The sequence below is a fragment of the Thermosynechococcus sp. Uc genome (genome assembly GCF_029335995.1).
GTDB lineage: Bacteria > Cyanobacteriota > Cyanobacteriia > Thermosynechococcales > Thermosynechococcaceae > Thermosynechococcus.
The window spans coordinates 1-51,055 of the sequence record NZ_JARJMS020000013.1 but is presented as its reverse complement, the minus strand read 5'-3'; the positions used below and the strand labels follow the sequence as shown (position 1 = coordinate 51,055).

At 52.4% G+C, this 51,055-nt stretch carries 42 protein-coding genes, 2 tRNA genes and 1 other RNA gene; 17 read left to right on the top strand and 28 right to left on the bottom strand.

The annotated features are described in order from the left end of the window. The coding region (locus tag P3X23_RS01730; protein WP_300872544.1) for an N-acetylmuramoyl-L-alanine amidase at positions 1-610 on the top strand (610 nt) is incomplete at its 5' end. Here P3X23_RS01730 and ssrA read toward each other — a convergent pair. The 3 genes from ssrA to P3X23_RS01715 form a co-directional block, all read right to left on the bottom strand. Beyond that, positions 608-993: a transfer-messenger RNA gene (gene ssrA / locus P3X23_RS01725) on the bottom strand. The genes P3X23_RS01730 and ssrA overlap by 3 nt on opposite strands. 54 nt (positions 994-1,047) lie before the next feature. Beyond that, positions 1,048-2,751 (bottom strand): DUF87 domain-containing protein, encoded by a 1,704-nt coding sequence (locus P3X23_RS01720; RefSeq protein ID WP_300872542.1) that lies wholly within the window; start codon positions 2,749-2,751, stop codon positions 1,048-1,050. A gap of 74 nt (positions 2,752-2,825) precedes the next feature. Next, positions 2,826-3,587, bottom strand: coding sequence for a TPM domain-containing protein (locus P3X23_RS01715; RefSeq protein ID WP_367186469.1), 762 nt, complete (start codon positions 3,585-3,587; stop codon positions 2,826-2,828). Positions 3,588-3,828: 241 nt separating this feature from the next. On the opposite strand from P3X23_RS01715, the gene P3X23_RS01710 reads away from it, so the two are divergent. Next, the gene (locus tag P3X23_RS01710) at positions 3,829-4,041 is read left to right on the top strand and encodes a DUF2949 domain-containing protein (protein ID WP_300872538.1); all 213 of its coding nucleotides are present in this window, start codon (positions 3,829-3,831) and stop codon (positions 4,039-4,041) included. Between the two features lie 264 nt (positions 4,042-4,305). Here P3X23_RS01710 and P3X23_RS01705 read toward each other — a convergent pair whose 3' ends face one another. From P3X23_RS01705 to mrdA, 3 genes are all read right to left on the bottom strand, one after another. Continuing rightward, complete coding sequence (locus P3X23_RS01705; protein WP_300872536.1) at positions 4,306-6,414, bottom strand: M3 family metallopeptidase; 2,109 nt, start codon at positions 6,412-6,414, stop codon at positions 4,306-4,308. A 7-nt stretch (positions 6,415-6,421) separates the two neighbouring features. After that, on the bottom strand, positions 6,422-7,381 hold the full coding sequence (locus P3X23_RS01700; RefSeq protein WP_300872534.1) for a M23 family metallopeptidase: 960 nt from the start codon (positions 7,379-7,381) through the stop codon (positions 6,422-6,424). 85 nt (positions 7,382-7,466) lie between these two features. Next, positions 7,467-9,245 (bottom strand): penicillin-binding protein 2, encoded by a 1,779-nt coding sequence (gene mrdA, locus P3X23_RS01695; protein ID WP_300872532.1) that lies wholly within the window; start codon positions 9,243-9,245, stop codon positions 7,467-7,469. Positions 9,246-9,361: 116 nt separating this feature from the next. On the opposite strand from mrdA, the gene P3X23_RS01690 reads away from it, so the two are divergent. Both P3X23_RS01690 and hisF read left to right on the top strand, forming a co-directional pair. Then, positions 9,362-10,021, top strand: a complete 660-nt coding sequence (locus P3X23_RS01690) for a hypothetical protein (protein ID WP_300872530.1) — start codon at positions 9,362-9,364, stop codon at positions 10,019-10,021. A gap of 15 nt (positions 10,022-10,036) precedes the next feature. Continuing rightward, positions 10,037-10,831 carry an imidazole glycerol phosphate synthase subunit HisF gene (gene hisF / locus P3X23_RS01685; RefSeq protein ID WP_300872528.1) on the top strand — a complete coding sequence of 265 codons (795 nt, stop codon included), beginning with the start codon at positions 10,037-10,039 and terminating at the stop codon, positions 10,829-10,831. Between the two features lie 25 nt (positions 10,832-10,856). Here the strand turns inward: hisF and P3X23_RS01680 are convergent, their stop codons facing one another. The 8 genes from P3X23_RS01680 to P3X23_RS01645 all read right to left on the bottom strand — a co-directional run bounded on the left by P3X23_RS01680 (position 10,857) and on the right by P3X23_RS01645 (position 22,993). Next, a complete protein-coding gene (locus P3X23_RS01680) occupies positions 10,857-13,295 on the bottom strand; it encodes a phosphoketolase (RefSeq protein WP_300872526.1) in 2,439 nt (812 codons plus the stop codon). 232 nt (positions 13,296-13,527) lie between these two features. Continuing rightward, entirely contained in the window at positions 13,528-14,325 is a 798-nt protein-coding gene (locus P3X23_RS01675) for a TatD family hydrolase (protein ID WP_300872525.1), read from the bottom strand. A 5-nt stretch (positions 14,326-14,330) separates the two neighbouring features. Further along, positions 14,331-14,627, bottom strand: coding sequence for a 30S ribosomal protein S20 (rpsT, locus tag P3X23_RS01670; protein ID WP_300872523.1), 297 nt, complete (start codon positions 14,625-14,627; stop codon positions 14,331-14,333). Positions 14,628-14,669: 42 nt separating this feature from the next. Continuing rightward, positions 14,670-15,431: a nickel pincer cofactor biosynthesis protein LarB gene (gene larB, locus P3X23_RS01665; RefSeq protein WP_300872521.1), complete on the bottom strand. Its 762-nt coding sequence runs from the start codon at positions 15,429-15,431 to the stop codon at positions 14,670-14,672. Continuing rightward, entirely contained in the window at positions 15,432-16,898 is a 1,467-nt protein-coding gene (locus tag P3X23_RS01660; RefSeq protein ID WP_300872519.1) for a site-2 protease family protein, read from the bottom strand. It abuts the gene before it with no gap. A gap of 25 nt (positions 16,899-16,923) precedes the next feature. Further along, positions 16,924-18,852 carry a molecular chaperone HtpG gene (gene htpG, locus P3X23_RS01655; RefSeq protein WP_300872517.1) on the bottom strand — a complete coding sequence of 643 codons (1,929 nt, stop codon included), beginning with the start codon at positions 18,850-18,852 and terminating at the stop codon, positions 16,924-16,926. Positions 18,853-18,889: 37 nt separating this feature from the next. Then, the gene (gene hemW, locus P3X23_RS01650; protein WP_300872515.1) at positions 18,890-20,089 is read right to left on the bottom strand and encodes a radical SAM family heme chaperone HemW; all 1,200 of its coding nucleotides are present in this window, start codon (positions 20,087-20,089) and stop codon (positions 18,890-18,892) included. Positions 20,090-20,149: 60 nt separating this feature from the next. Further along, a complete protein-coding gene (locus tag P3X23_RS01645; RefSeq protein WP_300872512.1) occupies positions 20,150-22,993 on the bottom strand; it encodes a UPF0182 family protein in 2,844 nt (947 codons plus the stop codon). Between the two features lie 102 nt (positions 22,994-23,095). Here P3X23_RS01645 and P3X23_RS01640 point away from each other — a divergent pair, with 102 nt between their 5' ends. Next, positions 23,096-23,635, top strand: a complete 540-nt coding sequence (locus tag P3X23_RS01640) for a peroxiredoxin (protein WP_300872509.1) — start codon at positions 23,096-23,098, stop codon at positions 23,633-23,635. A gap of 15 nt (positions 23,636-23,650) precedes the next feature. Here the strand turns inward: P3X23_RS01640 and P3X23_RS01635 are convergent, their stop codons facing one another. Further along, positions 23,651-24,496, bottom strand: a complete 846-nt coding sequence (locus tag P3X23_RS01635; protein WP_300872506.1) for a tetratricopeptide repeat protein — start codon at positions 24,494-24,496, stop codon at positions 23,651-23,653. Between the two features lie 129 nt (positions 24,497-24,625). On the opposite strand from P3X23_RS01635, the gene P3X23_RS01630 reads away from it, so the two are divergent. From P3X23_RS01630 to P3X23_RS01620, 3 genes are all read left to right on the top strand, one after another. Beyond that, complete coding sequence (locus P3X23_RS01630; protein ID WP_300872503.1) at positions 24,626-24,853, top strand: hypothetical protein; 228 nt, start codon at positions 24,626-24,628, stop codon at positions 24,851-24,853. A 13-nt stretch (positions 24,854-24,866) separates the two neighbouring features. After that, complete coding sequence (locus P3X23_RS01625) at positions 24,867-25,892, top strand: ABC transporter permease (RefSeq protein WP_300872500.1); 1,026 nt, start codon at positions 24,867-24,869, stop codon at positions 25,890-25,892. 68 nt (positions 25,893-25,960) lie between these two features. After that, the gene (locus P3X23_RS01620) at positions 25,961-26,398 is read left to right on the top strand and encodes a peroxiredoxin (RefSeq protein ID WP_300872497.1); all 438 of its coding nucleotides are present in this window, start codon (positions 25,961-25,963) and stop codon (positions 26,396-26,398) included. A gap of 67 nt (positions 26,399-26,465) precedes the next feature. Here P3X23_RS01620 and P3X23_RS01615 read toward each other — a convergent pair. Continuing rightward, positions 26,466-26,552 (bottom strand) — tRNA-Ser (locus P3X23_RS01615). A gap of 77 nt (positions 26,553-26,629) precedes the next feature. On the opposite strand from P3X23_RS01615, the gene P3X23_RS01610 reads away from it, so the two are divergent. After that, the gene (locus tag P3X23_RS01610; RefSeq protein WP_300872494.1) at positions 26,630-27,337 is read left to right on the top strand and encodes an O-methyltransferase; all 708 of its coding nucleotides are present in this window, start codon (positions 26,630-26,632) and stop codon (positions 27,335-27,337) included. A gap of 24 nt (positions 27,338-27,361) precedes the next feature. On the opposite strand, the gene cbiD is transcribed toward P3X23_RS01610, so the two are convergent. From cbiD to P3X23_RS01590, 4 genes are all read right to left on the bottom strand, one after another. Next, positions 27,362-28,474: a cobalt-precorrin-5B (C(1))-methyltransferase CbiD gene (gene cbiD, locus P3X23_RS01605; protein ID WP_300872491.1), complete on the bottom strand. Its 1,113-nt coding sequence runs from the start codon at positions 28,472-28,474 to the stop codon at positions 27,362-27,364. 9 nt (positions 28,475-28,483) lie between these two features. Beyond that, positions 28,484-29,164 (bottom strand): HEAT repeat domain-containing protein, encoded by a 681-nt coding sequence (locus P3X23_RS01600; protein ID WP_300872488.1) that lies wholly within the window; start codon positions 29,162-29,164, stop codon positions 28,484-28,486. A gap of 107 nt (positions 29,165-29,271) precedes the next feature. Next, on the bottom strand, positions 29,272-31,710 hold the full coding sequence (gene ppsA, locus P3X23_RS01595; RefSeq protein WP_300872486.1) for a phosphoenolpyruvate synthase: 2,439 nt from the start codon (positions 31,708-31,710) through the stop codon (positions 29,272-29,274). Positions 31,711-32,061: 351 nt separating this feature from the next. Continuing rightward, positions 32,062-33,360, bottom strand: coding sequence for a glutamate-5-semialdehyde dehydrogenase (locus P3X23_RS01590; protein WP_300872484.1), 1,299 nt, complete (start codon positions 33,358-33,360; stop codon positions 32,062-32,064). A 131-nt stretch (positions 33,361-33,491) separates the two neighbouring features. Here P3X23_RS01590 and glgA point away from each other — a divergent pair, with 131 nt between their 5' ends. From glgA to P3X23_RS01565, 5 genes are all read left to right on the top strand, one after another. Next, positions 33,492-34,916, top strand: coding sequence for a glycogen synthase GlgA (gene glgA / locus P3X23_RS01585; RefSeq protein ID WP_300872483.1), 1,425 nt, complete (start codon positions 33,492-33,494; stop codon positions 34,914-34,916). Between the two features lie 106 nt (positions 34,917-35,022). After that, entirely contained in the window at positions 35,023-35,169 is a 147-nt protein-coding gene (locus P3X23_RS01580) for a hypothetical protein (RefSeq protein WP_300872482.1), read from the top strand. A gap of 239 nt (positions 35,170-35,408) precedes the next feature. Then, positions 35,409-36,467: a heat-inducible transcriptional repressor HrcA gene (gene hrcA, locus P3X23_RS01575; RefSeq protein WP_300872481.1), complete on the top strand. Its 1,059-nt coding sequence runs from the start codon at positions 35,409-35,411 to the stop codon at positions 36,465-36,467. A 93-nt stretch (positions 36,468-36,560) separates the two neighbouring features. Beyond that, complete coding sequence (carA, locus tag P3X23_RS01570; protein WP_300872479.1) at positions 36,561-37,709, top strand: glutamine-hydrolyzing carbamoyl-phosphate synthase small subunit; 1,149 nt, start codon at positions 36,561-36,563, stop codon at positions 37,707-37,709. Beyond that, positions 37,706-38,584 (top strand): carbohydrate ABC transporter permease, encoded by an 879-nt coding sequence (locus tag P3X23_RS01565; protein WP_300872478.1) that lies wholly within the window; start codon positions 37,706-37,708, stop codon positions 38,582-38,584. The genes carA and P3X23_RS01565 overlap by 4 nt, the downstream gene beginning before the upstream one ends. Here the strand turns inward: P3X23_RS01565 and P3X23_RS01560 are convergent. The 7 genes from P3X23_RS01560 to P3X23_RS01530 all read right to left on the bottom strand — a co-directional run bounded on the left by P3X23_RS01560 (position 38,577) and on the right by P3X23_RS01530 (position 47,885). After that, positions 38,577-40,598 (bottom strand): IMS domain-containing protein, encoded by a 2,022-nt coding sequence (locus tag P3X23_RS01560; protein WP_300872475.1) that lies wholly within the window; start codon positions 40,596-40,598, stop codon positions 38,577-38,579. The genes P3X23_RS01565 and P3X23_RS01560 overlap by 8 nt on opposite strands. A gap of 205 nt (positions 40,599-40,803) precedes the next feature. Continuing rightward, positions 40,804-41,262, bottom strand: coding sequence for a hypothetical protein (locus P3X23_RS01555; RefSeq protein ID WP_300872472.1), 459 nt, complete (start codon positions 41,260-41,262; stop codon positions 40,804-40,806). Between the two features lie 25 nt (positions 41,263-41,287). Continuing rightward, complete coding sequence (locus tag P3X23_RS01550) at positions 41,288-41,815, bottom strand: hypothetical protein (RefSeq protein WP_300872470.1); 528 nt, start codon at positions 41,813-41,815, stop codon at positions 41,288-41,290. Between the two features lie 432 nt (positions 41,816-42,247). After that, positions 42,248-43,477, bottom strand: a complete 1,230-nt coding sequence (gene lptC / locus P3X23_RS01545; RefSeq protein WP_300872468.1) for an LPS export ABC transporter periplasmic protein LptC — start codon at positions 43,475-43,477, stop codon at positions 42,248-42,250. Beyond that, on the bottom strand, positions 43,464-44,159 hold the full coding sequence (locus tag P3X23_RS01540) for an NYN domain-containing protein (RefSeq protein WP_300872466.1): 696 nt from the start codon (positions 44,157-44,159) through the stop codon (positions 43,464-43,466). Before P3X23_RS01540 ends, lptC begins: the two co-directional genes overlap by 14 nt. Positions 44,160-44,224: 65 nt before the next feature. Then, on the bottom strand, positions 44,225-45,817 hold the full coding sequence (gene metG / locus P3X23_RS01535) for a methionine--tRNA ligase (protein ID WP_300872463.1): 1,593 nt from the start codon (positions 45,815-45,817) through the stop codon (positions 44,225-44,227). Positions 45,818-45,830: 13 nt separating this feature from the next. After that, positions 45,831-47,885: a hypothetical protein gene (locus P3X23_RS01530; protein ID WP_300872461.1), complete on the bottom strand. Its 2,055-nt coding sequence runs from the start codon at positions 47,883-47,885 to the stop codon at positions 45,831-45,833. Between the two features lie 89 nt (positions 47,886-47,974). Here P3X23_RS01530 and pxcA point away from each other — a divergent pair, with 89 nt between their 5' ends. Continuing rightward, a complete protein-coding gene (pxcA, locus tag P3X23_RS01525; RefSeq protein ID WP_300872458.1) occupies positions 47,975-49,348 on the top strand; it encodes a proton extrusion protein PcxA in 1,374 nt (457 codons plus the stop codon). On the opposite strand, the gene P3X23_RS01520 is transcribed toward pxcA, so the two are convergent. Continuing rightward, a complete protein-coding gene (locus P3X23_RS01520; RefSeq protein ID WP_300872455.1) occupies positions 49,349-49,765 on the bottom strand; it encodes a heavy metal-responsive transcriptional regulator in 417 nt (138 codons plus the stop codon). It lies immediately after the preceding gene. Positions 49,766-50,307: 542 nt separating this feature from the next. On the opposite strand from P3X23_RS01520, the gene P3X23_RS01515 reads away from it, so the two are divergent. Next, positions 50,308-50,388: transfer RNA gene (locus P3X23_RS01515), tRNA-Leu, on the top strand. 301 nt (positions 50,389-50,689) lie between these two features. Next, positions 50,690-51,055: dihydroneopterin aldolase (gene folB / locus P3X23_RS01510; RefSeq protein ID WP_300872453.1), on the top strand; the 366-nt coding region annotated here is incomplete at its 3' end.

The window sequence follows — 51,055 nt, the reverse complement described above, 5'->3', positions numbered from 1 at the left end:
CTCACCGACGAGTGCTCCTACACCCATTGACGTGCCCCCCACAGCAACAACCCAGCCCGTCCCCCGTGGCCGTTTGGTGGTAGTCATCGATCCCGGACATGGCGGAGGCGATCCCGGTGCCATTGGTATTGGCGGCATTCGTGAAAAGGATATGGTTCTGGAGATTGGTCTGCAAGTTGCCCAATTTTTGCAGCAGCAAGGGGTACAGGTGATGATGACTCGAACTACAGATATTGATCTAGACTTGGCTCCGCGGGTGGCCATTGCCGAACAGGCACGAGCCAATGCATTTGTGAGCATTCACGCCAACGCCATTAGTCTGGCTCGCCCCGATGTCAATGGCTTAGAGACCTACTTTGCACCCGGACGTTCAAGTCGCTTGGCCTCTGCAATTCACAACAGTATTCTCAATTCCCTGAATATCCGAGATCGTGGAGTTAGGGCTGCTCGCTTCTATGTAATTCGCAATACGTCAATGGATTCTGCCCTTGTCGAGATAGGGTTTGTTACAGGTGCAGAGGACGCTGCCAATCTCCGGAATCCTGCTTGGCGGACACAAATGGCACGGGCGATCGCCCAAGGCATTCTCAACTTTTTGCAGAGACGTTAATGGAGCTGACGGGAGTCGAACCCGTGTCCGCCCTAGCTATTCATCGACTGCTCCTTCACAGGTTTAGCCTTTCTTACCCTCAGGCGGGAACTGTTCCTTATCCCGAACAGTAGGATGCTCTGGTAGAGTCTTTACTAAACAGCTCACCAGAGAGAGCTGCCTAGTGCATCCGTTGGGGTTAACCCGCTGCCCTTAACGGAGTCAGACAGCGAGTGCTCGAACCTGGATAGAGGTCTTAGGCTACCGCAGCAGCTTTACGAGCGAAAGGAACGATGTTGTTCGCAGTTACTTTTAGTTTGGACTCTGGATTAACGAGAGATAGCCCACTCTCGACCTGCATCACAGCCCAACTTTCACTAGGACGTCGAAGCCGTTTCAGCCCCCTGATTAGAGCTATTTCTAAGTTAGCGTATTTTCTTGAACTTGACAATAGGGAATTACTCAAGGGAGCGACGGCCGATGGTGTAGGGTTTTGAGCGTGGTGCCGGTTTTGCCATAGTCATCTTACGGTCTAACTGTTTGTATTTGTCAAAGTAGGATTGCCACACAGAAGGCGCATCCAATGTATCACCCCCATGGGTGGTCAAGCGTTGCCGCACCCGACAAAGAACTGGTGTATTCACACAGGCACCGGCAATAATCACTTGGCCTTTACTGAGGGCGGGCAGTTCTTTAAGCAGATCCCGCCCTGCTGCCTCTACTCCATGTTTGAGGCTCTCTTGATCCACGGGATTGACAATTCGGAGAATAAACTGGCTCATACACTGGGAAAGTACATCACTGTCTAGTTTTCCTGGCCGCTGGGTAATGAGTCCCACCCCCACTCCAAATTTACGCCCCTCACTGAGGATAGTGCGCAATACCTGCTTACATTGGGAGGGTTCATGGGCAGGGGCAAAGCGATGCGCTTCCTCAATCAAAATAAAGACCGGGTAGGGGAGGTACTGCTCATGTCCCTGAGAGACGTGACCTTTGTGGGTATTGATGCGAGCGTGGTTTGCTTGACGCAAAATGGCCGTGGCAATGACCTGCTGCTCCTCTAGGGGAATCTCATTCATTTGTAAGATCGTTACTTGACCGGGGACAAATAAGGTCTGCAAGGATAAGTGTTCGTGGGAATGGAAGTAGGGAGAGCGCTGCATCTTTTCTAGTTTCCAAGCTAGCGCATCGGCGGAAGACCCCTGCTTGATATTCCCCTCCTCGTTTTCAACTTGATCCACGCTATAGACAGTGTTGATTAAGTCCTGTATGCCCCAATAGAGCTGTTTATAGGTACTGCGCACTTGATCGTAAGCTTTTTTGAGAATGGCCTGCTGGCGATCGCTCATCGGGGGAAGCAGTGTAAGAATATCGTAAAATTCAAGGGAAGAAACCCGTATTTTAATTTCCTCTGGTGAAATACATCTCACCTGAGGCTGATAGCCATCGTTGCCCCTAAAGGCGTCATGTCCCCTGATTTGCGTCAGTGTATGGTATTCGCCGTGGGGGTCGAAAATGAGTACTGCAGCTCGATTTTTGGGCAACAGCAACTCCTCCACCAAAACTCCTGCGGTATAGGACTTGCCAGATCCTGTCCCTGCGAGGATAGCCACATGGGTGCTCACGAGTTCTTTGACATCAAGGGTAATGGGAACGGCTCCCTCCTCCCGTAACAACAGCGAACCAATGTGGGCAGCGCCTACCTCCTCAGGTTTTTTCTTGTTGAGAACGCGCTGCAGCAGTTCGTTTTCCGCCAGATACACCTTAGCGCCGGGCAAGGGGAGCCGCCGCAAATTATTGAAGCCAAACACTGGGTGAAATTCCCCAATGACCTCCACGGTCATTTCATAGAGTTCCGGCGATTCACAGGTAAAACCAATGAGAGACGCCACTGCGCTGGTGTTGAGTTCATAATCGGCAAACATCCGATCTGGCAGATGCTCAATGAGACGGCAGCCGGTAATCTTGCCCAAAACTTCGTGAGCATTGCCCCTGTCGGAATTCACCCCCTCCTTTGGGCGATCGCTCAACTCATAGTAAACAAATTCACCAATCCGAGACGGTTGAGGGTCAGTAGTAATAAACACGTATTCACTGCCGCTCTCTCCAGGGCCTTTAACAATGCCAACGATGGTGCGGGAGGGATTGTGATTGGTAATCATTGCCCAAGATGGCTGCCCCAACAGAGGTATGTTTAATCTCAATCCTAAGCAATTAATCAGGTGTAGGAAAGATTCTACTCCTCCAGCACCGGCGGCAGACTAGGGCCAGGAATTAAAAAAGCAACAATTGCACCAAGAGCAAAACCAGCAACATTGCGCAGAATCGGAAGCCACTCTTGGGTGCGCGCTAGCACAGGCCCTAAGCCAAAGGCAAAGAAAAGCATTCCCCACAGCGGCGAAAAGAGGAGAATCCACTTCCAAGCCACTTTTTGATCGGCACGGCGGGGACGAGCGACAAAGCCCAAAATAATCCCACCAAAGATAGAAGTCGCAAGGGTGAGCACCCACTGTTCTTGGGGTAGTCCCGGTACAGCGCGGCATCCCCCTTGGGCAAGGCAGGTTTCAATAGCATGGAGGGATTGCAGGATTGCCTGATCTTCGCCGTTGTCACGAACAAAGTATTGATTGCCAAAACGGGTTTGTAACTCGACCCAAAAGGTGCGCTGGAGAACGCGGTAAGCGGTGTCTCCAACATTGAAGTTCAAAAGATTGCCACCACGGGTGTCAGCCACCAGCAGAATACTGCGATCATCCAAGTCCCAAAAATCCCGTACCGCTAAGCCGGGAGTGCGATCGTATTGGGTGAGGACACGCAGTTTCCACCCTGTCTGTGCTTCAAAGTCTGCCAGTTCGCTGTCGAGGCGTTCTTTTTGAACCGGTGTGAGAATTTGGGCGAGGTCAACGACATTGGTTGGCTCCTTAGGCAGCAATTCTGGATTGTTAAAGCTGTGAGCAGGGGCGATCGTCCCCAACCAGCAGAGGCTCACCAGCACCATCCCTAAGCCAATTTGGCGAAACCAGCGCCACACGTGTTCAAGCATCGTAATAAAAATTTACAAATAGGGCATCTTTTTTAATTATCTTAAGGGTATGCTGCGAAACATTGCAATCAGCCCCAGCGCCTTCCCAGACAATATGCAGCTTTTGTTAAACTCACCCTATCCTGAGAATCCCGTTGTTATACTGCAAGTCTAAAGGTTGTCCTGTCCCTGTTTTACTGGTTACTCCTCACCGACAATGTTCCACTCTCCTCAGCTACTGCAATACCTTGAACAGGAACTGGCACTGCCACCAGAGACTATTGCCATGGCTTTGCGTCAGTGGCAACAGCAGCGGGGATCACTGCCGATTATTCTTTGGCAGTATGGATTAATTACGCTGGAGCAGTTGGATCGGATTTTTGAGTGGCTGGATCAAACGCGAGGCGATCACCTTCCTCAGGTTCTGTAAGTTCTAAATAAAATTTTCCTTTCCTAGAAGCGAGGTCTTCCCTTGGGGGAATTATTATCTTCGACAAACCTGCCTATGAGATTCCCCTTCAATCCTTAGCAACTGACTTTAGGACAACCGGATACACTGGGGGAGTAATTAGAAACTTTTCAGAAGTTTCTCCTTAAATTAAACTCAAAAGTATCAAGATTCATGTGACTTGTTGATTTAATTGTCTATGCTGTTTCTAAGTGTTTTCAGAAAAATGCTCACCCTTTTCCCTAACTAAGTTTTTGACAATAAGCCTCGGTGCCGTAGCAGGGGTTCGGTGATAGGTTCGCGCCCGCGGAAGGCCTTGAAAATTTCCATGGGAGGCTGGCTGCCGCCAAGGGCAAGCACCGTGTCGCGATAGCGGCGTCCCATTTCAGCAACAGCCTGCTCGTTGTCTAGACCCGCTTCCTCAAAGGCGGCAAAGGCATCGGCGCTCAGAACCTCCGCCCAAAGATAGCTGTAGTACCCCGCCGCATAGCCGCCCGCAAAAATGTGGCTAAAGCTACAAAGAAAGGCATCTTCTGGCAGAGGGGGTAAAATCATAGTTGTCTGTGCTAAGCGATCGCGCACTCGCTGGGGCGTCTCCCCCTGACCTGGTTGATAGCGATGGTGCAGTTCTAAATCCAACAAACTAAAGTGCAACTGACGTAACAGGGCACTGCCAGCGCGATAGGTACGGGCAGCAACCAGCTTTTCATAGTAGTGCTCTGGCAAGGGTTCTCCTGTTGCGTAATGGCGAGCCATACCCAAGAGGGTAGGGCGGTGGTAGCACCAATTTTCCATAAATTGGCTGGGGAGTTCCACTGCATCCCACTCCACGTTATTAATGCCCGCTGCCCCTGCTTCATCCACTCGCGTTAGCATGTGGTGCAAACCATGACCAAATTCATGGAAGAGGGTTTCCACCTCGCTAAAGGTCATCAGGCTGGGCTTGCCATCCACAGGCGGGGTTTGATTGCAGACCAAGTAGGCCACAGGTAAACGAATTCGCCATTCTCCCTGAATGCGATATTTGGCACGACCAAGACAATCGTCCATCCAAGCCCCGCCTCGCTTCTCGGCAGGACGGCTGTAGGGGTCAAGGTAAAAGTGGGCAATTGTTTGGTTGTGTTCATCGAGGATGGCAAAAAGACGCACATCGGGATGCCAAACGGGGGCTTGTCCGTCTGCTGGTACCACCGTGACACCAAAGAGCCGCTTCACTAAGTCAAATAGCCCTTCAAGCACTTGGGGCAGGGGGAAGTAAGGACGGAGTTCTTCATCGTTAAAAGCAAAGAGGGCTTCCCGCTGCCGTTCTGCCCAGTAGGCAATATCCCAGTGCTGGAGATCGTGGGCTTCCGCTGCCCCTTGGGCCGCAGCAAAAGCTTTGAGTTCCTCTAGTTCCCGTCTGGCTGCAGCGTAGCTAACTTGGCGCAACTCCTCTAGGAGCTTTTCTACACTGGCAACACTGTCGGCCATTTTGCTGGCAAGGCTAAGTTCAGCATAGGTGTTAAATCCCAATAGCTGCGCTTCTTCTACCCGCAGGGCAAGGATGCGCTCAAGAATTGGACGGTTATCCCATTCACCACTGCTGGCACGGGAAATATAGGCACGATAGACCTGTTCCCGCAAATCCCGCCGTTGGCTGTGTTGCATGAAAGGGCCATAGCTGGGAAAGTCTAAAGTGATGTGCCATGGCCCTGTTTCTGGGCTGGCGGTCTCAACACCATCTTGGCGAGCGGTTTGCGCTGCAAGGGCAAGGAGGCTAGGCGGCAGGCCAGCGACTTCATCGGGTTGAGTGAGCTTGAGGCGGAAGGCCTTGGTGGCATCTAAAAGATTGTTGGCAAACTGAGTGGATAGTTCCGCCAGCTCTAGCTGAATAGCGTTGAAGCGTTCCTTGGCTGCCCCCGTCAAACAAACACCACTATGTTCGGCGTTGCGAATGGCAGCTTCGACAATGCGTTTGCGAGCAGGGGAATAGCTCTGAAATTCGGAACTAGCGGCCAGCGTCTTAAACCCTTCATAGAGGGGGCGGGATTGTCCCAAACGGGTGGAGAACTCCACCACTTGGGGTTGAACGGCTTCGTAGGCTTGGCGCAGTTCAGGGCTGTTTTTGACACCTGTAAGATGGCTTACAATGCCCCATGTCCAACCAAGGCGATCGCTCAGACGTTCGAGGGGTTCCACGAGTCCTTCCCATGTGGGCGTGAAGGATTGCTCTAGGGCGTCTAATTCCTGGCTGAGTTCCTGCAATAGTTGGCGCACCGCTGGCTCAACATGGCTCACCTGAATCTGATCAAAGGGGGGAAACCCATCTCCCCGCAATAGGGGATTATCGGTGTAAGGGGAAGTGGCAATAACCATCGGTCTCCTAGGAATTGCGATGCGGCTGCTGACGCGCTTGGGCGATCGCCTGCTTTAACTGCGCTAATGCCAATTCTAACCGCGCTTCGGGAGCAACGGGAATGAGTCCCTGAACTGTCATTTCATGAATCTCAAAATGTAAGTGCGGTCCAGTGGAGTTGCCCGTACTGCCCACCAAACCAATGACCTCGCCCTGTTTGACCCACTGACCGGGATTGACAAAAAGCTGCGAGAGGTGGGCATAGACGGTTTGGTGCTGTTTTGGTGGGTGTTGCAAAATCACGGTGAGGCCGTAGCCCCCCAGCCAGTTGGACTTAACAACACGGCCATCAAAAACTGCGAGCACGGGTGTCCCCTCCGCTGCGCCTAAATCGGTTCCCCAATGGAAGCGGCGATCGCCAAAAATGGGATGGATGCGCCAACCAAACGTGGAAGTAATAGGCACTGGAAAAGGTAAAGGAAAGAGCATTTGGCCATTGTGGATCTTCAGCCACCGCAAGGGATTAGCGCCCGGAAAGGGTTGACGCACATAGGCCGGTGCAGCGGATGGAGCAGGGGGCACAAAACGTCTAGGGTTGGCAGTATTGCCAGGACGATCCAAAGCTGGAGTAGAAGGCAGGGCGGCTGTGGCGGTCACTGGCGATTGTTGAGACGCTTGGGCTTGGCAAATACTATTGGGAACCCCCTCGGTAATAACTGCCCGACAGCCAGTAGAGCGCTCTTGGATAACCACAGGAATGGATTGGGCAGGCTTTAGGTTTTGAAGCGGCTCACTGCCTGCTGGCGGATCAACGGGTTCGGGGGAGAAAATGAGGGGATTGCTGTCAACGGCTTGAACTGGATTCACCAAAGGTAGCTCAGGGGCTGCCGCTTCCACAGGAACAGGCTCAGCCATGCTGCGGTATCCCCCACAGCCCAAGGCCAGAACACCCAAGGTCACCCCCACAGGAATGATGCGCTGCTTCATGATGGTTGATCCTGTTACGCTCCTTCAAATTCTAGGCAGAACCTGAGGCAATAGCAACGTGTTGAACCTGTTGGCTATGTAGGAGTTAGCGATCGCGAATCTTCATATAGGCTTGAATGACCTGCAACACCATCGGGCCACAAACGGAGCCACCGCTGCCACCGGAGTTTTCAGCAAAGGCCACAACCACAATTTCCGGTTGATCGGCCGGCGCATAGGCTCCAAACCACGTATGGTTAGGGCGGGGAGGATCCTCACCCGTCCCACTTTTGCCAGCGATCGCTACTTCACTAATGTTCAAGGCAGCACCGGTGCCGCTGGTCACCACCTGTCGCAGGCCTTGGCGGAGTACTTGCACCGTAGAGGGCTTCAAATTTAACGACTGGCGCCAGCGATGCGGGTTTTCTGAGGCAATCAAATGCGGACGCACTTTGTAGCCGCCATTGGCGGGCACAGCAAACATCACCGCTGCTTGCAGGGGACTGACCTGGAGGGCACCTTGGCCAATAGACATGATCAAGGAGTCCCCATCATACCAGCCTTCACCAAAGGTTTTCTGTTTCCACTCGGGGTCAGGCACAAGACCCGCTGCCTCGCCGGGTAAGTCAATGCCAGTCTTTGCTCCCATACCAAAACGATGTGCCCAATGGATGAGAGTCTCAGGTCCAATTCGGCGCGCCACTTGGCCAAAGAATGTATTACTGCTCCAAGCTAAAGCACCAGCAAAGCCAAGGGGACCAAAGCCGGCACGGTTCCAATCATGGAAGGCAAACCCAGCCGAATAGAGGGCAGGGTAAGTCATCAATACTGTATCGGGGCTAAACTTTCCGGACTCAAGACCTGCCACTGTCGTTACAATTTTGAAAGTACTGGCGGGGGGGAACCCTTGGAGGGCACGGTTAACAAAGGGAAATTGCCGCCGTTGTAGCTCCGCCCATTGCGCTTGGGTGATGCGGCGGGCAAACCAATTGGGGTCAAAGGCAGGGTAACTGGCAAGGGCCAGAATCGAGCCATCGCGGGGATCCATAGCCACGATCGCCCCCGGCCGATTCCCCAAGGCTGCTTCAGCGGCTTTTTGCAGGTCTAAATCCACAGAAAGAGTAATGTCGTTCCCCGGTCGCGCCACCTTTTGGCCGAGAATGCGGATTACTTTGCCCTGGCCATCCACCTCCACCTGCTGACCGCCCCAAGTTCCCCGCAGAACCTTTTCATAGGTAGCCTCAACGCCCATTTTGCCCATGACATCGCCAAGACGGTAACCCTGATCCTGGCGGGCAGCCAATTCTTCCTCATTCAGTTCACCAATGTAGCCAATGATGTGGGCAGCCGTTTCACCATGGGGATAAAAGCGCATGGCTTCGCGGTCAATTTCTACCCCTGTCAAAAAATTGCGATGCTCTTCAAGGGCGACAATTTGCGCTTGAGTAATTCCTTGGGCAATGCGAATCAAAGAAGGGGAATTTACCCCTGCTTGTTTGACCCGCGCTTCAATTTCAGCAGCAGGGATATTGAGTACTCGCGAGAGGATTCTCGCAGTCTGCGGCCATTCGGGCTTTTTAGCAGCAAGGGGCCAGAGGAAAACGGAGTAGGAGAACTTGTTCCCCGCAAGAATCCGCCCTTTGCGATCCAGAATTTTGCCGCGCTCTGGGGGCTTAGGAATGAGGCGAATGCGGTTTTCATCGGCCATTTGCCGATTGCGATTCCCTTCGACAATTTGCAGGTAGCCCAAGCGAGGAACAATGCCCCCTAGGAGAAATAGCGTCATGAGTGAGAGTAGTACCAAGACTCGCCCCCCTTTGCCCACTTTGCGATTGCAGGCTTGGTCGGTGAAGGAACGAGTAGGGCGCGTTTTAAGCATTGCCATAGGCGTGAGGAGTTGATGAGCTGATCAATAGTGATTAATTGCCACTCTATCAGATGCACTAAGACCGGAGTTCAAGAATTCCGATAACCTAGAAAAAGCCTCTGTACTCCAGCTTCATGAAGCGATCGCGCGCCCGTCCCCAAGTCCAAGCCCCTAGTCAAAATCTCGACTCGTTCCTCGACGTCCTCACCAATACCGTGGGGGTAATGATCTTTGTCTGCCTTTTTGCCAGCTTAACGGCGGCAGTGTCTCCTGCGCTGGTGCGTACCCCCATTGCCCGCGAAACTCGCAAGCAAGTGTATTTCTTTGAGTGTCGTGAAAATCGTGTCCTGCCCCTTGAGGAGGATCAAGCCAGTAAGGCCATTGATCACCATCTGCGGCGCATCACAGAAAATCCCTTTGCAGATCTGCACCAAATTCAGCAACAATTAGAGTCCTTTCGCCACAGTACCCGCTACTACAATGTGCACTTGAGTCTGGTTCGCAACCAAGGACAACCGATTTTGCAAACTCTTTTTGAGCCTCGCGATCGCAGCGGTGGTGAATCCCCGCGCACAATGGAAAAACCCAGCTCAAACTTTCGCCGGACAATTGATCGTCTCTTACCCGGCCGCTATTCCCTTGTCTTCTTTGTGCGTCCCGATAGCTTTGATTGTTTCCGGGCTGCCCGCGCCATTGCTTGGCGCAGTGGCTTTGATGTCGGTTGGGAACCCATGGCGGAGGGGCGCGCCATCATTTTTGTCAGTGGCGGTGGTCGCCGTGTTACTGTGCAGTAGTCCCAAGGAGGCCAAATGCTTGCCAAACGAATTTTGCCCTGTTTGGATGTGAAGGCGGGTCGCGTTGTCAAGGGTGTGAACTTTGTCAACTTGCGCGATGCCGGCGATCCTGTGGAACTGGCTCAAGCCTACAATGCAGCGGGTGCTGATGAATTAGTGTTTCTCGATATTACAGCTACCCATGAAGAGCGCAATATCCTCATTGATGTTGTCTATCGCACAGCAGATCAGGTGTTTATTCCCCTGACGGTGGGGGGGGGTATCCAGTCCCTAACGATGATCAAAGACCTGTTGCGCGCCGGGGCAGATAAGGTGAGTCTAAACTCGGCGGCAGTGCGGCAACCCGATCTCGTGAGCCGAGCCAGCGATCGCTTTGGTGCCCAGTGTATCGTTGTTGCCATTGATGCACGGCGCGACCCCCACTGGGATCCGCAACAGCCCCGTTGGCAGGTCTATGTACGGGGTGGACGGGAAGCCACCGGCTTGGATGCCCTTGAGTGGGCGGTGGAAATGGCTAAACGGGGGGCGGGGGAATTGTTGGTGACCAGTATGGATGCAGACGGTACCCAGGCGGGCTACGACCTCGAATTGACGCGAGCGATTGCCGAGCGGGTGGAAATTCCTGTCATTGCCTCCGGCGGGGCGGGCACCTGTGAGCATATTCGCGCTGCCCTTGTGGAAGGAAAAGCAGAGGCGGCACTCTTGGCCTCGCTCCTGCACTATGGCCAACTGACGATTGCCCAAATTAAGCGCTATCTGCAACAGCACCAAGTGCCCGTACGCCCAGCAGAACTCCTCCCTTGCCAATAAGTGCAGAGAGGGGCTAGAGGATCAACTAAAACGGCCAGGTCCAGTGGCTAAACTCGGGCTTATCCACACCGTACTCGTAGGCGTAGTTACGGGCTTCAATTTGCATGTTGCGGAATTTCTCCTTGGCATGGGCACCCGCCACTTGAAGAGCGGGGAGGCGATCGATGGCATCAATGGCCAGACTAAAGCGATCAATCTCATTATTGATGGCCAGCTCTAGGGGGGTATTGATGTTGCCCTTCTCCTTGTAGCCGCGCACGTGCAAATTGCGGTGATTGTGGCGGCGGTAGGCAAGACGGTGGATCAACCAAGGATAGCCATGGAAGTTAAAGATAATCGGGCGATCGAGGGTAAAGAGACTATCAAAGTCGCGATCGCTAAGGCCGTGGGGGTGTTCGGTTTCGGGTTGCAGCTTAAAGAGATCCACCACATTGATATAGCGAATCTTCAACTGTGGAAACTCCTGCCGCAGGAGGGCGATCGCCGCTAACGCCTCTTGGGTGGGAATATCCCCAGCACTGGCCATCACCAGATCCGGCTCACAGCCTTGGTCATTGCTTGCCCAGTCCCAAATGCCTATCCCCTTCGTGCAGTGAATGACAGCTTGATCCATCGTCATGTACTGCAAGTGCAACTGCTTGTCAGAAACAATCACATTTACATAGTTTTTGCTCCGCAGGCAGTGATCCGCCACCGACAGCAGGGAGTTGGCATCGGGGGGCAGGTAAATCCGCGTCACCTTGGCACTCTTGTTGCAGACAATATCCAAAAATCCCGGATCTTGGTGGGTGAAGCCATTGTGATCCTGCCGCCACACCGTTGAGGTAATCAGCAAGTTCAAAGAAGCAATATCAGCCCGCCACGAGAGTTCATTGCAAATGCTCAACCATTTGGCGTGTTGGTTAAACATCGAGTCAATCACATGGACAAAAGACTCGTAGGTAGAGAAAAACCCGTGCCGACCCGTCAGCAGGTAGCCCTCCAGCATCCCCTCCATAGTGTGCTCACTGAGCATTTCAATAACGCGACCATTGGGAGACAATTCACCGCCATCGGCATCCTCATCCAAGTATTCCGCAATCCAGAATTTCTGACTGACCTCGTAAATGGCATTGAGTTTATTAGAGGTATTTTCATCGGGACCAAAGACGCGGAAATTGGTCATGTTATTGCGCATAACATCCCGCAGAAAGACCCCAAGGGGACGGGTATTCTCCACCTCAATTTGCGCCGGTTTTTCAAACGTGACGCCGTAGTGCCGGAAGTCAGGCATTTTCAAATCCTTGCGCAGCAGTCCACCATTGGCGTGGGGATTCATGCCCATACGGTAGTTGCCCGTAGGTGCTAAAGCCTTGAGTTCAGGGCGGAATGTCCCATTCTCATCAAAAAGTTCTTCGGGACGGTAACTGCGCAGCCAGTTTTCCAAGAGCTTGAGATTTTCAGGGTTGGTGTGGACATCCGCTAGGGGCACCTGGTGTGCTCGCCAGGAACCTTCTACTTTGTGGCCATTCACTTGCGCAGGGCCTGTCCAACCTTTGGGGGTACGCAGCACAATCATCGGCCAACGGGGTAAGGTGGTGACCCCCTCTTCGCGCGCTGCCCGTTGAATCTCTTTAATTTTAGTGACGCAGTAGTCAAGGGTTGCGGCCATAGCTTGGTGCATTGAGGGGCGATCGGAACCTTCGACAAAGCAGGGGTCATACCCTAAGCCCCGGAAATAGCTCTCCAAATCTTGATGGGGAATCCGTGCCAGAATCGTCGGGTTGTTAATCTTGTAGCCATTTAGGTTAAGAATCGGCAAAACTGCCCCATCGCGCGCCGGGTTGAGGAACTTATTGATGTGCCATGAGGTGGCCAAAGGACCCGTTTCCGCTTCCCCATCGCCAACTACTGCCGCGACAATTAGATCGGGGTTGTCAAAGGCCGCACCACAGGCATGGGAAAGGACATAACCCAGTTCTCCCCCTTCGTGAATCGAGCCGGGCGTTTCGGGGGTGCAGTGGCTACCAATGCCACCGGGGAACGAGAATTGCTTGAAGAATTTTTTTAGGCCGTGGGCATCCTCACTAATGTCGTGGTAAATCTCGGTGTAACTGCCCTCAAGGTAAACGGGTGCCAAGACCCCCGGTGCCCCATGGCCAGGGCCGGCAAGAAAAATCATCTCCTGTTGGTACTTTTTAATAATGCGATTGAGGTGAAGATAGCAAAAGGCTAGACCCGGACTCGAGCCCCAGTGACCGAGGAGGCGTTTTTTGATGTGTTCGGGTTTGAGGGGTTCTTTAAGTAGGGGGTTATCGAGTAAATAAATCATGCCCACGGCCAGATAGTTACAGGCGCGGAAGAAGGCATCCATGGCCTCAACTTCACTTTCACTCAAGGGTTGTCCTTGAATCGTGGCGCGAGCAGGACCAAAAGCACGAATATCATCGGTGAGTTCAGTGGGACGGGGAGGAGAGCTAACCATACAGTATCCTCGTCAAGTCAGCATGAGTATCCAGAAAATCGACCTAGATCAATCGATCCAGGTGCCAACGGCATTCCAGAGAGTCCACGGGTTACCAAAAGTATTTGCTAATTAGGGACACATCCTAAGCTATTGTCCTTAGCCTACAACCCCATCCTAGGATGCTAGATAAATGCCCTAGATCTTTTAACGTGGTGGAATTTTTGAGTCGAGCTGGGGAAGTGTTTGGGACTTAAAGGGCAAGTTCGCTAGGTAAGGGCAAACGAAAGAGATTACAGGCGTTGAGGGTCGTCTGCCGTTCTAATTCTAAAAGATCACACTGTCGTAGTCGGGCTACAGCTTCGGCTACAAAACGCACATAGCTGGGTTCATTGCGTTTTTCGCCCCGTTTGGGCACAGGGGCAAGGAAGGGACAATCGGTTTCCACAAGCAGGCGATCGCTGGGAACCATCTGTGCCGAGGCATGGATTTGCTTAGCGTTCTTAAAGGTAACAGTACCGCTAAAGCTAATAAAAAGACCAAGGTCGAGGAACCATTCAGTTTCTTCAGGGGTACCGCCCCAGCAGTGCATCACTCCTTGAACAGGCCCGCGATCGCGAGCAAATTGCCGAATCAAATGCCGCGCTGCTGCTGCTGCATCCCGACAATGAATGATAACGGGCAAATTCAACGTGTGAGCCACCTCTAACTGTGCCCAAAAGGCGGTTTCCTGCTCTTCGCGATTCGTGGCTTTGTAAAAATCTAGACCTGTTTCGCCAATGGCAACCACTTTCGGCTCACTGGTCGCAAGGCCGGCGATTTTATCTTTGAGACCGGGATGCCACTGCTTTGTCTCCAATGGATGCAGACCCACGGCCATAAACAGTTCTGGAAATTGAGCTGTAAGGCGTTGGATTGCGGGAAATTCACTGGGCTCAACGCAGGAATGAACCAGCCGCACTACCCCCGCCCATCGCCAGCGCTCAGCTACTGTTTCGAGATCGGGCGCATACTCTGGAAAGTTGAGATGGACGTGGGTATCCACCAACATAGAGGCTAGGAGGTGGGTTGCAGTGTTTTGTTGAGGATGCGGCTTAGCCGGGCTTTGCGACGGGCTCCGGTATTGCGGTGAAGCACACCACGCTTTACAGCTTTGTCAATTTTGCTAAAAGCCAAGTTGAGTCGGTGCTGGACTTCTGCCAGTTTTTCTGGCGTGGGGTCGGCAGTGTACTGGCCAATGGCGGTCAAGTAGTTTTTAATCAGCGTCCGCACTGCCGAGCGATAGGCTTTGTTACGCAGACGGTTGCGCTCAGCAATTTGAGCACGTTTAGCGGCAGATTTAATGTTAGCCACAGGTCACCTGATGATCAATCACACATGAAGAACAAATGATCATTATAACCGTTGGCTCAGGGATCGCAAGATCTTGGCCGCCAGCATTGCTGCCCCAAAGCCATTGTCAATATTGACAACGCCAATGCCGGGGGCACAGGAGTTGAGCATTGTCAGCAGCGCTGCCAAGCCCCTAAAGTTCGCGCCATAGCCCACACTGGTAGGTACAGCAATGACAGGTACAGACACCAGCCCCGCTACCACACTAGGAAGTGCCCCCTCCATGCCGGCCACCACAATGAGTACAGCCATTTGCTCTAGGCGATCGCGCACACTCAGGAGGCGATGAATGCCAGCTACGCCCACGTCCCAAAACCGTTCCACCGCGAACCCGCAGAGTTGCAAGGTAATGGCTGCCTCTTCGGCCACGGGCAAATCCGCTGTACCCGCACAGACTAAGCCCACCGGCAGCGGGGACTGGGGCGGCAAAATGGGCGCCGTACTACAAATTTGGGCTTTCTCGAAATAGTGCAGTCCTCCAAGGCGAGCTCGCACTGCCTCAAAGACCTCTGGGGAAATGCGCGTGGCCAGCACACAGGGATAGTGAGGACGCATTCGCTCCAAGATTTCGGCAATCTGCTGCGGTGTCTTACCGGGTCCCCAAATCACCTCTGGAAAGCCCGTGCGCTGCTGCCGCTGGTGGTCAATTCGCGCAAAATCGCCAATGGGTTCATAGGTGAGATGTTGGAGTTGGCGATAGGCGGTTTCCACACTCAGTTGCCCTTGGGCGATCGCCGTCAAAATTTGCCGTAGTGAATCCGGCATTTAGCCTCCAATTCCTAACCGTCCTGCCAATCCCGGCGCCATCGGGATTAGGGTGGCCGCCATTAAGAACAACAACAACAGGCCAAGACCGGCGCGGGTGTCATCCGGTTCTGTGATCTCATTGAGACTGGGTTGATCCACCCCCCGCTGCAACAGGAGAATCACCAATGCCCAATACAAGGCCAAAGGATTGACGATCGCCACCAAGCCCAAGACCACAAGGTTAATGATCGTCAGTCGTTTGGCGGTTTTGGTGCCGTAAATGGCTTGAACAATACGCCCGCCATCCAGTTGTCCCGCCGGCATCAAGTTCAAGGCGGTCATGATCAGGCCTAACCAACCCAGAATCACTAAGGGATGGACTATCACCATTTCGCTTTGCAACTGCTGACCTAAAAAGAGCTTGGCGATCGTCCCCACCAAGATTGATCCTTGAAAAAAGAGAGTCGGTACCTCCCAACCCTGAGTTGTGGGCGAGAGGACAAGGCCAATGCCCAACAGCAGCAGTGAAAGACTGCCAGCGGCAATCGCCCCCGCTGCGCCGATGTCAAAGAGCTGGCTGCGATTGGCAAGGAAAGATTCAATGCGGGTGATGGCACCAAACGTCCCCAACTGCCACGCTGGCAAAAAGATGGGCGGACCCAAGCGAGCTTGATAGCGTTTGGCCATGAACCAGTGACCCAGTTCCCGTACGGCTGCAATGCCAAAAAGGCCGAGGGCAAAGGGCAGCGATCGCTGGAAAAGACCGGGGGTGGGATTCCCCAGTAAGCTAAACCCCTGCAAGATGGCACTGGTCTCCAAACAGGTTCCGAAGGTGGCCACCGCCAAGAAAATCGCTGCCAGCTTCTGGAGAGTGCCAGAGCGAATGGGTTCGGTCGTCAGCGGCAAGATCACAACCATTGGCTTGCCTTCACTATTGGGCACCATAAAGAGGCGGTAGCGGTCGGGCAAGGCCGCTTGGAGGCGCTCTGTGAGCTGTTGATGGACAGCCTGAGCCTCACCGCGCAAATTCCCTGGGCAGATGATGCCCCCTTTGTAGGGAATGTAGTCGGTGGCAAAGTAGGTATCTACGCTAAAGATACTTTGAATGGCTTGTAGATCCTCAGCGGGAAGGGTTGGCTTTTCGGCAGCTTGGGCTGGGGTCGTCTGTTCGGCGCTGGCCTGCTCGAGTTCAGTACGGCCAGAGGAAGCAGGGGGCAGGGGCAGTTCGGCAGTGGCCGCCAGCGATCGCAACCAGCGCCCAAGGGCAACATAGGCCACAATGGAGAACACTAGGCCAAAGAGTACCGCCGCAAAGTTAATCACAATCCCAAAGCTGAGACTGCCAAAGACCACCAGCCAAGGGAGCATCAGGACAAGGGTTTGCAGCCAAGCCACAATCCCCAACTTGCCGTAGGGCAGGTTACGGTACAGTCCCCACCCCAGTAGGGCGATCGCTCCCGCCAATAGACCTGCTGTAATAATCATGGGTTACCTCCCGCTTCTGCAAACCTTAGCGTGTGGCCATGGTGGTCAATTGGGTCAGGACTTGACTGGCACGCTCTGTAAATTGCTGCATACCATTGGCATCAAAGCCCCGCTGCGACATTAAGGCCAAATCGTAGATATACTGACACAGCTTTTCGACCAATGCACCCGTTTCTGAGGTGCCACTGGTTTGAATAATCGTTCCTTGGCTGAGGCTGAGGAGATTCTGCACTAGGGGATGCGCCGTATTCACAACGAGGATATGCTCCTCTGGCAACTGGGCATTGAGTTGCTGCTGCATCATTGCCATCATTTCCTGCATTCGCCGACTGGTTTCCGGCAAAAGGATCATAGCCGGTGGCGCATCTGCCTTCAGGGCTTCCGTACGGATGGTTAATTTGGGCTTTTTCAGCACCGATTCAAAGAGTGCTTTAATTTGCTCGCTGCGGGTTTTGTTAGTTGTCGGGTCAACGAGTTCACTTTCTTTGGTTTTATCAATGAGGGTTTCATCCAATTCGGCATCAACCCGCAGGAACTTGACATCGCTATAGTTTTGCTCTAGCCACGGTACAAAGTGGGTATCAATGAAGCTGTCCATAAAGAGCACTTCGATCCCTTGGCTTTTGAGCAGTTGCACATAGGTGGCCTGATTCACTTCGTCAGTGCAGTAATAGACGCGGTTGCCTTGGCGTGCTTTGTTGCGCTCGCGGTACTCCTTGAGCGTGGTATAGGTTTTGCCATCTACACAAATTCCGCCCTCTTTGGCCCATAAATCGTCGCCCTCTTTGGGGGTTAGCTCCGCGGTCGTGCGATAGATGAGAATATCCTCCACTTGTTTTTTGAATTTCTCATCGTTAATTGAGCCAAACTTGACAAAGGTGCCCAAGTCTTGCCAAGAGCGCACGTAGGCCGTAGGGTCTTCGCGGTACAGTTCTTTGAGGCGATCGCCCACCTTCTTGGCAATGTAGTCGGCAATTTTGCGCACGGTGCGATCGTTTTGCAGGAAACTGCGGGATACATTCAGGGGAATGTCACTACTGTCAATGACACCCCGCAGCGGGAGCAAAAAGCGTGGGATTATCTCTTCACAGTTATCGCTGACAAAGACTTGATTGCAGTAGAGCTTAATTTGCCCCTTGCTGACATCAATATCGGGGCGCAGCTTTGGAAAATAAAGAATCCCATTGACCACGAAGGGATAGTCGGTATTGAGGTGAACCCAGAGCAGGGGATCTTCTTGGAAGGGATAGAGGTAGCGATAAAACTCTAAATAGTCCTCTTTGCTGAGGCTATTGGGAGAACTTTTCCAAGGGGCAATTTGTCGATTGATTTGCTCGCCTTCAAGCTTGATGGGCACAGGCAAAAAGTCACAATACTTGCGCACCAGCTCGCGGATGCGGGCCGGCTCCAAGTACTCTAATTCACTGTCTTGCAGTGTGAGGGTTACAGTAGTGCCAACGCTGGTGCGCTCACCGTCAGAGAGAGTAAATTCAGTGGAGCCATCGCAGGTCCAATGTACGGGAACAGCACCTTCGCGGTAGGAGAGGGTATCAATTTCCACCCGTTCTGAGACCATGAAGGCGGAGTAAAATCCTAGGCCAAAATGTCCAATAATGGCGTTTTCCCCTTCGCCTTTGTATTTTTGAACAAATTCCTCAGCACTGGAAAAGGCCACTTGGGTAATGTACTTTTTCACCTCTTCGGCCGTCATGCCAATGCCGTTGTCGGCGATCGCCAGCTTTTTATTCTCTTTATCAATTGTAATTGTGACTTCAGGGTGATCTACATCCCCCTTGTATTCCCCAGAACGTGCCACCATCCGCAGTTTTTGAATGGCATCCACCGCATTGGAGACCAGTTCCCGCAGGAAAATCTCATGATCGGAGTAGAGCCACTTTTTAATGATTGGAAAGATGTTCTCAGTGTGAATTGAAATGGTTCCCTGTTCCAACATGATGTTTCCCGTGAGTGCATTCTTGGTCAGACAACCTCTAGTGTATCGGTAGGGGTTCCCCTTTCTGTTGGCGGAAAACCGATCTCTCCAATGCTTCCCAAAGGGTAACAATAACGTGATTGGCCACTAGAAATCCTTCTGGCTGTGTCAAGTGCAGGCGATCGCCCGTCACACAAAGCGTTTTGGGAGACACTTTTGCTGCTGCCATTTGCAGAGCTTCAACCCACGATAGAGGAAATTCATCCGCCAAAGTCTTCAAACAGAGGCCGTTTCTGAGGCGTAACCCCAACATAATGGTTTCCACCCAGCGATCCCACAGGGAATCTGGATTCACCCGATAGAGGCTCTCTGGTAAGGTTTGTAGCCATTGATAGTATTCACGGCGGGTACGCGGGCGGCTGAGGCGGCGATGCTCCAGATAACTGGTGGCTCCCATGCCAAAGCCATAGTAGGATTGATTGCGCCAATAGACTTGATTGTGACGACAGGCAAACCCCGCTTGGGCATAGTTGGAAATTTCGTAATGGTTGTAGCCCGCTGCTGTTAGCTTTTCGTGGCCAAGGCGATAGGCGGCGGCGACCTGCTCTTGGGTAGGTAAGGGGGCCGCTTCCGGTTGATAGCGTTTGCTGAAGACGGTTTTTGGCTCAATGATCAAGTCATAGATTGAAAGATGAGTTGGTTTGAGGGCGATTGCTCGTTCTAGGGAGAATTGCCAGCGCGCCAGGGATTGTTGCGGCAGACCTAAAATAAGATCTATGCTCCAGTTTTCTACCCCCGCCCTATGAATCATTTCAACTGCCTGCTCAACCTCGGCGACAGTGTGACTACGGCCGCAGAGCCGCAATAGCTCATCATCAAAGGCCTGGACACCCAAGCTAAGGCGATTCACGCCTACCCTGAGATAGCCCTGCAATTGTTCTAAGGCAAAGGTCCCTGGATCCATTTCCATGGAAATTTCCGCCCCCAGCGCAATCCCTATCCGGCGATCTAGAGCTTCCAGCAGTTGGCCAATATACCGAGGCGGTACTAAAGAAGGCGTTCCCCCCCCAAAAAAGATCGTTTGAAGCGGTTGCGGATCAGCAGGAGTCTGGGCAATTTCTTGGCACAGCGCAGCCACATACTCTTGAATCAAGGATGCTGCCAACGTCGGAGAATCCCCCATCACTGTAATTGGAAAGTCACAGTAAAAGCAGCGGCGCCGACAGAAGGGCAGATGGATGTATGCAGCTGTTGTCATAGTTTTTTAACTGGTTTGTATCCTTGTGTTGTTTAGCGATAAGGATTCAAGGCCTTTCCCCTACTGGGGAAAGAGTTGTTTTAGAGCCTCTTCGAGGGTAGGTGCCATCACAATCCGCTGATTGTCCATGACAATGACCCGTGCCAAAGTGGGCAGTCGATTTTGATCGGCTTCCAAGTAAATCGGTTCGACATAGAGGAGCGATCGCTCGACGGGAATAATAAGAAGATTGCCCTGCACCGATCTTGACCCTTGGCGATTCCAGAGGGAAATTTGCTGTGAAATGACTGGGTCTTGATTGATGCGAGCCTCCATTTGTTCGGGGCCAAAGACCAGTTCTTGTTTAGGAAAAACGTACAGCAGGAGTTTGCCATAGTTTTGGCCATCGGAGCGAGCCGCCAGCCAACCAATGAGGTTCGGACGATTCACGGGCGTAAAGGGGACAAGAAGAATAAATTCCTCCGTATAGCCAATGGGCAGCTTGGTAATCAGGTAGTAGGGAGCAATGGCTTGGGATTTTTCGCGGTAAATCTCCTTAGGAATTTGCCAGAGGTCTTCGCGGTTATAAAAAACAACAGGATCCGTCATGTGGTACTTCAGGAGCTGTTCTGACTGTACCTGCATTAAATCAATGGGGTAGCGAATGTGACGATAGAGGGGGTGGGGCATGGAACTCAAGGGACGCAAGAGTGTGGGAAAAATTCGCTGCCACGTGCGAATCATGACATCATTGGGTTCAACCACATAGAAGGTGACATCACCGTTATAGGCATCCACGACCACCTTGACGGAGTTGCGAATGTAGTTAAACGAGTGCTGCCCCGGATCGCTATAGGGGTAGTAGCGACTGACAGTATAGGCGTCAATAATCCAGTAGAGATAGCTGACCCCCGCACTGCTGGGGCGAGCAGCAATGGCGTGCTCAGAGCGTAGATCGGCGACAACAAGATAGGGTTCACTGTCAAAGCGCAAGAAGGGAGCGATCGCCCGCACACGATCCTGAATCAATCGCCGGAAGAGAACCCGTGAGTCGGGGCGCAAATTGGGGGTTAGCAGCAATTGCCAATCCCGAAAATAGACGCCATAGACTAGGCGGCGCCACCAACTGGTAATGGGCACGCCTCCACTACCGTCGTAGTGGTTATAAACATTTTCAGCGCCGCGGGGAAAATCCAGTTCTGGGACATCGGAAGGAGCAAAAATGTAGGTATTGGTGAGTTCACCGTAGTAAATCCGTGGATAGAAAAACGGGATACTCTCGCGGATCTGAGGCGGATTAACCAGTAGCTCACCTGTGTCGCCAATATCGCGCACAAAGTACTTGGGCAAACCATTGACTTCTGCTGTATTCACAGGACTCATGGTGAAGCCATAGCCGTGGGTAAATACGAGGTGCTCGTTAATCCAACTGCGGGCAAACCGCTGAACCGCACTGTAATCTACTTCGCGAGCGGCAATGAGGACTTGGCGAATTTCCGATGGGTCTTGCCCAGGCGATAGTTTCAGATAGTAGCGATCCAAAAATGCGGCGGGAAACCGATAGTAAGAGCGCAGTTGTTGGAGTTGACGGTTGGTTTCAAGGAGGGGGCGGGTATCCCAAAGGCGAATGTTACGGGTAGTGGCGGCATTAGCAGCAATGATCTCGGCGTTGAGGTTATTTTCTGGTTGGAAGGGTTCGACCCGCATTTTTTCAAGGTCAAAGCCTTCACGGGTATGGGTAATGGTGCGTTGAATGTAGGGCAGTTCCCGTTGCAGTTGGTTAGGTTGAACAATGGCTACTTCAATAGCTGTGGGTAGGTGCCAATCTGCAATTAGGATGACCCCTAGATAGCCCACTGTAAACCCAAAGAAGCCGGGGGCAATCGGACCTAGCCGCCGCTGCCCTTCTCCGCCCCGTCGAATCGCTGACCAAGCCAGTAAACAGGTGACGCCAAGGGCCGAGGCCGAAAGCCAACTATAAAGGGGTAAGCGCACGCTGACATCGGTATAGCCGGCACCAAAAGCAGCTCCATGGGTTGAGTAAAGAAGCTTGTAGCGCTCTAGCCAAAAACTAAAAGCCACTGTCGCAAAAACAAACGCACTCAAGCCCTGCAAATGTCGCCGTTGCGATCGCACAAAGCCGAGGAATTTGCCATGACTGAGACTTTCATTGGCAAGGAGATACCCCAAGGCCGTTCCCGCTAAACCAACAACACTGAGATTTACCAACCACAGTCGCAACAGTTCCCATAAAGGGATGTGAAAGAGGTAAAAGCTAATTGAGTGGTGAAATAGCGGTTCGGTATGGAAATCACTGACCGCAAAAAGTCCCTTGAGCACCACTGACCAACTCAGAAAAGCAATTGCCCCCATGGCGAGGCTCAAGAGAATCCCTACCCCCTGAAAGAGGCGCACGGGCAACCAAAGCCCCAGTATCAGCGCCCCCAGACTAGGCACCAATAACCAAGGATTCTGTACCACTTGCAGTGAGATTTCTGCCACTCGCCAAACACTCAATTGCGGGAGCAGAGGGCTATTAAACGTAATTTCTGAGCGCTGTTGCCACAGTTGTAAGGCGATCGCGCCAATGTGGTAAGTGGCAACAATCAGCAGCCAAGTTAAACCGCTCGCACACAACAAAAGCCGCCATAGCCCCAGTCCCCGATAGGTACTCCGTGCTGTTAGGGTTGGATCGAGGGTCACTGTGCGTTGCCGCAGTAGCCAGTGTTGCTGCCAGCCATAGAAAAGTGCCGATAACCCCGCAACCGTAAGAAATAGTAAGGCTTGGACACTCCAGCGCTGCCAGACCACCTGCAAATAGCCCAGTTGACTAAACCAGAGGCTTTCGGCAATCAAGCAGCACAGCCCCGCCCCAAGGGCGATCGCCAGCAGCAGCGCACAAAGCCAGCGCAACCAACGGGGCATAAACTGTACAACAGAGAGCGACGGCATCAACCTCGAAAAATCGCTAAAACTAGGGTAAAGTGCAGCTAGATGCTTTCCTAAGGCCAGTTTAACGATTTAGCCATGTTCTTGCGCTCACTACTTGTTGCCCTTTTGAGTTTGATGCTGTTTTTCAGCCCATCAACCCCCAGTTGGGCCCTCGGAGGCGAACTGCCGCCTCTCAATGCCCCAGCACCTGATTTTTCCCTTCCCAGCAGTGTGGATGGTCAGCCCATTTCCCTCAAGGATTATCGCGGTAAGTGGGTCGTGTTGTACTTTTACCCCAAGGACTTTACCTCTGGCTGCACCCTCGAAGCCCAGCGTTTCCAACGCGACATTGAGCAATTTCATGCCCACAATGCTGAAGTCATTGGCGTCAGTGCTGACTCTGTGAACTCCCATAAAGATTTTTGTGACAGTGAAGGCTTGACCTTTCCCCTCCTTTCTGACCCCGATGGCCAAGTCAGCAAAGCCTATGGCTCGTGGTTGGGGTTTGTCTCGCTCCGCCACAGCTTCATCATTGATCCTGAAGGCATCCTGCGGGAGCGTTATGTAAAAGTAAATCCCGCGATCCACAGCCAAGAGGTACTAGCACGCCTAGAGGAACTGCAACAACAAACTTAAGTATTAATTAAATATTTATTGCTGTGGGGAGGGTTTAGGAGTAACTGGAGATTCAGCTTGCACCTGCTGCGCCGCCTGCTGAATGGCATCTTTATACTTGGCGGGGGCTAATTCCACAGCTTTGGCATAGAGGGAAGCCGCCTCAGTCTTTTTCCCCTGTTCCGTCAGCACCATTGCTTGGGCAAGAACTGGGCGAAAATCATTGGGGTTTTCTTTGCCGAGGTTTTGGAAGAGGGTCAATGCCTCATCATAGCGTTTTTGTGCCATATAGACATCGCCAAGGAGGAGTTGCACAGCCGTAACATCTACGCTCCCCGGTTGCACTTTGTTGGCGGCCTCTGCTCCTTTGAGGGTCTCTTCAATCAAACCAATAGCGGCTTGGGGACGATTTTCTTTGAGGTAAAGATCCACTAGCCCCCGCAGGGCATTGAGGTTCCCCGGCGATTGGGCAAGAACATTCTGAAAAGTTTGAGCAGCCCCCTCGCGATCGCCCGTTTGTTGTTGAGCTTGCCCTAGGAGAATGGCATAGTTTGTTTGTTCAGGCCGCTGAGCCGCCAACCGCCGCAACGGCTCAATGACGCTGGCAATTTCCCCTTTGCCCTGTTGAATGAGTTGCAGCCGCGCCAGTACCAAGCCTTCCAGTGCCGTGGCATTGTTGGGTTCACGCTCTAGCACCAGTTGATAGCCCTTTTCTTGGGCTTGGAGTTCTGCAATTTTGTCTCCCGCCGCGGAATTAACCACAGGGCTAGGGGTGGCTTGAGGGGCTGTAAAGGCACTGGTGAGCAGGGGCATCACAGAAATGGCGATGAAGGGAATCATCCCCAACGCCAACACTAAAAAGGTGATCCATTTCCTGCGCATTCTGCCTCCTACCCAATGTTTCCTGTGCCAGTACGATTCTAACCTAGGGGATCCTAGGAAGCGTTGCCAATTTTTAGGTGGGGGATTCTTCCCTTTGTTAAAATTTGAGCAATTCCTCGGAGAGCTGCTATGAGCGAATTAACGCCAGAAACCATTAATTGTGCAGAGGCCTGCGTCAACGGCTGTGTCCTTGGCGATCGCTGTCCCAATCGCAAGTACATTGCTGCCGCCACTAAGTTCATGAATGACACGCCCCTCGATCAAATTTTACAAATTGCAGCAGATAGCTATCCCAAACGGCTTTTAGCCTCGATTGAGCGCGATCGCCAGCGAGCAGCAAACCCACCCCAACAATAACTAGGCGTGCCTAATGTCTCGTCTGCGGGCACTGCAGGGATACCTACTGCTGCGGCTTTTGCTAGCGCCGCTGATGCTGTGGACAATCGTCACTGTCGTCTTTTTGCTCCTGCGAGCCACTCCTGGGGATCCCGTGGATGCGATTTTAGGCCCCCGTGCTCCGGCACCTGTCAAGGAAGCTCTACGAGAGCAATTGGGTCTAGCTCAACCCCTGTGGCAGCAGTACTTGAACTATTTAGGACAACTCCTGCAATTTGATTTAGGCACTTCCCTCACAAGTCAAGGGGAAGCAGTGACCAAGATTATTGCCCAACATTTTCCTGCGACCGCAGAATTAGGTCTTGCCAGTCTGGCGATCGCCTTTGGCTTGGGTGTACTCATTGGCAGTCTTGCTGCAATTAAATCGGGAACTGCTTGGGATATTGGTGGACGACTTTTTGGCATCTTTACCTACGCCTTGCCTCTTTTTTGGTTAGGGATGCTCTTGCAACTACTCTTTGCCGTGAACTTGCGTTGGCTGCCCTTAGGCACCCGCTACCCCATCAGTGAAACACCCCCCCAAGGCCCCACAGGACTGTATATTCTGGATGCACTCTTGAATGGCAATCTCCACCAATTGGGAACTGCTTTTACCCACTTGCTTCTACCAGCCGTCACCCTGGGCATTGTTCTCAGTGGCATCTTCGAGCGCATTGTGCGGGTAAATCTCAAGGAAACCCTAGCCGCCGATTATGTGGAAGCTGCCCGTGCCCGTGGTATTCCTGAACATCGGATTTTCATTCATCATGCCCTCAAGAACGCTTTAATTCCGGTGATTACCGTTTTGGGTCTGACCCTTGCTGGCCTCTTGGGGGGCGCTGTGCTAACGGAAGTCACCTTTTCTTGGCCAGGGTTAGGTCAGCGACTCTACGAAGCAATTGCGCTGCGCGACTATCCAACCGTTCAGGGAATTGTTGTTTTTTTTGCCGTCATTGTGGTTGCCGCTAGTATCCTCATTGATTTCCTCAATGCTTGGATTGACCCTCGCATCCACTACTAAGGCGCAGCTAGGGAATAGAATAGGGAACGAAGCTTGTAATAAAACTTAATGTTAGGAGGTTATTCCTCATGGCTTTAGCCGTTGGCACGCCCGCACCTGCCTTTACCGCCAAAGACACCCATGGCAATACCGTTTCCCTTAGTGATTTCAAGGGCAAAACGGTCGTGTTGTACTTCTATCCCAAGGATGACACCCCCGGCTGCACCAAAGAAGCCTGTAGCTTCCGCGACCACTACACTGCCTATCAGGAGAAGGATATTGTCGTTCTGGGCGTGAGCACTGATGATGAAACCTCACACCAAAAATTCACCGAGAAATTCAATCTCCCCTTCCCCTTGCTAGCGGACGTAGATCGTTCCATTATCAAGGCCTACGATGTCGATGGCGGCGGCTATGCAAAGCGGGTAACCTATGTCATTGACGGCAACGGCATGATTTCCCATGTCTATACCAGTGTCAAAACGGAGACCCACGCCGCTGATATTTTGGCGGATTTGGGTGTGTAGCTCTTCTCTGAGCTTTGCGACAACATTGGGCAGCTAGTGTACACTGGCTGCCTTTTTCTTAATTGAACGGAGAGAGAGGGATTCGAACCCTCGGTGGCATCACTGCCACACTCGATTTCAAGTCGAGCGCATTCGACCACTCTGCCATCTCTCCTGGCAACCCATATTTTAGTACTTTAGGTTCAGTTAGGATAAGAGAAGTCACAAAGAGTCGCTCACAGAAATATTCCTATGAGTTTTAGTCCAGAGTCCCAAATGATAACAGAGGCCTTACCCCATAACCAACAAAGGATGGACAGCTATTTTGGTGATTTTTTTGGTTTGATGCGGAAGGCACTTGTTGCTGGAGGCTCAGAACTGGGGTTAGGGATGACGCTTTTTTCTCTGGCAGTAAGTATTCGAGCTACTCGCATCATTGAAATTGGCCGCTTTAAGGGATTTTCAACCCTTTGTCTAGCAAGTGCCCTACGATTCATTGATATAGGTTGGCAAGAACCACAACAGCATAAGCAGCGACCTGACATTGATTATAGTGAATTTGAAGCGCCCAAAAAACGAGAATTGCTTTCTATTGATCCGTTTCCGACCAAGGAAGCTGAGCAGTTAATTTTTGGAGCTCATCTTGAAAACTATGTTCAGTTTATTAACGCCCGCTCAGATGAAGTCACCATTGATGGTTTGGTTGATCTCATTTTTATTGATGGTGATCACAGCTATGAGGGGTGTAAAGCTGATGTCTTTAATTATGTACCGTGGTACCTGCGGCCAGGGGGATACTTTATTTTGCATGACTACTACGGCTGGTACGATGTCGAAGGAAATAATAACTCCCCCGTTAAACAAGTCATCCATGAATTAATTGCAGAGGAACTATTTGAGCATATTTTAATTGATACTGGTTATCAGTCTTTCACCATCTTTAGAAACCCTAGCACTTAATAGAATAGCTTGCTTTGCTTTTAGTCAAAATAGCTTCTTGGACGCTAATGTTCTCAAAATGATTTCTCCAGCCTCGCTGGCAGCAACAATTTGGCGATCGCGCCCAAACAAAGCACACCCCACCTGTAATGACCGTCCTAGGGGAGCTGCACAATGGCTATGGATATAAGCAGTGGCGCGTTCCTCAATGCGGTTGGCAATGTGGCGGAGAAGCTCAGGTAAGGCTTGGGGAGCCAAGGTTTCTAAGGACTTGAGGGCAGCTTCAATAGTGGGTGCTTGCCATATTTGGTGCAGAATATCTTGATGCAGACCTGCGAGAGCACAAAAGGCAGTCAAAATCTCTTGGCGGGCATCAGCAATGTGGTGATGTGTATGAAAAATCCCCGCCGCCAGTTTAATTAATTTGCCGTGGTAGCCCAACAGAAGCAACTGTTGGACATGGTGTTGCGCCGCTGCCACTAGCATCGGGCCTAGCCAATTGGCGGTTTTTACACAGAGGAAAGGGGGGATTTGGAGCTGTTGTGCTACCTGAAGGCCATTCTCGCCAAGACAGAAAACCAAGGTAGGGGATTGGCTGGCCTTTTGCCTGAGGTCTTCTCGGTAGCGCTCCAGTTGCTCAGGAGCACTCAGGGGGTGCGCAAGGGCAGTGGTGCCCAACAGCGACAGTCCCTCAACAATGCCAAAAGCCGCATTTGAGGTGCGCTCTGCCAAGTCGCGCCCCTGAGGTAGGACAATGGTGACGGCGATCGCCCGCTCTTTGGGACAGTAGAGCAACAGGTTAGTGGTCAATAGCAACCGCGCATAGCGGTAGATAGCTGCTTCGCCAGTGGCGCGATCGCGACCCACGCCAAAACCACCGTCAATGTGAATTTTGGGGTAAGTGGCGGGGTCTTGCCAGCGCACCCAAGCCCAGATTGGAGTATGCCGCGTCAGATCAAGGGGATCGCTGGGTTCACTGTAGGTAATCGCCAAAGCCTGTTGGGAATCTAAGGGCGCTCCTTGGGGAATGGCAAAGGTTTCACAGCGGTTGGGGCGCAGCAGGGCAAGGGTCACCTCTTGAGGACAGGTGCCTTCAGTAAGGCATCGCAGGGCAGCCACTGCCGCCGCAGCAGCAAAAACAGGCAGTGTGTAACCCATCAATCCATCCTAAGCGGTCAACTGTGCCAAACTGGTGCGAGCTGCCTCAGTAACCGCTGCGGCCGAATCAGTGGCCAATTGTTCCAGGAGCGGGCGAGCTTCAGGAGTGCCAATTTGGCCGAGGGCGATCGCCAGCCGATGCCGCAGTTGCCAATCAGGATACTCAACAAACTGTCGCAGATGCTCAATGCTTTCGGGCTGTTTGAGTTCCCCTAGGGAACCAATCGCCGCCAATTTTACTAATTCTTGAGGACTCTTGAGAGCCTCCGTGAGTAGCCCAACAGCCGCAGGATTGCCAAGGGCACCTAAAGCAGCAATGATACTAAACTGCAACAGCCAATCACTCGTACTGTGGTAGGCCATTGCTAAATCTTCAAGGGCAAAGGGAAGCCGTAGGGCAGCCATGGCATCTGCTGCTGCGGCGCGGACATCGGTTTCGCTGTCATGGAGCAGGCGATTGCGCAAGAGTTCATGGGCTTGAGGTGGGTTGACCTGCCCTAGGACAGCAATTTGACTCACTGCAGCGTAGCGGACACGGGCATTTTCATCTTGGCTCAGAGGCCGGATTAGGGCAAAAGCTGCTTCAGGGGGCAATGTGCGCAGTTGATTGATTCCCCGCAGGCGATCGCCCACCTCTGCCGAAGCCAGAAGTTCCTGAATTGCCGCTGCATTCACGCCGAGATCCTCCACTTGGTTCCCTTGATCCTACTGGGTTACGTCCCCTACAGAAAAGGGCAGAGCGATCGCGACTGCAATTCCCTGCCCTCACCTTAGGAGTTGTTACCGGGTTGTGCGCTCTAGGCTTGTTTTTCAGCCTCAGCAATTTGCAACATTGTCTTCAGAACTGAGTCAGGGTTGAGACTAATGGAGTCAATCCCCTGAGCCACCAAAAATTGGGCAAACTCAGGATAGTCACTGGGAGCTTGACCACAGATGCCAATTTTGCGCCCCTTGGCCTTTGCCGTTTGAATGGCTTGTGCCACCATCCGCTTCACTGCCTCATTGCGCTCGTCAAATAGATGCGCCACCAGCCCCGAATCGCGATCCAGCCCCAGCGTGAGTTGGGTTAAGTCATTGGAGCCGATGGAAAAGCCGTCAAAAACATCGGCAAAGGCATCCGCGAGCACCACATTGCTGGGGAGTTCACACATTACATAGACCTGGAGGCCGTTTTCCCCTTGCTTCAGCCCATGTTTGGCCATCTCCGCCAGCACCCGCCGCCCTTCCTCTGGCGTGCGACAGAAGGGAATCATAAGGATAACGTTTGTCAGCCCCATCTCATCCCGCACTTTCTTCATGGCGCGGCATTCAAGGGCAAAGCCCTCCGCATAGTTGGGGTCGTAGTAGCGGGAAGCGCCCCGCCAGCCAATCATGGGGTTTTCTTCATGGGGTTCAAACTGGCGACCGCCCAAGAGGTTGGCGTACTCATTGCTCTTAAAGTCGGACATACGCACCACCACGGGCTTGGGATAGAAGGCGGCAGCGATCGCCCCAATACCTTGAGCCAACTTATCCACGAAGTATTCCGCCTTGTCGGCATAGTTCTGGGTCAGTTCAGCAATTTTCAGCTTTGCAGCCTCATCCGTCAGTTCGTCGTAGTGCAGCAGAGCCAAAGGATGCGCCTGAATGTGGTTGGCAATGATAAACTCCATACGCGCCAGCCCCACCCCATCATTGGGAATGGCTGCCAAGCTAAAGGCTTCCTCGGGGTTGCCCACATTCATCAAGATTTGGGTGCGGGTACGCGGCAGGTTTTCTAGGGTCACTTCCTCCACATGGAAAGGCAGCAATCCCTGATAGACATGCCCCTCTTCTCCCTCAGCACAGGAGACGGTGACCTCAACCCCATTGGGAATCGTTACCGTGGCATCGCCACAGCCGACAATAGCGGGAATCCCCAACTCACGGGCAATAATCGCTGCATGGCAGGTGCGTCCCCCCTGATCAGTGACAATGGCACTGGCTTTTTTCATAATCGGCTCCCAGTCGGGATCTGTGCGGTGGGTGACCAACACCTCTCCCGCTTGGAACTGATCGATATTGCTGACATTGAGGATAACGCGGGCGCGACCTTGACCGATCATTTCGCCCACAGCGCGACCCGTGGCAAGTAGCGGTCCTTTTTCCTCAAGATGGTATGTGCGTAGGACGTTTGTTGCTTTTTGGGATTGGACGGTCTCAGGGCGTGCTTGAACAATGAAGAGTTCTCCGCTGATGCCATCTTTTGCCCACTCGATGTCCATGGGGGTATAGGTGCCCCGCAGGGCAGAATAGTGCTCCTCAATGAGACAGGCCCAGCGACCGAGGGTGAGAATTTCTGCGTCTGTGAGGGCAAACTGCTTCCGCAGCGTTTCTGGCACTGGTTCATTGCGGGTGAGCTTTGTCCCACCGAGGTCATAGACCATGCGGATTTCTTTAGTACCGAGGGCTTTTTTCAGGATGGGTTTGTAGCCCGCTTTCAAGGTTGGCTTAAAGACAAGGTATTCATCGGGGTTAACCGCCCCTTGAACGACATTTTCACCCAGACCATAGGCAGCGGTAATCAGGGCAGCGTCTTTGAAGCCGGTTTCTGTGTCAATGGAAAACATCACTCCAGAGCAGGCCAAGTCGGAGCGCACCATTTTTTGGACACCCACTGAGAGCGCCACACTGAAGTGATTAAACCCCTTGATCTGGCGGTAGGAAATAGCCCGATCGGTGAACAGAGAAGCAAAACAGCGATGGCAGGCATCGAGGACCCCCTTGAGGCCATGGACATTCAGGTAGGTTTCCTGCTGACCAGCAAAGCTGGCATCGGGCAAGTCTTCAGCAGTGGCACTGGAGCGAACCGCTACGTCTGTATTAGGGCCGTAGCGATCGCACATTTTTTGGTAAGCGGCGGCAATGGCATCCGTCAATTCTGGGGGAAAGGGCGTGTGCAAAATCAGGGAGCGGACTGCCTGACCCACACGGTGGAGTTCTGTTACATCCTCAACATCCAAGCCTTCAAGGAGCCGCCGCAATTGCGTGTCGAGATTGCCCGCTTGAATAAAGTAACGGTAGGCATAGGCCGTTGTTGCAAAACCATCGGGGACATTAATGCCTTTGGGAGTTAGTTGTTGGAGCATTTCTCCCAAAGAAGAGTTTTTACCCCCCACCAATGGCAGATCTTTGCAGCTTAGGGAATTAAGTTCTAGAACAAAGGCTGTTTCTCGATTGGTTATTTCACTGGTTGGTCTTGGGATTGATTGAGTCATTGTTATACTCCTAAACATTAAGTTTTATTGATTGAATGGCTGCTTGCTGTGCCCAGAGAGAGGAAAAAGACGTGTTTGAGCCGCTCAAGCTTTGAATGCTTTTGGCTCCCTTTGCTATCTTGAATCTGTCAATCACCTGACTGCACGCGACTCCCAAGTCACAACTGTCTGTTGACAACCACAGGCTACCCCTTTTGCAAGACACTGGATCCAGCACGCACTCCCTTGCCAACAGACACTTCAAGAGTTACAGAGGTCATCCTCTGCACGGTGGTTCAATCAAGATTGCCCTACATCTCCATTCTGAAACAGAAAAATTGGCTTTGTTTGCTGCTTAATAATCCCTTAAATTCATTGGCATCCTAGATCACGATGGGTAAAGGGTTTGGCATTGGCCCCGCTATAGGTTGCAACAATGTGGCCATTCCCCACCAGTTGATATTTGTAGGTCACTAGTCCCTCTAGCCCCACCGGCCCTCGCGGTGGCAACTTGTGGGTGCTAATGCCAACTTCTGCGCCAAAGCCATAGCGGAATCCATCGGCAAAGCGGGTGGAGCAGTTGTGAAAGACGCCAGCGGCATCCACTTCTTGGAGAAAACGGGCGGCGGCGGCGGCATCCTCGGTCACAATAGCTTCCGTGTGTCCCGATCCATAGGTGGCAATGTGCTCCAATGCGGCTTCGAGACTGGGAACCACCCTAACAGAAAGGATGAGATCACAATATTCCGTGGCCCAGTCGGCATCGGTGGCAGGGGTCATAGACACCCATTCGCGGGCAAGGGCGTCTCCCCGCAGTTCAACACCGGCATTTTCGAGAACCGCTGCTACTTTGGGGAGAAACTCTTTGGCAATTCCTTGGTGCACCAGTAGAGTCTCAATGGCATTACAAGCGGCGGGGTACTGGGTTTTGGCGTCGAGGGTGATGGCGATCGCCTTCTCAATATCGGCAGCCCTATCCACATAGAGGTGACACAGGCCATCGGCATGACCGAGCACGGGAATGCGCGTGTTGTTTTGGATATAGCGCACAAACTCGTTAGTGCCGCGGGGAATGATGAGATCAACCCATTGATCGAGAGCCAACAGTTCAACCACTTCAGCGCGATCGGTGAGGAGGGCGATCGCCCCTGCGGGCACCGCCGATTTCTCTAGCCCCCTGTGAATAGCGTGCACAATTGCTTGGCAGGAGCAACGAGCCTCCTGTCCCCCCTTGAGAATGGCACCATTTCCCGACTTGATGGCCAAAGAAGCAATCTGCACCACTGCATCGGGGCGCGCCTCAAAGATCACCCCCAGTACCCCTAGGGGGCAAGTGACACGACTCAAAATTAACCCCGCATCCAATTCGCGATGGAGTTGGCGCTGCCCAAGGGGATCGGGGAGGGCTGCCACTTGACGAACCCCGGCGATCGCTGCTGCCAATTTACTGGAACTGAGTTCTAAGCGCGCATAGAGGGAAGGGTTGAGGTTATTGGCCTTGGCCTGCTCACAATCAGCCGCATTGGCTGCCAAAATCTCCTCCCTGGCGTCCTCAAGGGCACAGGCCACCTGTTCTAGAGCTTCATTGCGGGCAGAGGCATTCAGGGTGGCCAACAGACGCGCCTGCGCATGCACTTCCTTGACCCGTTGCACAAGGGGAGACTCTGTCATAGAAGCTGTAATTCCAAAGACCTATAAAGACCTATTAAGAGCCATCGTACGCCAAATTGTCCCGCACTTGTGGTAGGTTAACGGCAATTGCGTTGCCCTAGAGTTAGCCAAAAGACAGGCTCAGGAGAATCATGCGAATTCTATTTGTTGCTGCTGAGGCGGCACCGCTTGCAAAAGTGGGGGGGATGGGAGATGTGGTTGGCTCCCTGCCCAAGGTATTACGCCGCATGGGGCATGATGTGCGTATCTTTATGCCCTACTATGGCTTTTTGCCAGATAAGGTGGAGATTCCTAAAGATCCCATCTGGATTGGCCATGCCATGTTTCAGACGTTTCATGTCTATGAAACCGTGTTGCCGGGGTCGGACGTTCCCCTTTACCTTTTTGGCCATCCCTGCTTTAGTCCCCGCCGCATCTATTACGGTGAGGATGAGGACTGGCGGTTCACTTTCTTTGCCAATGGGGCAGCAGAATTTGCTTGGAACTACTGGAAGCCCCAGATTATCCATTGCCACGATTGGCACACGGGGATGATCCCGGTGTGGATGCATCAGGACCCTGACATTACCACTGTGTTCACAATTCACAACTTGGCCTATCAAGGGCCTTGGCGGTGGCGTCTAGAGCAAATCACTTGGTGTCCGTGGTACATGCAGGGGCACAACACAATGGCGGCGGCAGTGCAATATGCCGATCGCGTCAATACTGTTTCACCCACCTACGCCGAACAAATCAAAACTCCTGAATATGGTGAGAAATTGGAGGGGCTGTTGTCGTTTATTAGTGGCAAGCTCTCGGGGATTCTCAATGGCATTGATACGGAGGTTTTTGATCCCAGTACCGATCGCGCCCTTGCTCAAAACTACACTGTGGATACGCTAGAGCGACGCAAGGCTAACAAAATTGCCCTGCAAGAGGAACTGGGACTAGAGGTGAACTCCGCTGCTTTCTTGGTGGGGATGGTTACCCGCTTGGTGGAGCAAAAGGGTCTAGATCTACTGATTCAGGTACTGGATCGCTTTTTGGCTTACACCGATAGCCAGTTTGTCCTATTGGGGACAGGCGATCGCTACTATGAAACCCAGATGTGGCAAATTGCCTCACGGTTTCCGGGACGCTGTAGTGTCCAGTTACTCTACAGTGATGTGCTGTCACGGCGGATTTATGGGGGTGCCGATGCCTTCACTATGCCGAGTCGGTTTGAGCCATGTGGCATTGCCCAAATGATTGCTCTTCGCTATGGCTGTGTGCCGATTGTGCGTCGCACGGGTGGTCTTGTGGATACAGTTTCTCACCACGACCCAGAGAAACAGACAGGAACGGGCTACTGTTTTGATCGCTATGAACCCCTTGACTTCTATACCTGTCTGGTGCGGGCTTGGGAAGGCTATCGCTACAAACGGGAGTGGCACACCCTTCAGCAGCGGGGTATGCGTGAGGACTTTAGCTGGACAAAATCAGCACTGGCCTACAATGCCCTTTATAACTCAATTTATGGGTTACCGCCAGAGGCAATGCCCAACCCTCATCCAACACCGGTACCGGCAATGACCTAATGATCGTGGCTGCGCAGTGTCTGGTCATTATTGCCTACGAGTACGTTGATCTTCACTGGCAGGAGATTGACCACTGGGTACTCGACGTGGAGAGCATCCGTCCCCAGTGACGGTACTAGTGGCAGCGGGTATAACCGTGATTGCCTTAGCCCAAGGCTATGTCAGCGATCGCCCCGTTAGCAGAGATCAACTGCTCTCCCTTTGGAATAAATTGAAGCCATTGACAGGCAACTGCAACAACTCTCAGAACTAGAAGGCTCAGGCCTTTTAGATGCGGAAACGGCTCAGTTGCGCCGCCATAAACTGGTGGGAGAACGAGCGCAAATTGAGGCACCGCAGGCACAATTGCCCCCAGTAATCTCTTGCAGCTGGCGCTGACCTTAGGTCAGCCTCAATTGCTGAGATGGGAACGCTAGTTTATAGATAGATAAATTAAAATTAAACTACTAATAAATAAACAACATCAATAAGAAATCTCAGGTGTCAGGGGTGATGACGATTGAACTCAGCGATCGCCAAAAGCAACTTCTAGGCGCCACAATAAACCCTGACATTGCCACCGCAGAACCTGTCGGCTCAAAGGCGATCGCCACTGAGTACAACCTCAACGTTAGCCCAGCTACGGTGCGCAATACCATGCTGCTCCTCGAAAAAAGCGGCCTGCTTTACCAGCCCCACACTTCCGCCGGACGGGTACCCTCAGATTCTGGCTACCGCGTTTATGTAAATGAATTGGTTCAACCCATTCCCGATGTGGCTCGCAAAGCCGAAAGCCTCTTGAGTGAGCGGCTTATTTCGGGACAGCAACGCCTTGAGGTCATTTTGCGCCAAGCGGCACAGTTGTTGTCGGATCTTAGTGGTTACATTACGCTAATTACACTCCCCAATCGCTTGGAGCGGCAGATTCGGGTCATTCAACTGGTGTCTTTGGAGCCGCAGCAGGTGATGGTCATCCTTGTTCTTGACACCTACGAAACCCAGTCGGCACTGATTCAATTGGATCAAGGGGAAGAAGACCCTGAGCTCCGGGAGCGCACCCTACAGGTACTGACAAACTTCCTCAATCACCAGTTACAGGGGCGATCGCTGGTGGAACTGAGTGCCATTGACTGGCAAAAACTGGATTTGGAGTTTCAAACCTACAGCCAGCAGCTTCAGACCCTACTGCAGCAGTTGAGCGATCGTTACAGCCACCAGGGAACCTCCTTTGTCATCAGTGGCCTTGCCGATGTCCTCCAGCAGCCCGAATTTTCCCAAGTGGAGCAGGTGCAAATGCTGCTGCATCTTCTTGAAGACCAACAGGATCAACTAGCTCCCTTGATTAGTGCCGATAGCCAAGCCCCCTCGCAAGTGCAAATCCGCATTGGCAGTGAAAATGCCCTAGCACCGATGCAGTCCTGTACATTGGTCTATTCCTGCTATTGCTATGGCAACTCCCCTGTGGGCAGTGTCGGTATTTTAGGACCGACGCGGATGCCCTATGCCCGGATTATTCCGCTGGTGGCCACAGCCGCAGATTACTTGACAGAGCAAGTGAGTCGCTGCCGCTAATGACATCAAAACATGAGATACGTTCTGTGCACTTAACGGTTGGCTTTATCATGCAGAATAAACTATTGGGCTTCCGCCGTTGGAGATATTGAAATGCCTACACCCGCCTTGCTGGTTCTCGCCGATGGTTCAGTCTTTCGCGGCTTTTCCTTTGGAGCACCGGGGACAGCCATTGGCGAAGTAGTCTTTAATACGGGCATGACGGGTTATCAAGAGGTGCTCACTGACCCGAGCTATTGTGGTCAAATTGTGACATTCACTTACCCTGAGTTGGGCAATACGGGAACCACCCCCGAAGATGATGAATCCGATCGCCCCCAAGTGCGCGGTGCTGTCGCTCGCAATATCTGTGATGTTCCCAGTAACTGGCGATCGCAACAATCATTGCCCGACTACCTCAAAGCCCATCGTATTCCTGCGATTTATGGAATTGACACCCGTGCTCTTACCCGCAAAATTCGCACTGCTGGTGCCATGAATGGCGGCATTTCCACCGAAATTCTTGATCCTGTTGAACTGCTGCAAAAAGTCCTTGCCGCCCCCAGTATGCAGGGACAAAATCTAGCCAAGGTGGTGACTACTCGCACCCCCTACGAATGGAGAGAACCCACGCCGCCCGCTTGGGAATTTCGTTCCCAAACAGCTACGGAAGAGCCACCTTTGACGGTTGTGGCCATTGACTTTGGCGTGAAGCGCAACATTCTTCGTCGCTTGGCCAGCTATGGCTGCCGTGTGATTGTCGTGCCAGCGGATACGCCAGCGGAAACGATTCTCAGCTATGATCCCGACGGCATTTTCCTCTCCAATGGCCCCGGTGATCCTGCGGCGGTGCAGGAGGGTATTGAAACGGTGCGCAAATTACTGGCCGCTCAGCGTCCGATGTTTGGCATTTGTCTGGGGCATCAGTTGTTTGGACTCTCCCTAGGGGCGGAGACTTTTAAGCTCAAGTTTGGTCACCGAGGGTTGAATCAACCCGTTGGCCTGACGCGGGAAGTAGAAATTACCAGCCAAAACCACGGCTTTGCCATCACCGCAGAATCCCTTGCCCAAACTCCCGTTGAGATTACCCACTTTAACCTCAATGACAAAACCGTTGCCGGTCTGAAGCACCAAACATTGCCGATTTTTTCAGTGCAGTATCACCCTGAAGCCAGTCCAGGCCCCCATGATGCTGATTATCTCTTTGGCGAGTTTGTGGCGCAAATGCGTGCCTATCGTCAACAACACCCCCGCAGCCAATGAAAGGGCGATCGCTCACCCCCTACCTCTTTCTTGCCCCTGCTTTAGGGTTGCTGACACTGACGGTCTTTTGGCCAGCGCTACAGGCCTTTTTCCTGAGTTTCAGCCGCTATGAAACCGATCTACTGAGCCCGCCCCTATGGGTGGGATGGGTTAATTTTGCCCAATTGTGGCGCGATGGTGTCTTCTGGAAAACTTTGGGCAATACTTTTCTCTATTTAGTAGTGGTGGTGCCGATTCTGGCGATCGCCCCTCTGCTTTTGGCAATTCTGGTCAATCAACCCCTGCGGGGAATTCACTGGTTTCGCGCTGCTTATTACAGTCCTGTGATTATCTCCATGGTGGTGGCGGGGATTGCTTGGCGCTGGCTGTATGCCCCCAATGGTCTGTTGAACCAACTGGTGCAGGGTCTGCATCTGCGGGATACCCCGATTCCGTGGCTGACAAGTCCCCGATTAGCCCTCTTTAGTGTGATGGCCGTCACCGTCTGGAAAGGCTTAGGCTACTATATGGTGATCTATTTGGCGGGACTGCAGGGCGTTAGCAGTGAACTCTACGAAGCAGCCGCACTGGATGGCAGCGAGGGATGGCAACAACATTGGGATATTACATTACCCTTGATGCGCCCCTATATTTTCTTAGTGAGCATTATCTCGGCAATCTCTGCCACTAAGGTCTTTGAAGAGGTCTATGTAATGACCCAAGGCGGTCCTCTCAATAGTTCCAAAACTATTGTGTACTATATTTACGAAAACGCCTTTCAGCGTCTAGAAATTAACTATGCCTGCACGATGGGACTAGTGTTATTCCTGTTTATTCTATCTTTGTCCCTGTTAAATCTCAAGTTTGGTGGCCGCCCAGAAATGCCCCTTAATTAACCACCTGCATGCGTTGAATTAGCCATTGATCCCCACGACGGATTAAGGTGTAAAGGACACGGTAGGGATCCCTATAGGAAATGTCATTGCGCAGTTGCCCCTGTTCATAAAAATGAGCCTCTTCCTTCACTTCCGCCAACACCTCTACCCGATCGCTCCCTTGGGGACGTACTGCCTTCACTTCTAGGTTCTTCAGGGTGTACACCCAATGGCTGTCCTCGGCCTTTAATCCCTGTACCCGCGATCGCCAACGGCTCAGCTCTGGCTCCGCCAAAATCGTTGCCAGCTTGTCCATTTCAAACGCTGTCCCAAGGGCTTGGGCTTTAATTTGCTGCCAAGTACGCAGGCGATCGCGAGCCATCTCCGGCGTTAACGTTGTCGCTAATGTCGTTGGTGGTGGTGTAGGTGTTGCCACAGGTGTAGGCGTGGGTCTTAGCGGTGGCGGTGGAGAGGCGGGAGCTTCAGCAGTGGGGGTTGGCCAATAGACTTTTGCCAAGGCTCCTAATCCCACAAGCACAACCGCTGCACCTGCCCAAAACCACATCTGATGTTTTTTGCGATGACTCCTTGGAACCCTGCGCCGTTTATGGGAGCGGGGTTGGGGTGCCACTGTCTGAGTGACTGAAGAAGAGGTAGAGGCCGATGCAGAAAACCCTTGACCCAGCTCGGTGTGATACTGCCAAGGCAATGGTTGTGCTGTGAAGGAAACGGGAGATGGCACAGTCACCGCTGGTGTCATCACGTCGGAACACATAGCAGTGCCGGTGCTAGGTGGCTCAGCAGCAAGAGATTCGTCACCCAGCGCTTCTAAGTAGGTTTGGATATTGGGATCGCCAAAGTAGGCCTCCAAGGCCACGGGTGTTTCCCCTAAGTCCCGAAAGGCAGGGTAAATTTCCTCCCGTAGCCATTGCTCTGTGTGGTAGTAGAGTCCCGGCAGCAGATCGCCGGCGTCGTTGGCATGGCTGCGGATAAAGGCTAAACTCTGCTGATCTTGGGATTTATCCAGCGCTGCCAATGCCTCAGCAGGTTGTCCCAGTAGGAGTAAACAACTGGCCAGTTCAAGGTAGATGTCTTGATTGGGCAGCAGCCGCTCTAGTAAATCCTTAGCACGGCGAATATAGCTAGGTTGAAGTTCCTGCATCCCCCGCGCCACCAGTGCATGGACTGCAAGGTAGGTCGCCACTGCTGAGGGACGCCGTGATTCCCGTTCAAAAAGTTCCTGTTGCTCTGCCACAGTGAGATGGCTGCGCAGTTGCAAAATAAATTTGAGAAAATCCTCAACCCCTAGGCCAGAGTGATCCTCATGGCGCCCTTCAATACCCCCGCGATCGCTGAGCATCTGCCGCAGTAATAGAATGCCCCGCTGCCGATTGACACTATCGGATAAAGGCAGTGCCAGTAGCTCAAGAATGCGATAGGGACGCAGCCGATTGAGTTCCGTCTGAAACTGCTCTTGAAGTTCAGGAAAGAGTGTTGCCCGCTGTAGCACTCCTAAACCGGCTTCTAGATGAGAGGCAGCTGCTTCGTAGGACTGCCGCTGCCATTCTTGGCGTCCCAATTCCAGATAGGCTAAGGCAACTGTCAGGGTAATGTCGGCAACGATGGCCGAGGGCGTGTAAGGACGGTTGAGATCAAAGGTGCCTCTTTGAAGAAACTGTTCTCCTAGTTTGACCACTTCAGAGTAGTTGCCCAGTTCATAGAGGAGTAGGAGCGCTCCTGAGAATTGCTGATCACTAATTTCAAGCTGGGGAGCTGTGGCATCGGCCTCCAACTGGGCAATCAAATCATCGGAATCAATGACACGGCAGTGGCGATCGTAGGCATGGCGCTGCTCTGGTTCTCGCAAAACCGCATAGGCTTGCTCTATTAGTTCACGACGGGTAGCAACAGTGGCAGGAGAGTGCTGATGGGTGGGGAGTTGCAACAACCGATCTTGAAATGCCTGTTCAATTTGCTCCGGCGTTGCCTGAATTGGCACACCCAGCACTTGGTAATAATCGAGGGGAATGCGCACCTGAACCCAAACCTCTACAGATAAACCCGTCCATCAACGACAACACTTTGTCTTTACAACAAGGACAGGGAACCACTGCCAACGATTCCTTTGCCTTAGGCACGACATTCTATAGTGTTCCTAGGAAATAAGGAGGCATCAAGCGTTTTACAGTATCACAATTTTTGCTCATCAGGCGGAGTCGGAGGCTGTATTTAGTTTGTTCTTAACCCCGTACTTTTGCCGTAAAGCCAGAGGCCTTAAATTGCTCTAGCTGTAAAGGCGTTGGTTGGTTGTAGGGCACACTAATGCGAATCTCAAAATCGCTAATCCCCGGTGGGATGACATCAATCGTGCCGACCCGTGTGCGATTTTGCAATACTGGATTGCCATTGGCATCGTAGATACGGCCAAAGACATCTGCATCCACTACCGTTTTGCCAGATTTATTCTCTGCTTTACCGGTAATCAGGTAGCAGTTGGCCTTGAGGGTTGTCCCCCCCGAGGTGACTGAGCCCTCGCCAATTTCTGGTGGGCATTCATGGTAACTCAGGTCAAAAAGCCGCACTTGAATGGTTGCGATCGCCGGCGGCGTTGCGATACTTGACCAGCACAGTATGCTCAAAAGCAAACACACGACGCCTCGACGCAGATACCGCACAAATCGATTCGCACTCATGGTCATCGCTCAGCACACAAATACGTCCCCATTATCCCACAGTCATGAGAATCCATAGATCTACGGTGCCTAGTAGCAGCGTCAAAACGGCCAAAATAGCGTACATCCAAGGCTGAGCAAGGGGCTTAACCATGTCGGTGGGTAATCCCGTGTGGGCTTCAATGGCGCGCATCATTCGGGCGAAGCCTGCAACCCGCATGGGGAGAAGGTATCTTTGATCTCCAGAAGTTACAAGGTAATACACCAAGCCCCCTTGACTGGTGCTGCGGGGCTGAAGCCCTTGAATCTCCGACCAAGTGAGTTGCCACTGCTGCCGCAGAAAAGGCGGAACCCAACGGGGATAGGTGAGGCGGATTCCTTCAGCATCCAGTTCCACCCGTTGACTCAGTGCACCCCAGAGCAAAAGACCCCCACAGGCGATCGCCCCCCATAGGAACCAGGGTGAAACAGGGGCAGCCGTCTGCACTGCCAAAAAGGGTAGAGGAAGGGTGAGCGCCCCATAGAGAGCTATCAGTGTTCCAGAAATCAGCGGTGAGGTTTTGAAGTGCAGGGTTTCCATTATCGTTGTTATGTCAAGGATTCGTTATCCATAGAATAACCAAATGGCAAAGGCATATTCAGTTTCCTTCACCACTGGTTATGGGAATGAGTGTAATCGGCGGCGAAGGCCACCACATCTCCCGTACGGGGGCTGAGATCAAAGATCAAATGGGTTTCTCCGCCGTGAACTCAATCTTAGAAAAGCGAATGCCATAGTGCTGGTAAAGAAGGGTTTGCATCCTTTGCGTCGCTTGGAGCAGAATCTGTCCTATGGTGTCCTGGGGATCAAAGCGCAGTCGCCCACTCCCCGCACCGACTGATCTACCATCCCCATAGGAATTTGCACATCTGCAAACCCCGCCTTCTCAGCCGTAGCAATTACCTGCTGACACTGAGGGGTGAGGAGAATCTCACCCCCCAGGTCGAGAATTTACAACGTACAGCACTAGCCCTAGGGGAGGCGCAGTTGTACGGGCACTTCACTTTGAACATTGCCACTGACAATCACCTCCTGGCGATCTAGCCACCCTTTTGCCCGTTGTCCCTGAACCTGAAGACGGGGGTTGTTCTGGCGGTAAAAGACGCCCCCTTGAGCTTCAACTTCCTGTTGGGGAATCCGCCAGATCAGTTGAGCCGTGCGCAGGTGGGCATTGGGGCGCTGAATTTCCACTTGACCGCTGGCTGCCACCCGTTCTTGGGGAATCCACCAAGTGAGTCGCTGGGCACGCAGTTGCGCCTGTTGGGGTTGACTGTTGATCTGGGCATTGTCAAAAATGGCGCGGCTTTCAGCAATCAGGAAGACAGCGCGATTGGCCTGTCCTTGAATCCCTTGGCTGGGGTACTGTACCCGCAGTGGGCGATCGCTGACCAATTGCTGCTGCGGAATCAGCCAGCGCACCATTTCTCCCTCAACCCGCAGGGCAGGGTTGGGAAGTTGCACCTGGACTCCCCCTTCAAGGGTGACCACTTGATCGCTGATTGACCAGATTGCCCTTTGTGCCTGGAGCTGTTGCCCTTGGCGATCGCCCCCAACACCGATGACCGTAACCCCCCCTTGACCAATGCCTCCGACCAACAACCGATTGAGCAGCTGCTGCCACACCAAACTCTCAGTCTTGAGGCGCAGATCCTTGGCTGCTTTGGCCACCGATGTAACCTGCACAGCCTTGAGCGCCCGCAGTTCTTGGCGTTGGCTATCGGCTTCGAGGCGCTTGGCGGTAACACTGACTTGGGGATAGCGGGCCTGCAGGTTTTTCTGGGCAATGAGTACCCCGCGCTCCCCCTGCCAAACAAATTGATCAGCAACAATGGTGCCCTTTTGCCGCAAATCGGTGACCGTGGTGCGGCCTTCGATCCAAAGTTGACCCTCCCGCTGGCGTACATTCACCGCCTTGGCTTGCACCTTATAGGCGGGCTTACCCTCTGCTTTTAGCTCACCGGTAAGGTTTTGGATCTGTAACTGCCGGCGATCGTCATCGCGATAGCGTGCTCCCGCCGCTTGCAGTAACCAGAGGAGTTCCCCCTTGGCATTGGTTTGCCGCAGGGTTAAATTTTGCAGCTTTACCTCACCTGTGACTTCTGGTTCTGGTGATGGCTCCTCACTTACCCATTGATCCCCCCAACCACAACCTGTCAAGACCAGCAACAGGCAAAGGAGGAGGGCAGTTCTAGGCAGATGCATTGTTATCTAGATTCTCTACAGTCTTTGCTGAATCATCTGCAGCAGTGACCCCCTTGCTTTCAGAGGTCTCTTGCTCCCAGTGAGGGGTGACAATGGGGGGTGGTGTTAAGCTACCAGTAACAGGGCGGTAGGTGTAAGTAGAGCGGGGCGCTTTTTGGATTTCTTCACGGATGCTTTCGAGATCAATGTAGCGATCCGCAACGTTAATCAAGCTGTCACTGGTCATTGATCGCAAGCTCACCACTTCGACCCGTGCCCCGCGATAACTGACAGCATCCACTGCATAGGCCAAATCTCCATCCCCACTGACCAAGATGGCGGTGTCATAGCAGCCCACTAGCGCCATCATATCCACAGCAATCTCCACATCAAGGTTCGCTTTTTTAGAACCATCAGGCAGTTGGACGAGTTCCTTGGAGACAACGCGGTAGCCGTTGCGGCGCATCCACAGCAAAAACCCCTGCTGTTTTTCATTCGTGGGGTCAACACCAGTGTAAAAGAAGGAGCGAAAAAGACGAGAGCCTTGGGTCAAGTGGCAGAGGAGTTTTGAATAGTCAATTTCAATACCCAGTTGGAGTGCTGCATAGAATAGGTTGGATCCATCAATAAAGATGGCAACGCGCCCGCGATTTTGTAACACCTGTTCTGGGGTGTAAATGACTGAAGATGAAGGTGTAACCATGTAGAAATCATCTCAAAAAAAGTGTGTTATCGGAATATAAAGTCATACTTCTAGCGTATCGCGCTTCAAGGAGAATCGGTGACGGTGGGGGGGAGGGGAAGTTTTTGGAAAATTGGCTCTGGATTGGCCAAAGGCTGCAGGGCAGGGAGAACTCCCCACTGAGCCTGGCGATCGCTCAAAAGGTCTGGGGCAACAACGGCTGTGTTAAATTGAACAGTATAGCCCAACTGCCGATAGATTGCCTCACTCAGCTGGGGGATAATCGGCGCCAACACATAGGCCACAAGGCGCACTGACTCCAGTACCGAGTAAAGAATTTCGGCAACGGCTTCGGTTTCTCCCGCCTTGTAGCGTTTCCACGGTGCCTCCTCATCGAGGAATTTATTGCCTGCCCGCGCCAAGGTCAGAGCCTGTTGGCATACCTCATGGAAGGCCAAGTGCCGATAGCTTTGGGCATAGATTTGGCTAAGGTGCTCTGCCAGTTGCCGCAGCGGCTGCTCTTGAGGAATGGCAGTTCCTTGAACGTTGGGCACGTGCCCCCCTGTGTATTTCCACGCCATTTTCAGGGTGCGATTGAGCAAATTCCCCAAATCATTGGCCAGATCGGCATTGAGAATATTGACAAAGCGGGTCTCACTAAAATCCCCATCGCGGCCAAACTCCACCTCTTTCATAAAGTAATAGCGCACCGCATCAGCACCATACTGCGCCACCAAAGCAAAGGGATCAAGGGTGTTCCCCAGACTTTTGCCCATTTTCTGGCCATCCTTGGTCAGAAAGCCATGGACAAAGATCTGCTCCGGTAGGGGCAAGCCCGCCGACATTAACATGGCTGGCCAAGAAATCGCATGGAAGCGCAGAATATCCTTACCGATAATGTGTAGATTAATCGGCCACCACCTCTTGAGGGCATTGGCCAAGGTTGGTTCTTCATCGGGTTCTAAAAGCGCCGTGACATAGCCCAAGAGGGCATCAAACCAGACATAGAGGGTCTGCTCTGGATCCGTCGGCACAGCAAAGCCCCAAGCCAAATTCACCCGCGAAATGGAGAAGTCCTGAAGCCCCCGCTCAATAAAACTCAGTACTTCATTGCGGCGGCTGGGGGGCTGGACAAAGTTAGGGTGGGTTGCGTAGTAATCTAACAGAGCCTGCTGGTACTTCGAGAGGCGGAAGAAATAATTGCGCTCATCTCGCCATTCCACTGTCCGATTCACATGGATTGGGCAGCGCTTGCCCTCCAGTAACTCCCGCTCGTCTTTGAATTCCTCGCACTCAACACAGTACCACCCCTGCTGCTGCCCTAGGTAGATGTCGCCGTTGTCCCACAGCCGCTGAAAAAACTCGTTGACAATGGCTTGATGACGCGGACTGGTGGTGCGGCTAAAGACATCGTACTGGATCTTGAGTTGTTGCCAGAGGGATTGAAACCCAGCGGCAATCTCGTCGCAGTGGGCTTGGGGACTCACCCCCCGCTGTTGAGCAGTGCGTTCAATTTTCTGACCATGCTCATCGGTGCCAGTAATGAACCGCACTTGGTAACCCTGCAAACGGTAAAAGCGAGCCAGTACATCGGCAGCAATGGTGGTGTAGGCACTGCCAATGTGGGGAAGGGCATTGACGTAGTAGAGGGGGGTAGTCAGTGAAAAGTGCGGTGACAAGCGACGATTCTCCCTAGGGGGTCGAGCAAACGGCGTTATTTATCATAGTGCCATTGGTGACGGCCTGCGGGCGATCCCCCACCGCCAAATCCACCCAAGGACTAAAGGGGCCTTCCTGTTCCCTGCCATTGGCCGCTAAGTCACTGTGGCAAAGGTACAGGCGATCGCTCACCCGTGAGCACAAATCCACCAGTAAATGCTCCAGACGTTCTGACTCCAATTGCCACAGCCGCGCACTGGGACTTGCCGTCCCCCGACGCAAAAAGATGGGTGCCTGCCAGAGACATTGCAAGCCACCATCCTGCCAACGTGGACTCCCCGCATCCAGCCAGAAATGCCAGCGATGAGCCAGTTGGGCACTGCGATATTGAAATGTTGTTGCCAGTAAGACCCCTTGAGGTTGCCACAGGAGTGGGGTCGGATCGGCTGTCACAGTGCCCTGCCGCAGTAGGGAGATCCATTCCCGCAGTCGCTCAGCGATTGGCGTGGCTCGGTGTTCCGCTAAGTGGTCATAAACTTGCCAGTAGGTAACTATGCCCTCAAGGAGCGATCGCAAAGGTGCCAATTCACTGGCCGTTAGATTTTGGGGCCAAATGTAGCGTTGAATAGCTGCATCGAGCACATCGGTAGGGACGTGTTGGGCACTAAGACCGCCTAACCAATTACAGAACTGGCTATAGGCCTCGGTGGCGCGATAGCCAAAGCGATCCCAATGACTATAGCAGGTGGCCGGCAGCAGTTTAGGTTGTCTGGGATCGGGTTGAAAGCAGTAGTTAGCCAATAGGCCGGCGCGCACCGGATCAATGTCACGCGGCTGAAAAATCGTCAGCATTTCCGCAACGGTAGTTGCCTCTAGGCCAATCCCAATGTCCGGATAGACAAAACTTAAGAGGGTTAGCAAGGCACGCACGAAGGGAGATTGAATCAGTGGCCGTTGTTCATTCCAGATGACGAGGGGAATGCCGCGTTTTTTTAGCTCAGTGCTGAGGACATAGCGGGCAATGCTGTCTAAACCAGGGGCAAGGATGGCAATTTCTGTTGGCTGTATAATTCCCCGGTGAATAGATTTGGCAATTGTCTCAACAACCTCCTGTAATAGCTGCATCCGCGAGGTGGTTTGAATGGCCTCAATTGTGCTCGGCAGTGAGGGTTGGGGAGTTGTGAGCAGTTCCTGAATTGAAAGCCGGAGATCGGCTGTGCCAAAAATTGTGTTTCCGCAGGCGGGCAGATCAATCACCCTAGCCTGTTGTTTCAGGTTGAGAAAGGCATCGGGATCGGCACCGAGGCCAACACGTACGGCACCAATGGGCTGATGAGTCAGGGTAATTGCAATCGTCTGTTGGTGGCAAAGTTCCAGCAGATCTGCCATAACCGCTGGATAGTTGTGGGTATTGTCAGCAAAAAGACACTGAAACCGCTGTTTTAAGGAGGCTTGGTATTGGGGATGGTTCAGCAGAACATGGCCAAATAGGGCGGTGGTGATGCCGTAGGTGAGCAGGCTGTGTCCAGTACACCAAGCTTGCCATTGGTCTAGGGCGCTCGCGATCGCTCCCACCGTTGCCGAAGGAATGTCAAGCTGATGCTCATTCATCAACTGGGGCAGGTCATTAAGGCTAAGACGGGCAAACGCAGCCAATTGAAAGATATCGAGGAGGTGCCGTGTGGCGCGATTGTGGTTCTCACTGAGGGGGGCAAAGGTGTTTTTCTCTAGCCAAGGCCGCCAAAGCCGCTGTGCCCACAGCAATTCTGTTTCCGGCTTAAGATGCAAAGGGAGACGAGGAGCCACAACCTTTGCCTGCACTAGCAGCGGCCAAAAAAGTTCCACTTCATCCTGCATAAACCCCAAGAGTGTGGCAATGTAAGGCGTATGGCCACTGCCCAATTGCTGTTCAATTTCCTTCTGAATGACCCAGCGACCCTCGACTGTATCCGTCAAAAAGAGGAGCGATTTCTGCCCTAGGGTCAACGCAGCGGGCGTGCCTTGAGCTTTCTTAATCCACTGGCCAAAATGTTGAATCAATGCATAGGTTTTACCACTGCGACTACCGCCACTGATCCACTGCAACACTGGCAACCTGGCTCCAAAAGTGAATTTGCTACGATTTTATCTATCCTATCGATTTATTTCTTTTGCGGTAGCCGTTGAGAACAACAGCAATGTCCAGCAATCCCTTTGTGCGCCTCAGAGACTGGATCAAACATGCAAAATGGTGGTATCTCACAACCCCTAACCGTGCCCTCCAGGAAGCCTACGAAGCTGCACTAAAAATTCGGGAAATTGAAATAGAACACTTTGACGGTCAACCCATTAGCCCCCTCAATTTGCCCGTGGGAGAAGTCTCCAGTTATTTTGAGGTAGAGCTAAAACGACTGCTGAAAACTATTCGCATGCGAATGACAGAGTTCCGCGCCAGTCGGCAAATTCTGCCCCTTGCGCCCCCCCAGCGTCTGCCAACTCCTCCAGCTAGCAGTGTTAATAATGCTGTGGAAACCTATTCAGTGACCAGCCCCCCTGAGGAACCCAGCGTCTATGAAAAGCTGCGCGTCATTGACGCCACCCTCAACCGTTATAAACGGCAGCGAGAAAAGGAACTCAATGCCCTTGCCCGTCCTAGTCTCAGTCGTCAAGACCCTCAACAACGCCAGCAGGCGGCAGCCCTAGACAAAATTGAAGAAAGTTCTCTGTATTTATCGGAATATATTAGTGATGATCTCACCACTGCTTCTAAACTTGACAGTAGCAGCTTTATTCCTCGCTCTATTTTGCGCACTGCCGATCGCTTTCGTCGTGAGCTAAACTCTGATGAAGCCACTGAAGCTGAAGTTGTTCGTGATTTTCGCACCTCTAAACTGCGCACCCGTCTTGCCGTTCGCTTCATGCTGCTGCTAGTGATTTTGCCCCTGCTGACGCAGCAAATTTCCAAAGCACTGATTGTTAGTCCTCTGGTAAACCACTTTAAGGCTGTGGGTCAGATTGAACGGATCATTAACTCTCAACTGGAGGACAATATTCTGGATGAACTGGCTCGCTTTGAAAACAAAATTCGCTTTGAAAGTCTGGTGAGTAATGTGCCGGTTTCTTCAGAGGAAATTCAAGCTCGCATCCGCGAAAAGGCGATTGAGCTATCCACAGAATATCAAAAGGAACTGATTGAACCGCTGAAAAATATCCTCTCCGATACACTGGGATTTGCTGTCTTTTTGACGCTGATCTTTACGGGTCAACGACAACTGGCAATTGTCAAAGCTTTTTTGGATGAGGTGGTCTATGGCCTTAGCGATAGTGCTAAAGCCTTTATCATTATCTTATTTACCGATGTGTTTGTGGGATTCCACTCCCCCCACGGTTGGGAGGTGCTTGTCAATAATGCCCTAGAGCACTTTGGATTTCCTCGCAATGAGGATTTCATCAATATGTTTATTGCCACGTTTCCGGTGATGTTGGATACGGTGTTTAAGTATTGGATTTTCCGTTATCTCAACCAGATTTCCCCATCGGCAGTGGCTACCTACAAAAACATGAATGAATAGTTAGGCATGGTGGACGGGTTGCAGAATGGGACAGATGGTTCCCCCTGAGGGGTAACTGGGCGATCGCCAGCCCGATAGGAGGCCTTGCAATTCCTGTTTAAGGATGTGTAACTGCTGAATTTGTGCCTCAATGGCGGCCAATTTTTCCTCTAGCTTTTCCTTGATATGGTCACAGGGAATCTCACCGCGATCGTACACCTCAAGAAAGGCTTTGATGTCGCTCAGGGTAAGACCAAGGGACTGGGCACGTTTAATAAAACTAAGGCGTGCAAAGACATCCTCAGCAAAAAGGCGGTAACCACCACTGGTTCTGCCAACGGTCTTCAACAGTCCCAATTCCTCGTAGTAGCGAATGGTCTTAACGGGAAGGCCACTACTGTGGGCAACAGTACCAATCAGATAGGCGGCTACATTCATAGCAGTTCTCCTAAGATCAGCGAGAAAGCAATTTTAGAGAGGAGCAGTTTCTACTGTAAACGCAACTAGCGATTTATTGCTTCGCAATTAAATCGTAGTTTCTGAATCCTGTTACCAGAGAGGAAGGCGGCGCTCTCGCCTACTGCCAAGAACGTTTGCCTTTGCAGCACCCCAAGTCATTTCTGCCTGTGGGTTTCGGGTTGAAATGGTTCAGGCCAACTTTTGGCCTGTTCCCTACATTTACAAATCGGGTGATGCTAAGACTTGCAGGTTCAAAGCCCCTGCGGTGCGCAGTTGTACCTTTGTCCCCAGACGCCCAGAGTTCTTGTCTAGTGGGCAATAGTGCCGTCCTTGGCTGGAAAAAATACCCCGTCCGCTGCTAACTAGCGATTCCCAGACGAAGGCTGTAGCCTGCTTCTGGGAATATGACGCTTCGCGTTCATTCATAGGATGCGCGGCGGCACTGCTCAATTTTTTGCCACTGGGAGGCCAGATTACCACTTTCAAAAATTCAGCAATCTGCGCTATAATCATTGAGCTAAGCGGATGTGGCGGAATTGGTATACGCGCACGTTTGAGGGGCGTGTGGCTTTGCCTTGCGAGTTCGAGTCTCGCCATCCGCATCTTTGCTATGGGTAAATAAAGAAGGCGATAGGTGATCATCAGCAGCACACCCTCTAGCCAATTCGTACGCCCATCACTGCTCAGGAAGTTGGTGATGGCAACCGCAGCACAACGGCCAACAGTTCAAAGGGATTAAAGCGCGGAATTGGAAATCCAAGCCGCAAGGGGAATAATGGCGAGGCCACTGAGGATAAAGCTCACCATTGGTGGCATTTTGACGATAAAGTTAAGGAGGGCAAGGGGCACAAAAATCAGTAAGCCCAGCAGAATTTTTTCCTGTGTTGTTATGGATCGATACCCTTGAGCGAATCATCAATTGACTGTCTCCACCTCTCGGGAATTCGCTACTACAGCTATACGGGCGCCCTCCCGGAGGAACAAATTCTTGGCCAGTGTTTTGAGATTGACATTAAGCTTTGGTTTGATATGGCACAGGCGGCGGCCAGCGATCGCCTTGAAGACACCCTTGACTATCGTCCCCTGTTGCAGGCAATTGAGCAGCTCATGCGGCAACAGCGCTTTCAGTTACTCGAGACTCTTGCGGCAGCGATTATGAACCTGTGCCTTGCCCCGCCCCAAGTGCAGCGGGCAGCGGTACGCGTAACAAAACTTGCCCCGCCAGTGCCCAACATTACAGGTCAAATTAGTGTTGAAATGGTACGCCCC

Excerpts from the sequence above, each read along its gene's own strand:
- P3X23_RS01720 (WP_300872542.1), bottom strand. The coding sequence starts at position 2,751 with ATGATTACCAATCACAATCCCTCCCGCACCATCGTTGGCATTGTTAAA.
- P3X23_RS01715 (WP_367186469.1), bottom strand. The coding sequence starts at position 3,587 with ATGGTGCTGGTGAGCCTCTGCTGGTTGGGGACGATCGCCCCTGCTCAC.
- P3X23_RS01710 (WP_300872538.1), top strand. The coding sequence starts at position 3,829 with ATGTTCCACTCTCCTCAGCTACTGCAATACCTTGAACAGGAACTGGCA.
- P3X23_RS01705 (WP_300872536.1), bottom strand. The coding sequence starts at position 6,414 with ATGGTTATTGCCACTTCCCCTTACACCGATAATCCCCTATTGCGGGGA.
- P3X23_RS01700 (WP_300872534.1), bottom strand. The coding sequence starts at position 7,381 with ATGAAGCAGCGCATCATTCCTGTGGGGGTGACCTTGGGTGTTCTGGCC.
- mrdA (WP_300872532.1), bottom strand. The coding sequence starts at position 9,245 with ATGGCAATGCTTAAAACGCGCCCTACTCGTTCCTTCACCGACCAAGCC.
- P3X23_RS01690 (WP_300872530.1), top strand. The coding sequence starts at position 9,362 with ATGAAGCGATCGCGCGCCCGTCCCCAAGTCCAAGCCCCTAGTCAAAAT.
- hisF (WP_300872528.1), top strand. The coding sequence starts at position 10,037 with ATGCTTGCCAAACGAATTTTGCCCTGTTTGGATGTGAAGGCGGGTCGC.
- P3X23_RS01680 (WP_300872526.1), bottom strand. The coding sequence starts at position 13,295 with ATGGTTAGCTCTCCTCCCCGTCCCACTGAACTCACCGATGATATTCGT.
- P3X23_RS01675 (WP_300872525.1), bottom strand. The coding sequence starts at position 14,325 with ATGTTGGTGGATACCCACGTCCATCTCAACTTTCCAGAGTATGCGCCC.
- larB (WP_300872521.1), bottom strand. The coding sequence starts at position 15,431 with ATGCCGGATTCACTACGGCAAATTTTGACGGCGATCGCCCAAGGGCAA.
- P3X23_RS01660 (WP_300872519.1), bottom strand. The coding sequence starts at position 16,898 with ATGATTATTACAGCAGGTCTATTGGCGGGAGCGATCGCCCTACTGGGG.
- htpG (WP_300872517.1), bottom strand. The coding sequence starts at position 18,852 with ATGTTGGAACAGGGAACCATTTCAATTCACACTGAGAACATCTTTCCA.
- hemW (WP_300872515.1), bottom strand. The coding sequence starts at position 20,089 with ATGACAACAGCTGCATACATCCATCTGCCCTTCTGTCGGCGCCGCTGC.
- P3X23_RS01645 (WP_300872512.1), bottom strand. The coding sequence starts at position 22,993 with ATGCCCCGTTGGTTGCGCTGGCTTTGTGCGCTGCTGCTGGCGATCGCC.
- P3X23_RS01640 (WP_300872509.1), top strand. The coding sequence starts at position 23,096 with ATGTTCTTGCGCTCACTACTTGTTGCCCTTTTGAGTTTGATGCTGTTT.
- P3X23_RS01635 (WP_300872506.1), bottom strand. The coding sequence starts at position 24,496 with ATGCGCAGGAAATGGATCACCTTTTTAGTGTTGGCGTTGGGGATGATT.
- P3X23_RS01630 (WP_300872503.1), top strand. The coding sequence starts at position 24,626 with ATGAGCGAATTAACGCCAGAAACCATTAATTGTGCAGAGGCCTGCGTC.
- P3X23_RS01625 (WP_300872500.1), top strand. The coding sequence starts at position 24,867 with ATGTCTCGTCTGCGGGCACTGCAGGGATACCTACTGCTGCGGCTTTTG.
- P3X23_RS01620 (WP_300872497.1), top strand. The coding sequence starts at position 25,961 with ATGGCTTTAGCCGTTGGCACGCCCGCACCTGCCTTTACCGCCAAAGAC.
- P3X23_RS01610 (WP_300872494.1), top strand. The coding sequence starts at position 26,630 with ATGAGTTTTAGTCCAGAGTCCCAAATGATAACAGAGGCCTTACCCCAT.
- cbiD (WP_300872491.1), bottom strand. The coding sequence starts at position 28,474 with ATGGGTTACACACTGCCTGTTTTTGCTGCTGCGGCGGCAGTGGCTGCC.
- ppsA (WP_300872486.1), bottom strand. The coding sequence starts at position 31,710 with ATGACTCAATCAATCCCAAGACCAACCAGTGAAATAACCAATCGAGAA.
- P3X23_RS01590 (WP_300872484.1), bottom strand. The coding sequence starts at position 33,360 with ATGACAGAGTCTCCCCTTGTGCAACGGGTCAAGGAAGTGCATGCGCAG.
- glgA (WP_300872483.1), top strand. The coding sequence starts at position 33,492 with ATGCGAATTCTATTTGTTGCTGCTGAGGCGGCACCGCTTGCAAAAGTG.
- hrcA (WP_300872481.1), top strand. The coding sequence starts at position 35,409 with ATGACGATTGAACTCAGCGATCGCCAAAAGCAACTTCTAGGCGCCACA.
- carA (WP_300872479.1), top strand. The coding sequence starts at position 36,561 with ATGCCTACACCCGCCTTGCTGGTTCTCGCCGATGGTTCAGTCTTTCGC.
- P3X23_RS01565 (WP_300872478.1), top strand. The coding sequence starts at position 37,706 with ATGAAAGGGCGATCGCTCACCCCCTACCTCTTTCTTGCCCCTGCTTTA.
- P3X23_RS01555 (WP_300872472.1), bottom strand. The coding sequence starts at position 41,262 with ATGACCATGAGTGCGAATCGATTTGTGCGGTATCTGCGTCGAGGCGTC.
- P3X23_RS01550 (WP_300872470.1), bottom strand. The coding sequence starts at position 41,815 with ATGGAAACCCTGCACTTCAAAACCTCACCGCTGATTTCTGGAACACTG.
- lptC (WP_300872468.1), bottom strand. The coding sequence starts at position 43,477 with ATGCATCTGCCTAGAACTGCCCTCCTCCTTTGCCTGTTGCTGGTCTTG.
- P3X23_RS01540 (WP_300872466.1), bottom strand. The coding sequence starts at position 44,159 with ATGGTTACACCTTCATCTTCAGTCATTTACACCCCAGAACAGGTGTTA.
- pxcA (WP_300872458.1), top strand. The coding sequence starts at position 47,975 with ATGTCCAGCAATCCCTTTGTGCGCCTCAGAGACTGGATCAAACATGCA.
- P3X23_RS01520 (WP_300872455.1), bottom strand. The coding sequence starts at position 49,765 with ATGAATGTAGCCGCCTATCTGATTGGTACTGTTGCCCACAGTAGTGGC.